This is a genomic window from Zestomonas carbonaria (assembly GCF_904061905.1).
GTDB lineage: Bacteria > Pseudomonadota > Gammaproteobacteria > Pseudomonadales > Pseudomonadaceae > Aquipseudomonas > Aquipseudomonas carbonaria.
On sequence record NZ_CAJFCI010000045.1, the window covers coordinates 1 to 56,453 of the forward strand.

At 66.1% G+C, this 56,453-nt stretch carries 53 protein-coding genes and 1 tRNA gene (1 of these 54 running past the window's edge); 37 read left to right on the plus strand and 17 right to left on the minus strand.

The features are described from left to right. Nucleotides 1–560: 560 nt before the first annotated feature. Nucleotides 561–1,208, minus strand: a complete 648-nt coding sequence (locus tag PSEWESI4_RS11470) for a pentapeptide repeat-containing protein (protein WP_187671341.1) — start codon at nt 1,206–1,208, stop codon at nt 561–563. A 94-nt stretch (nt 1,209–1,302) separates the two neighbouring features. Further along, nucleotides 1,303–3,174 (minus strand): quinoprotein ethanol dehydrogenase, encoded by a 1,872-nt coding sequence (gene exaA, locus PSEWESI4_RS11475; protein WP_187671342.1) that lies wholly within the window; start codon nt 3,172–3,174, stop codon nt 1,303–1,305. Nucleotides 3,175–3,480: 306 nt separating this feature from the next. Here exaA and pedF point away from each other — a divergent pair, with 306 nt between their 5' ends. The 3 genes from pedF to PSEWESI4_RS11490 all read left to right on the plus strand — a co-directional run bounded on the left by pedF (nt 3,481) and on the right by PSEWESI4_RS11490 (nt 5,907). Continuing rightward, nucleotides 3,481–3,900: a cytochrome c-550 PedF gene (gene pedF, locus PSEWESI4_RS11480; protein WP_187671343.1), complete on the plus strand. Its 420-nt coding sequence runs from the start codon at nt 3,481–3,483 to the stop codon at nt 3,898–3,900. Nucleotides 3,901–4,028: 128 nt separating this feature from the next. Beyond that, nucleotides 4,029–4,775: a quinoprotein dehydrogenase-associated SoxYZ-like carrier gene (locus tag PSEWESI4_RS11485; protein WP_187671344.1), complete on the plus strand. Its 747-nt coding sequence runs from the start codon at nt 4,029–4,031 to the stop codon at nt 4,773–4,775. Nucleotides 4,776–4,974: 199 nt separating this feature from the next. Further along, complete coding sequence (locus PSEWESI4_RS11490; protein ID WP_408004301.1) at nt 4,975–5,907, plus strand: quinoprotein relay system zinc metallohydrolase 1; 933 nt, start codon at nt 4,975–4,977, stop codon at nt 5,905–5,907. A 4-nt stretch (nt 5,908–5,911) separates the two neighbouring features. Here PSEWESI4_RS11490 and yejK read toward each other — a convergent pair whose 3' ends face one another. From yejK to yjeH, 3 genes are all read right to left on the minus strand, one after another. Then, nucleotides 5,912–6,919 carry a nucleoid-associated protein YejK gene (gene yejK, locus PSEWESI4_RS11495; protein ID WP_187671345.1) on the minus strand — a complete coding sequence of 336 codons (1,008 nt, stop codon included), beginning with the start codon at nt 6,917–6,919 and terminating at the stop codon, nt 5,912–5,914. 36 nt (nt 6,920–6,955) lie between these two features. After that, a complete protein-coding gene (locus PSEWESI4_RS11500; protein ID WP_187671346.1) occupies nt 6,956–8,290 on the minus strand; it encodes a TAXI family TRAP transporter solute-binding subunit in 1,335 nt (444 codons plus the stop codon). Between the two features lie 63 nt (nt 8,291–8,353). Next, complete coding sequence (gene yjeH / locus PSEWESI4_RS11505; RefSeq protein ID WP_187671347.1) at nt 8,354–9,616, minus strand: L-methionine/branched-chain amino acid transporter; 1,263 nt, start codon at nt 9,614–9,616, stop codon at nt 8,354–8,356. A 171-nt stretch (nt 9,617–9,787) separates the two neighbouring features. Here yjeH and PSEWESI4_RS11510 point away from each other — a divergent pair, with 171 nt between their 5' ends. The 4 genes from PSEWESI4_RS11510 (at nt 9,788) to PSEWESI4_RS11525 (ending at nt 15,613) form a co-directional block, all read left to right on the plus strand. Beyond that, nucleotides 9,788–10,207 carry an Lrp/AsnC family transcriptional regulator gene (locus PSEWESI4_RS11510; RefSeq protein ID WP_187671348.1) on the plus strand — a complete coding sequence of 140 codons (420 nt, stop codon included), beginning with the start codon at nt 9,788–9,790 and terminating at the stop codon, nt 10,205–10,207. Beyond that, nucleotides 10,207–11,427, plus strand: coding sequence for an exonuclease subunit SbcD (gene sbcD / locus PSEWESI4_RS11515; RefSeq protein WP_187671452.1), 1,221 nt, complete (start codon nt 10,207–10,209; stop codon nt 11,425–11,427). The genes PSEWESI4_RS11510 and sbcD overlap by 1 nt, the downstream gene beginning before the upstream one ends. After that, entirely contained in the window at nt 11,424–14,828 is a 3,405-nt protein-coding gene (sbcC, locus tag PSEWESI4_RS11520) for an exonuclease subunit SbcC (protein ID WP_187671349.1), read from the plus strand. Before sbcD ends, sbcC begins: the two co-directional genes overlap by 4 nt. A 242-nt stretch (nt 14,829–15,070) precedes the next feature. Further along, on the plus strand, nt 15,071–15,613 hold the full coding sequence (locus PSEWESI4_RS11525; RefSeq protein WP_187671350.1) for a hydrolase: 543 nt from the start codon (nt 15,071–15,073) through the stop codon (nt 15,611–15,613). Between the two features lie 22 nt (nt 15,614–15,635). Here PSEWESI4_RS11525 and rlmF read toward each other — a convergent pair whose 3' ends face one another. The 7 genes from rlmF to PSEWESI4_RS11560 form a co-directional block, all read right to left on the minus strand. Next, complete coding sequence (gene rlmF, locus PSEWESI4_RS11530) at nt 15,636–16,547, minus strand: 23S rRNA (adenine(1618)-N(6))-methyltransferase RlmF (protein ID WP_187671351.1); 912 nt, start codon at nt 16,545–16,547, stop codon at nt 15,636–15,638. Nucleotides 16,548–16,607: 60 nt separating this feature from the next. Then, on the minus strand, nt 16,608–18,443 hold the full coding sequence (locus PSEWESI4_RS11535; protein ID WP_187671352.1) for an SLC13 family permease: 1,836 nt from the start codon (nt 18,441–18,443) through the stop codon (nt 16,608–16,610). Between the two features lie 40 nt (nt 18,444–18,483). Next, nucleotides 18,484–18,780, minus strand: a complete 297-nt coding sequence (locus PSEWESI4_RS11540) for a winged helix-turn-helix domain-containing protein (protein WP_187671353.1) — start codon at nt 18,778–18,780, stop codon at nt 18,484–18,486. A gap of 66 nt (nt 18,781–18,846) precedes the next feature. Then, the gene (locus PSEWESI4_RS11545; RefSeq protein ID WP_187671354.1) at nt 18,847–21,678 is read right to left on the minus strand and encodes a valine--tRNA ligase; all 2,832 of its coding nucleotides are present in this window, start codon (nt 21,676–21,678) and stop codon (nt 18,847–18,849) included. Between the two features lie 93 nt (nt 21,679–21,771). Beyond that, nucleotides 21,772–22,116 (minus strand): DNA polymerase III subunit chi, encoded by a 345-nt coding sequence (locus PSEWESI4_RS11550; protein ID WP_187671355.1) that lies wholly within the window; start codon nt 22,114–22,116, stop codon nt 21,772–21,774. 133 nt (nt 22,117–22,249) lie between these two features. Then, on the minus strand, nt 22,250–22,669 hold the full coding sequence (locus tag PSEWESI4_RS11555; protein WP_187671356.1) for a DNA polymerase III subunit chi: 420 nt from the start codon (nt 22,667–22,669) through the stop codon (nt 22,250–22,252). Nucleotides 22,670–23,119: 450 nt separating this feature from the next. After that, nucleotides 23,120–24,607: a leucyl aminopeptidase gene (locus PSEWESI4_RS11560; protein WP_187671357.1), complete on the minus strand. Its 1,488-nt coding sequence runs from the start codon at nt 24,605–24,607 to the stop codon at nt 23,120–23,122. A 138-nt stretch (nt 24,608–24,745) separates the two neighbouring features. Here PSEWESI4_RS11560 and lptF point away from each other — a divergent pair, with 138 nt between their 5' ends. Continuing rightward, nucleotides 24,746–25,867, plus strand: a complete 1,122-nt coding sequence (gene lptF / locus PSEWESI4_RS11565) for an LPS export ABC transporter permease LptF (protein ID WP_187671358.1) — start codon at nt 24,746–24,748, stop codon at nt 25,865–25,867. Then, a complete protein-coding gene (gene lptG / locus PSEWESI4_RS11570) occupies nt 25,860–26,921 on the plus strand; it encodes an LPS export ABC transporter permease LptG (RefSeq protein ID WP_187671359.1) in 1,062 nt (353 codons plus the stop codon). The genes lptF and lptG overlap by 8 nt, the downstream gene beginning before the upstream one ends. 461 nt (nt 26,922–27,382) lie before the next feature. On the opposite strand, the gene PSEWESI4_RS11575 is transcribed toward lptG, so the two are convergent. The 3 genes from PSEWESI4_RS11575 to PSEWESI4_RS11585 form a co-directional block, all read right to left on the minus strand. Beyond that, nucleotides 27,383–27,880 carry an RDD family protein gene (locus tag PSEWESI4_RS11575; RefSeq protein WP_187671360.1) on the minus strand — a complete coding sequence of 166 codons (498 nt, stop codon included), beginning with the start codon at nt 27,878–27,880 and terminating at the stop codon, nt 27,383–27,385. Between the two features lie 82 nt (nt 27,881–27,962). After that, nucleotides 27,963–28,175, minus strand: coding sequence for a cold-shock protein (locus PSEWESI4_RS11580; RefSeq protein WP_017937312.1), 213 nt, complete (start codon nt 28,173–28,175; stop codon nt 27,963–27,965). A gap of 459 nt (nt 28,176–28,634) precedes the next feature. After that, a tRNA-Leu gene (locus PSEWESI4_RS11585) sits at nt 28,635–28,719 on the minus strand. 109 nt (nt 28,720–28,828) lie between these two features. On the opposite strand from PSEWESI4_RS11585, the gene queA reads away from it, so the two are divergent. The 7 genes from queA to PSEWESI4_RS11620 all read left to right on the plus strand — a co-directional run bounded on the left by queA (nt 28,829) and on the right by PSEWESI4_RS11620 (nt 35,603). Next, nucleotides 28,829–29,878: a tRNA preQ1(34) S-adenosylmethionine ribosyltransferase-isomerase QueA gene (gene queA / locus PSEWESI4_RS11590; protein WP_187671361.1), complete on the plus strand. Its 1,050-nt coding sequence runs from the start codon at nt 28,829–28,831 to the stop codon at nt 29,876–29,878. A 14-nt stretch (nt 29,879–29,892) separates the two neighbouring features. After that, nucleotides 29,893–31,008 (plus strand): tRNA guanosine(34) transglycosylase Tgt, encoded by a 1,116-nt coding sequence (gene tgt, locus PSEWESI4_RS11595; RefSeq protein WP_187671453.1) that lies wholly within the window; start codon nt 29,893–29,895, stop codon nt 31,006–31,008. 44 nt (nt 31,009–31,052) lie between these two features. Further along, the gene (gene yajC / locus PSEWESI4_RS11600; RefSeq protein WP_187671362.1) at nt 31,053–31,388 is read left to right on the plus strand and encodes a preprotein translocase subunit YajC; all 336 of its coding nucleotides are present in this window, start codon (nt 31,053–31,055) and stop codon (nt 31,386–31,388) included. A 63-nt stretch (nt 31,389–31,451) separates the two neighbouring features. After that, entirely contained in the window at nt 31,452–33,320 is a 1,869-nt protein-coding gene (gene secD, locus PSEWESI4_RS11605) for a protein translocase subunit SecD (RefSeq protein WP_187671363.1), read from the plus strand. Between the two features lie 12 nt (nt 33,321–33,332). Continuing rightward, nucleotides 33,333–34,244, plus strand: a complete 912-nt coding sequence (secF, locus tag PSEWESI4_RS11610; RefSeq protein WP_187671454.1) for a protein translocase subunit SecF — start codon at nt 33,333–33,335, stop codon at nt 34,242–34,244. Nucleotides 34,245–34,376: 132 nt separating this feature from the next. After that, nucleotides 34,377–34,919: a glycine zipper 2TM domain-containing protein gene (locus PSEWESI4_RS11615; protein ID WP_187671364.1), complete on the plus strand. Its 543-nt coding sequence runs from the start codon at nt 34,377–34,379 to the stop codon at nt 34,917–34,919. 255 nt (nt 34,920–35,174) lie between these two features. After that, nucleotides 35,175–35,603, plus strand: coding sequence for a universal stress protein (locus tag PSEWESI4_RS11620; protein WP_187671365.1), 429 nt, complete (start codon nt 35,175–35,177; stop codon nt 35,601–35,603). Nucleotides 35,604–35,637: 34 nt separating this feature from the next. Here PSEWESI4_RS11620 and suhB read toward each other — a convergent pair whose 3' ends face one another. Then, nucleotides 35,638–36,453 (minus strand): type III secretion system regulator SuhB, encoded by an 816-nt coding sequence (suhB, locus tag PSEWESI4_RS11625; RefSeq protein ID WP_187671366.1) that lies wholly within the window; start codon nt 36,451–36,453, stop codon nt 35,638–35,640. A gap of 128 nt (nt 36,454–36,581) precedes the next feature. Here suhB and trmJ point away from each other — a divergent pair, with 128 nt between their 5' ends. The 21 genes from trmJ to PSEWESI4_RS11730 all read left to right on the plus strand — a co-directional run bounded on the left by trmJ (nt 36,582) and on the right by PSEWESI4_RS11730 (nt 55,669). Continuing rightward, nucleotides 36,582–37,373, plus strand: coding sequence for a tRNA (cytosine(32)/uridine(32)-2'-O)-methyltransferase TrmJ (gene trmJ, locus PSEWESI4_RS11630; protein ID WP_456243213.1), 792 nt, complete (start codon nt 36,582–36,584; stop codon nt 37,371–37,373). After that, entirely contained in the window at nt 37,373–38,152 is a 780-nt protein-coding gene (gene cysE / locus PSEWESI4_RS11635; RefSeq protein ID WP_187671368.1) for a serine O-acetyltransferase, read from the plus strand. Before trmJ ends, cysE begins: the two co-directional genes overlap by 1 nt. 138 nt (nt 38,153–38,290) lie before the next feature. After that, on the plus strand, nt 38,291–38,794 hold the full coding sequence (iscR, locus tag PSEWESI4_RS11640; protein WP_187671369.1) for a Fe-S cluster assembly transcriptional regulator IscR: 504 nt from the start codon (nt 38,291–38,293) through the stop codon (nt 38,792–38,794). A gap of 29 nt (nt 38,795–38,823) precedes the next feature. Further along, a complete protein-coding gene (locus PSEWESI4_RS11645; protein WP_187671370.1) occupies nt 38,824–40,038 on the plus strand; it encodes an IscS subfamily cysteine desulfurase in 1,215 nt (404 codons plus the stop codon). A gap of 50 nt (nt 40,039–40,088) precedes the next feature. Continuing rightward, nucleotides 40,089–40,475, plus strand: a complete 387-nt coding sequence (gene iscU / locus PSEWESI4_RS11650; protein ID WP_187671371.1) for a Fe-S cluster assembly scaffold IscU — start codon at nt 40,089–40,091, stop codon at nt 40,473–40,475. 26 nt (nt 40,476–40,501) lie between these two features. Continuing rightward, entirely contained in the window at nt 40,502–40,825 is a 324-nt protein-coding gene (iscA, locus tag PSEWESI4_RS11655; protein WP_187671372.1) for an iron-sulfur cluster assembly protein IscA, read from the plus strand. A gap of 4 nt (nt 40,826–40,829) precedes the next feature. Beyond that, entirely contained in the window at nt 40,830–41,351 is a 522-nt protein-coding gene (hscB, locus tag PSEWESI4_RS11660) for a co-chaperone HscB (RefSeq protein ID WP_187671373.1), read from the plus strand. Nucleotides 41,352–41,393: 42 nt separating this feature from the next. Beyond that, complete coding sequence (hscA, locus tag PSEWESI4_RS11665) at nt 41,394–43,262, plus strand: Fe-S protein assembly chaperone HscA (protein ID WP_187671374.1); 1,869 nt, start codon at nt 41,394–41,396, stop codon at nt 43,260–43,262. Between the two features lie 7 nt (nt 43,263–43,269). Then, nucleotides 43,270–43,608: an ISC system 2Fe-2S type ferredoxin gene (fdx, locus tag PSEWESI4_RS11670; RefSeq protein WP_187671375.1), complete on the plus strand. Its 339-nt coding sequence runs from the start codon at nt 43,270–43,272 to the stop codon at nt 43,606–43,608. Between the two features lie 221 nt (nt 43,609–43,829). After that, nucleotides 43,830–44,027, plus strand: a complete 198-nt coding sequence (gene iscX / locus PSEWESI4_RS11675) for a Fe-S cluster assembly protein IscX (protein WP_187671376.1) — start codon at nt 43,830–43,832, stop codon at nt 44,025–44,027. 206 nt (nt 44,028–44,233) lie between these two features. Further along, nucleotides 44,234–44,665, plus strand: coding sequence for a nucleoside-diphosphate kinase (ndk, locus tag PSEWESI4_RS11680; protein ID WP_187671377.1), 432 nt, complete (start codon nt 44,234–44,236; stop codon nt 44,663–44,665). Between the two features lie 24 nt (nt 44,666–44,689). Continuing rightward, complete coding sequence (gene rlmN, locus PSEWESI4_RS11685) at nt 44,690–45,835, plus strand: 23S rRNA (adenine(2503)-C(2))-methyltransferase RlmN (protein WP_187671378.1); 1,146 nt, start codon at nt 44,690–44,692, stop codon at nt 45,833–45,835. A 13-nt stretch (nt 45,836–45,848) separates the two neighbouring features. After that, the gene (pilW, locus tag PSEWESI4_RS11690; protein ID WP_187671379.1) at nt 45,849–46,607 is read left to right on the plus strand and encodes a type IV pilus biogenesis/stability protein PilW; all 759 of its coding nucleotides are present in this window, start codon (nt 45,849–45,851) and stop codon (nt 46,605–46,607) included. Continuing rightward, nucleotides 46,604–47,635 (plus strand): RodZ domain-containing protein, encoded by a 1,032-nt coding sequence (locus tag PSEWESI4_RS11695; RefSeq protein ID WP_235978919.1) that lies wholly within the window; start codon nt 46,604–46,606, stop codon nt 47,633–47,635. Before pilW ends, PSEWESI4_RS11695 begins: the two co-directional genes overlap by 4 nt. Before the next feature lie 3 nt (nt 47,636–47,638). Then, complete coding sequence (gene ispG, locus PSEWESI4_RS11700; RefSeq protein ID WP_187671381.1) at nt 47,639–48,751, plus strand: flavodoxin-dependent (E)-4-hydroxy-3-methylbut-2-enyl-diphosphate synthase; 1,113 nt, start codon at nt 47,639–47,641, stop codon at nt 48,749–48,751. Nucleotides 48,752–48,770: 19 nt separating this feature from the next. Continuing rightward, entirely contained in the window at nt 48,771–50,060 is a 1,290-nt protein-coding gene (gene hisS, locus PSEWESI4_RS11705; protein ID WP_187671382.1) for a histidine--tRNA ligase, read from the plus strand. 24 nt (nt 50,061–50,084) lie between these two features. Further along, nucleotides 50,085–50,726: a YfgM family protein gene (locus PSEWESI4_RS11710; protein ID WP_187671383.1), complete on the plus strand. Its 642-nt coding sequence runs from the start codon at nt 50,085–50,087 to the stop codon at nt 50,724–50,726. Next, nucleotides 50,719–51,870 carry an outer membrane protein assembly factor BamB gene (gene bamB / locus PSEWESI4_RS11715; protein ID WP_187671384.1) on the plus strand — a complete coding sequence of 384 codons (1,152 nt, stop codon included), beginning with the start codon at nt 50,719–50,721 and terminating at the stop codon, nt 51,868–51,870. The genes PSEWESI4_RS11710 and bamB overlap by 8 nt, the downstream gene beginning before the upstream one ends. Nucleotides 51,871–51,947: 77 nt before the next feature. Beyond that, nucleotides 51,948–53,432, plus strand: coding sequence for a ribosome biogenesis GTPase Der (gene der / locus PSEWESI4_RS11720; protein WP_187671385.1), 1,485 nt, complete (start codon nt 51,948–51,950; stop codon nt 53,430–53,432). Between the two features lie 280 nt (nt 53,433–53,712). Next, nucleotides 53,713–54,861, plus strand: coding sequence for a pyridoxal phosphate-dependent aminotransferase (locus tag PSEWESI4_RS11725; RefSeq protein ID WP_187671386.1), 1,149 nt, complete (start codon nt 53,713–53,715; stop codon nt 54,859–54,861). Nucleotides 54,862–54,883: 22 nt separating this feature from the next. Continuing rightward, entirely contained in the window at nt 54,884–55,669 is a 786-nt protein-coding gene (locus tag PSEWESI4_RS11730; protein ID WP_235978920.1) for an amidohydrolase, read from the plus strand. 74 nt (nt 55,670–55,743) lie between these two features. Here the strand turns inward: PSEWESI4_RS11730 and leuA are convergent, their stop codons facing one another. Next, nucleotides 55,744–56,453: the 3' end of a 2-isopropylmalate synthase gene (leuA, locus tag PSEWESI4_RS11735; RefSeq protein ID WP_187671388.1), read on the minus strand. Its footprint extends 961 nt past the window's final position; the window shows 710 of its 1,671 coding nt (coding positions 962–1,671); the start codon falls outside the window, past its right edge — the gene reads right to left on this strand; it ends in the stop codon at nt 55,744–55,746.

Consider the following 56,453-nt stretch of genomic DNA (forward strand, 5'->3'; position numbering starts at 1 on the left):
GAAGCGGGACGGCCAGTTCTCATATCGTTGCTCCGGTGCTTTTCTGATACTGAAAGCCTAGACCAGAATATGAGCGTTACTTGTGAAACACCACACTAGTGCGGGCTTGGGACTATGTTCCCTCACCCCAGCCCTCTCCCGGAGGGAGAGGGAGCTTGTCCGTGCCATGGCTTGAGCACGTGCTGAACCGGCAACACCGAATAATCCCCTCTCCCTCCGGGAGAGGGTTAGGGTGAGGGAGCGTGCGATACGTCAACCTCATGGCTAAACCCACTACTCCGGACCAAACAATCCGCCCCTCCGGACAAGCCCTATAACCTTCCATATTGGCATCCTGGAAGTTGCCGAAGCGGGTGGTGCTCTGGCGCTGGAGACTGGGGTGTTGCGGATGTCAGGTGAGGGTGTGTGGGTGAGTGCGTAGGTTTGGCGTGGGGTGAGAATGTTGGTGCAGGACGGTCCGCCCCTCACCCCAGCCCTCTCCCGGAGGGAGCTTGTCCGTGCCATGGCTTGAGCACGTGCCATCCATCAACCACATGACCCCACCCTCTACCCCGAGCCTCTCAATCCCACCCCTCCGGACAAGCCCTGCAACCCTCCATATTGGCATCCTGGAAGTTGCCGAAGCGGGTGCGGGCGCCGGTCAGGTCGGCGTTCTCCAGGTTGGCGCCGCCGAGCTTGACCTCTTGCAGGTTGGCGTCGTGGAGGTCGGCGCCTTTCAGGTCGGCCTTGCTCAGCCAGGTCATTTCCAGGTCGGCGGCGGCCAGCTTGACGTCGTGCAGCTTGGCGCCGGAAAGGCGGGCGAATTCCAGGTAGGCGGCGGAGAGGTCCGCGCCACGGAATTGCGCGGCCTGGGCGAACAGGCCCCAGCCCTGGATGGCGACCAGCCTGGCATCGCTGAAGTCGGCCATGCGCAGGTTGCTCTGCTGCAGGCTGGCGCGGGTGAGGTTGGTGTCGACCAGCCGGGCGTTCTCCAGGTTGGCGAGGTCCAGGTTGCTGTGGCGCAGGTCGGCGCCGGACAGGTCGGCGCCGGCGAGATTCATCTTGCGCATGTCCTGGTTGCGCAGATCGGCTCCGCGCAGATCGGCGGCGGGGCACTGGCTTTCCGGTTCGATACGGCAGCCGTTGACGACCAGCACGTCGTCCTCGGCGAAGGCGAAGCTGCCGGCGACCAGCAGGGCCAGCGGCAGGAACAGGGGCAGGTATTTCATGGCGAGGCTCCTCGGCAAGAGAGCCCCCTCGTGGCGTGGTTCCCTCTCCCATGAATGGGAGAGGGAAGCCAAAGCCCTTCGGGGGCGTCGATGCTCAGCGGCTGGCGGTCTTGCCGTCCCAGCTCGGCAGCTTGAACACCCAGAACGAGCCGCCCTGGGCGACCGGCTTGGTCAGTTCGGCCATGTCGCCGCCCCACAGCGGTACCGCGCCGCCGTAGCCGACGGTCACGCCGATGTACTGCTCGCCGTCCTGTTCCCAGGTGATCGGCGGGGAGACGATGCCGCTGCCGGTCTGGAAGCTCCACAGCTCCTTGCCGTTCTTGGCGTCGAAGGCCTTGAAGAAGCCGTCGCCGGTGCCGGTGAACACCAGGTTGCCCTTGGTGGCCAGCACGCCGGCCCACAGCGGCAGGCGTTCCTTGTGTTCCCAGACGACCTTGCCGGTGGTCGGGTTCATGGCGCGCAGGATGCCGACGTGATCGTCGTACAGGCGCTTGATGCGGAAGCCCATGCCCAGGTAGGCGGAGCCTTTCTTGTAGTGCGCCTCCTCGGCCCAGTAGTCCTCCTTCCAGTGGTTGGCGGGCACGTAGAACAGGCCGGTGTCCTGGCTGTAGGCCATCGGGTTCCAGTTCTTGCCGCCGAGGAACGGCGGGGAGACTTCCACCACCTTGCCGCGCGCCTGGCCCGGTTCCGGCTTGGGCGGACGCTGGCCTTCGTTCTCCACCGGGCGGCCGGTCTTCAGGTCGATGTGGCTGGCCCAGGTGATCTTGTCGACGAACGGGAAGGCGTTCTGCAGCTTGCCGTTGCTGCGGTCGACCACGTAGAAGAAGCCGTTGCGGTCGGCGTGGGCGGTGGCCTTGACGGTCTTGCCGTCCTTGTCCTTGTAGTCGAACAGCACCAGCTCGTTGTTGCCGGAGAAGTCCCAGGCATCGTTCGGGGTGTGCTGGTAGAACCATTTCACCTCGCCGGTGGTGGGATCGACGCCGACCTGGCCGGAGGTGTACAGGCTGTCGTAGTCCTTCGGATCGCCGCCGTCGGCGGTGCGCGCCCAGCCGTTCCAGGGCGCCGGGTTGCCCGCGCCGACGATGATGGTGTTGGTCTCGGCATCGAAGCTGGCGCTCTGCCACGGCGCGCCGCCGCCCTGGCTCCAGGCTTCCTTCTTGCCGGTCAGCGAGTTGGGGTCGTCCGGCCAGGACGGCGCCTTGATGTCGCCGGTGGGCGTGCTGTCCTTGCCGTTCAGGCGGCCCATGTGGCCTTCCACGAACGGGCGCATCCAGATTTCCTCGCCGGTGTCCGGATCACGGGCGAACAGCTTGCCGACCACGCCGAACTCGTCGCCGGAGCTGCCGTGGATCAGCAGCACCTTGCCGCTCTTGCCGTCCTTCACGATGGTCGGCGCGCCGGTCATGGTGTAGCCGGCGGAGTGGTCGGCGAACTTCTTGTTCCAGACCACCTTGCCGGTGTCCTTGTTGAGCGCCACGACGCGGGCGTCGAGGGTGCCGAAGTAGATCTTGTCGCCGTAGATGGCGGCGCCACGGTTGACCACGTCGCAGCACGGGCGGATGTCGTCGGGCAGGCGGTGGCTGTAGGTCCACAGGCGCTTGCCGGTCTTGGCGTCGAGGGCGAACACGCGGGAATAGGAACCGGTGACGTAGATCACCCCGTCATGGACGATGGCCTGGGATTCCTGGCCGCGCTGCTTCTCGTCGCCGAAGGAGAACGACCAGGCCGGGGTCAGCTTGAACACGTTGTCGGTGTTGACCTGGGCCAGGGGGCTCCAGCGCTGGGCGTTGGTGCCCAGGCCGTACTGCAGAACGTTGTTGGTGGTCAGGTGGTCGTTGGCGATGTCGTCCCAGGTGACTGGCTTGGCCAGCGCTGTGCCGCCGAGCGCCAGGCCACCGGCCAGCAGCAGGCTGTGAATGGCGAGAGCCATGGGGCGTGGCGTGCTGGGTAACGATCTTGTTGTCATGGTTGTGGTTCCCATTGATGGTTGTGGTGATGAGGCCGCCACTCGGCGACCTGGCACTTTGATGGTGGAACCGCGCCTGTCCCGCCGAAACGGAAAAACTCCCGCCCTGGCAGGGAAAAATTCCCAAACGCCCCATGACTTGGCCTTGCTGCCAAAGACCCCCGCGCCACCCCCCGCAAGCCCTACTACCAAGGGACTGGTCGAGAGCGACCAAAGCGGCATACGGCACCTGGCCGGGCCTTCCTAGGATGTCCGCAACCGAGCTCCACGCGAGCCGTCCTGCGTGTATTCGATGAGGTCCGAACCATGAACAAGAAAAACACCACGGCTGTCGCACTGTTGCTGCTGGCCGCCGCGAGCAACGCCTGGGCGCACGGAGATGTGGTCCCGCAGGCGGTAAACACGGACGGTCTGGAGCCGTTGGGCACCGAATGGCGCGAGGAGAACCCCTACCGCGACAACCCCAAGGCGATCGAGATCGGCTCCTCGGCCTACAACCAGAACTGCGCGGCTTGCCATGGCCTGGAAGCCAAGTCCGGCGGCATCGCCCCCGATCTGCGCTACCTGGAGATCGGCGCCACCGGTGACGAGTGGTTCAAGGAACGGGTGATCAACGGCGCGGTGCGCGATGGCCGGGTGTACATGCCGAAGATGGCCGACTTCCTCAGCCAGGAGGCGCTGTGGGCGGTGCGCAGCTACCTGGAGAGCGTGCACGTCGAGGAGTGAGGCCCGCCGCTCTCGTAGGGTGCGCCGTGCGCACCGGCCCGGGAACGACACAATCTCACCCGGCGATACACCGTGGGCTTCTTCGGTAAACGGTGCGCACGGCGCACCCTACGAGGAGTGTATCTTCCATGCGCCACGCACTGCTCTGCCTGCTCTTCATCCCCTGCCTGGCCCTGGGCGCCATGGCCGAGGACCCGCTGAAATCCTCCATGTGGGACTACCACCGCCAGCGCCTGCTCGGCTCCGAGCCGGTGGTGTTCGACGAGCGGGTCAGGCTGGAGGTGCCGCCGTTCGCCGAGGACGCCCGCCAGGTGCCGATCCAGGTCGACGCCCGCGCCCTGGACGGCGAGGTGGTGCGCATGGTCGCCTGGGCGGAGCTCAACCCGATCCCGCACATCTTCACCTTCCATCCGCGCTCGCCACGGGTGCAGGCGCTGCTGGCGATCCGCATCCGCGTCGAGCAGGCCACCCCGCTGCGCGCCGCGGTGCTGACCCGCGACGGCGTCTGGCACGTCGGTTCGGCGCGGGTCGAGGCGGCCGGCGGCGGTTGTACCGCGCCCAGCGTGGTGCGCAGCCAGCCCGGCTGGGAACGGCGTCTCGGCCAGGTACATGGCGCGCGCTTCCCGCACGGCGAGGTCAGCCGCCTGCGCCTGCGGGTCGATCATCCGATGGACAACGGCCTGGTTGGCGGCATTCCCGAATTCTTCCTCAACCAGGCCGAGCTGCGCGATGCCGACGGCCAGCCGCTGGCCAGCCTGGAGCTGTTCCCGGCGGTCGGCGAGAACCCGACCATCGGCCTGCGGGTCGAGGGCCACGACGAGGCGCAACTGTGGCTGCGCGACAACAACGGCAACGAGTTCGAGGCGAGCTTCTGATGAACGGCCTCCCGCTGCTGGTTCCGATCTGCTGCCTGCTGGTGCTGCTCAGCCTGCCGTTCCTGCTGCAACCATGAACGTTTCCGTGGGGTGCGCCGCGCGCACCGTTCACCCGGCGACCACACGGAATCGCAGGTCGTGCACGGCGTTCCGGCGTGGGCTTTTTTCCGGTGCGCATGGCGCACCCTACGGAGGATTCATGCTGAGATTCGTGATGCTCGGGCTGGCCCTGCTGGTTGCCGTCGACACCCAGGCCGACCTGGCGTACAAGCTGCAACCCCGCCAGGTCGCCCAGGACACCTGGCTGCTGGAAGGCGCCACCGACAACTTCTCCGCGCGGAACGGCGGTGACATCGTCAACGTCGCCTTCATCGCGACCTCCGCCGGCGTGGTGGTGATCGACAGCGGTCCTTCGCGGCGCTACGGCGAGGCGCTGCGCCAGGCCATCGAGGCCACCACCGGGCAGCCGGTGGTCCTGCTGCTGCTCACCCACCACCACCCGGATCACGTGCTCGGCAACCAGGCCTTCGCCGACGTGCCCATCGCCGCGCTGACGGGCACCCGGGAGCTGCTGGCCGAGCAGGGCGACGCCATGGCCGAGAACATGTACCGGATGGTCGGCGACTGGATGCGTGGCACCGAGGTACGGTTGCCGGACGAGACCGTGGAAGAGGGCGAGCGCCAGGTCGGCAACCATCGCCTGCGGCTGCTTGCCCTGCGCGGCCATACCGGCGCGGACCTGGCGATCCTCGACGAAACCACCGGCGTGCTGTTCGCCGGCGACCTGCTGTTCCACCAGCGTGCCCTGACCACTCCGCACAGCCCCGGCCTGGACGTCTGGCTGGCCGACCTGGAGCGCTTGCAGGCACTGCCCTGGAAGCTGGTCGTTCCCGGCCACGGCCCGGTCGCCAGCGACCCGGCGCCGTTCGAGCAGATGCGCGACTACCTGGGCTGGCTCGACGGCCTGCTGCGCGACAGCGCGGCGCAGGGCGCGGACATGACCGAAGTGATCCGCGCGCCGATCCCCGAGCGCTTCGCCGGGGTCGAGCTGAGCCGCTACGAACTGATCCGCACGGTCAGCCACCTCTACCCGCGCTACGAGCAGGAGCGGCTGTCGCGGGTGGACCGGTAGGGGCTCAGTCCTTGCGCCGCTTGAGCTGGTCCTTCAACTGGGTCGGCACCTGGCGGATGATCAGCATGTCGCGCTCCTCGTCGTACTCGATCTTCGAGCCGAGCAGGTGCGCCTCGAAGCTGATCGACAGCCCCTCGGCGCGGCCGGTGAAGCGGCGGAACTGGTTGAGGGTGCGCTTGTCCGGCGGGATCTCCGGCGACAGGCCGTAGTCCTTGTTGCGGATGTGCTCGTAGAAGGCGCGCGGGCGCTCCTCGTCGATCAGCCCGGACAGTTCTTCGAGGGTCATCGGCTCGCCCAGCTTGGCCTGGGTGGTGGCGTAGTCGACCAGGGCGTCGGTCTTCTCGCGCGCCTTGTCCTCGGCAAGGTCCTCGCTTTCCACGAAGTCGCTGAACGCCTTGAGCAGGGTGCGCGTCTCGCTCGGCGGGTCGACGCCTTCCTGGCAGCCGATGAAGTCGCGGAAGTAGTCGGAAACCTTCTTGCCGTTCTTGCCCTTGATGAACGACACGTACTGCTTCGACTGCTTGTTGTTCTTCCACTCGCTGAGGTTGATGCGCGCCGCCAGGTGCAACTGGCCGAGGTCCAGGTGCTTGGCCGGGGTCACTTCCAGCGTCTCGCTGACCGCCACGCCCTCGCTGTGGTGGAGCAGGGCGATGGCCAGGTACTCGGTCATGCCCTGCTGGTAGTGGGCCAGCAGCACGTGGCCGCCGACCGACAGGTTGGACTCGTCCATCAGCTTCTGCAGGTGCTCGACGGCCTGGCGGCTGAAGGCGGTGAAGTCCTGCGACTGGTCGAGGTATTCCTTCAGCCAGCCGCTGAACGGGTAGGCGCCGGACTCCTCGTGGAAGAAGCCCCAGGCCTTGCCCTGCTTGGCGTTGTAGCTGTCGTTGAGGTCGGCCAGCAGGTTCTCGATGGCCTGCGACTCGGCCAGCTCCGTGTCGCGGGCGTGCAGGACGGAGGGCGAGCCGTCGGGCTTCTTGTCGATCAGGTGGACGATGCAGTGGCGGATCGGCATGGGCGTCTCGTGAAGCACTGAGGGAAAGCGCGCATGTTACCCGACCTCTGCCTGCTCGGTCGCCCGTTGCCGATGGTTGCGCAGCCGCTCGATCATGTAGCGCAGGTGCACGTGCAACTCGTACAGCTCGTTGGAATAGGACAGCGGTACCTCCACGCGGCCCAGTTCGTCCTCCAGGCGCTCCAGGCGGCGGATTTCGTTGTCCAGGTCGATGGGCACCTCGCCCTTGTAGAGTTGCAGGTCGATCTCGCGCAGGTGCTTGTACCAGCGGTAGATGCGCGCGCGGATGCGCCACTGGTAGATCGGGCCGACCGCCTTGAACAGCGGGAACAGCAGGACCAGCAGCGGAATCGCCAGGATGATGTAGCGGTCGGCCAGCGAGGCGATGCGGAACGGCAGGTAGCGTTGCAGGATCGGCAGGCCCTTCTCGTAGTAGTAGCTGGCCTCGCGCAGGGGTTGCAGCGAGCGCGGCGGCGCGGCCGGGTAGCTGCCGGCCGGGTCGAGCAGGCTGCCGTTCTCCAGCACGTTGCGCGCGGCTTCGAGGATCAGCGGGGTGAGCGAGGGGTGGAAGTCCTCGCCGGCGACCAGGGTGGCCACCGGGCCGAGGGTGACGATGTCCCGGTCGGGCACGTTGCGGGCCATGTCGAGCATGCCCTCGCCGACCTCGATGGCGCTCAGGTAGGGCAGGCGTGCCAGGTAGGCCTCGGTGCGGCGCAGGCTGACCAGGCGCAGGCCGGGCTCGGCGGCCAGGCGCTGGATCAATGGGGTTTCCGCCGGGCCGATGAAGAAGGCGGCGTCCAGCTTGCCGGCGACCAGCGCATCGGCGGCACGGCTGCCTCCGACCTGCTGCCAGCGCTCCGGGTAGTGCCCGGCATCGATCCGGTTGGCGGCCAGCAGGGCGGCGGTGACCGCCTGGGTGCCGCTGCTCTCGGCGCCGGTCGCCACGCGCAGCTTCAGCAGGTCGGCCAGGTGATCGAACTTCACCGACTGGCGGGTGAACAGCCAGAGCGGTTCCCGGTACATCACGCCGAGGCCGGACAGCGTGTCGCGTACCTCCTTGTCCAGGGTCATTTCCTGGCCGCTCTGCACCAGGGCCAACTCCACTTCGCCCTTCACCAGCTTGTCCAGGTTGTCGAGCGAGCCCTGGCTTTTCACCAACTCGAGGGTGAAGCCCTGGCGTTCCAGTTCGACGCGCAGCTTCTCGGCGAAGGCGTGGTAGCCGCCACCGGCCGCGCCGGTCGCCAGGCGCGCGTGCATGGGCGGCGGCGGGGCGACGAAGTAGAACAGGGCTCCGACCAGCAGGGCCAATACCGGTATCACCCAGAGGTTGGCCAGCAGCATGATCTTCAGGTCGTTGAGGAGACGGCGCATGGAGCTTCCTTGTCAGGCGGGTTCGCCTGCAAGGATAGAACCTCAGGCCCGGGCAGGACTACCTTACGGCTCCATCGCCGCCCGGGCCTTCGGCGCGCGCCACCAGTCGAGCAGCGCCAGCACCGCGAGCAGGCCCAGCGCGTAGACCGCGTCGCCGCCCAGGGCCACCAGCACCAGCGCGCAGAGCAGCGTGCTCAAGGCCGCCAGCCAGCGCCAGACGCCGCGCAGCAGCACCCAGCCGGCAGCCATGCTGAGCAGGTAGATCACCACGAAGTTGCCGTTGGCGTAGCGGATCAGGTGGTCCACCGAGAGATCCAGCAGCGCGGCAATGGCGGCGCACAGCGCACAGCTCAGCACCACCACCACCAACGCACGGGCCGGCACGCCGTGGCCATTGCGCACCGCCAGCGGCGCCGGCAGCTTGCCCTCGTCGGCGAGGCTCCAGATCAGCCGGGCGAAGCCCTGGATGTACACGTTCATCGAAGCGAAGCACGCCAGGTAGCCGACCGTCGCCACCAGCCAGCGGGCCTTGTCGCCGAGCAGCAGGTCGAACAGCCGTGGCAGCGCGGTGGCGTCGGTGCGCACGTCGCCGTAGGTGGCGAAGCTCAGCACCGCCACCGAGCAGGCCCAGTACACCAGGCCGGCGAGCAGCACGCCGAGCAGCAGGGCGAGGGGGAAGTCGCGTTGCGGGCGCTTGAACTCCTCGCCCAGGTGGGTGAACGCCTCGATACCGACGAAGCACCAGAACATCACCCCCAGCGCCGCCGGCAGCAGGTGCCAGGAACCGGAGACCGGCGGCAGCAGCGGCTGGCTGGCCAGCGGCAGGTCGCCCACCCACCAGACCAGCGCGACGCTGGCGACGATGGCGATCGCGATCAGCCCCTGCACCAGCCCGGAAGCCCGCGCCGGGCGCTGGCCGAGCAGCAGGATGGCGCCCAGGGTGGCGAACTGCACCGCCAGCACCGCGCCACCGTTCATGGGGAACAGCGCCTGCCAGAAGCCGGTGGCGATGCTCAGCGCGGCGGGCAGGCCGACCGGCAGCACGGCGAGGAACAGGAAGGCGATCAGCCGCTCCATGCGCGTGCCGAAGGCGCGGCCGATCAGGTGCGGGGCGCCGCCGGCGTGGGGATAGTGACGGCCGAGCTGGGCGAAGGTGAAGGCCACCGGCAGCACCAGGCCGATCAGGATCAGCCAGGCCCACAGCGACACCTCGCCCGCGGCCGTGGCCGCCAGCGCCGGCACCACGAAGATGCCGGTGCCGAGCAGCGAAGTGCTGAGCAGGCCGATGCCTTGCAGCAGGCCCAGTTCCTGGTTGAGACGGCTCATGTTGTATGCTCGGGGCTTTCCGTTTCGATTGCCCTCGCCCTTCCGGGGAGAGCGTCAGGGGAGGGAGGCAGTCCCGCCATGGTAGCCGGCCCTGGCCACGCCGACCGCTGTCAGACCGTCGCCAATGACCGGCAGAATGACGGAAATCACTTCAACCCGCCGAGATGCCCCGTGGACAAGTTCGACCGCCAGATACTCGCCCTGCTGCGCGCCGATGCGCGTACTTCCGTCAGCCAGATCGCCCGCGAAGTGAACCTGTCGCGCTCGGCGGTCAGCGAACGCATCCACCGCCTGGAGCAGGACGGCGTGATCCAGGGCTACCACGCCCACATCGCCGAGCCGGGCAACGGCGCGGTCAAGGCGTTCCTCGAACTGTTCTACAAGGACAACCGCTGCGCCGAATACGTCCAGCTCATGCGGGCGTTCAGCGAAATACGCCGCTGCTGCGGGATCAGCGGCGAGACCGACATGCTGGTGTACGTCGAGGCGCCGTCCATGGAACGGCTCAGCGAAATCCGCGGCGAGATCGAGCGCTACCCCGGCATCCAGAAGATCAAGACCCACATGGTGGTGCAGGAATGGGCGATGTGATGCGCCTGCTGCACACCTCCGACTGGCACCTCGGCCAGCACTTCATGGGCAAGACCCGCGAGGCCGAGCACCGCGCCTTCCTCGCCTGGCTGCTGGAGCAGGTCCGCGAACGCGAAGTGGACGCCGTGCTGGTGGCCGGCGACGTGTTCGACACCGGCGCGCCGCCCAGCTACGCCCGCGAGCTGTACAACCACTTCATCGTCGAGCTGCGCCAGGCCGGCGCCGAACTGGTGATCCTCGGCGGCAACCACGATTCGGTGGCGACGCTTGGCGAAAGCCGCACGCTGCTGGCCGAGCTGGGCACGCGGGTGATCCCCGGCGTCGGCAGCGATCCGGGCGACCAATTGCTGGTGCTGCACCGCCGCGATGGCGCGCCGGGGGCGATCCTCTGCGCCATCCCCTTCATCCGCCCGCGCGACGTGCTGCAAAGCCAGGCCGGGCAGAGCGCGCAGGACAAGCAGCAGTCGCTGCAACAGGCCATCCAGGATCACTACCGGACGTTGTACCAACTGGCCGAGACGAGGCGCGACGAACTGGGCGGCGGCCTGCCCATCGTCGCTACCGGCCACCTGACCACGGTTGGCGCCAGCGCCAGCGAGTCGGTGCGCGAAATCTACGTCGGCGCGCTGGAAGCCTTTCCCACCAACGCCTTCCCGCCGGCCGCCTACATCGCCCTCGGCCATATCCACCGGCCGCAGAAGGTCGGTGGCCTGGAACACATCCGCTACTGTGGCTCGCCGATCCCGCTGTCCTTCGACGAGGCGCGCCAGGACAAGGAAGTGCTGCTGGTCGAGCTGGACGCTGGCGGCCTGCGCGCGGTGACGCCGCTCGCCGTGCCCTGCTTCCAGCCGCTGCTGTCGGTGGCCGGCTCGCTCGAACAACTGGCCGGCGCGATTGCCGAGGCGGCCGCCCAAGGCAGCGCCGAGCGGCCGGTGTGGCTGGAGGCGCGGGTGAGTGGCGACGATTACCTGAGCGACCTGCAGGCGCGTATCGCCGCGCTGTGCGAAGGGCTCCCGGTGGAAGTGCTGCGCATCCGCCGCGAGCGCGGCACGGCGCAGGCCGGCCTGCAACGCCAGGCGCAGGAAACCCTCGACGAGTTGAGCCCGGGGGACGTGTTCGAGCAGCGCCTTGCCCTGGAAGAGCTGGAGGCGGACCAGCGGCAACGTCTGCACGGCCTGCACCGGCAGATCCTCGACGAACTGCGCGAGGGCGGGGCATGAAGATCCTCAGCCTGCGCTTGAAGAACCTCAACTCGCTGAAGGGCGAATGGAAGATCGACTTCACCGCCGAGCCATTCGCCGGCAACGGCCTGTTCGCCATCACCGGGCCGACCGGCGCCGGCAAGACCACCCTGCTCGATGCCATCTGCCTGGCCCTCTACCACCGCACGCCGCGCATGAGCACGCTGTCGCAGAGCGGCAACGAGCTGATGACCCGACACACCGCCGACTGCCTGGCCGAGGTCGAGTTCGAGGTGAAGGGGCAGGCCTACCGCGCCTTCTGGAGCCAGCGCCGCGCCCGCGACAAGGCCGACGGTGCATTGCAGGCGCCGAAGGTCGAACTGGCCCGTGCCGACGGCGAAATCCTCACCGACAGGATCAACGACAAGCTCCGCCAGACCGAAGCGCTCACCGGCCTGGATTTCGAGCGCTTCACCAAGTCCATGCTGCTTGCCCAGGGTGGTTTCGCGGCCTTCCTGGAAGCCAGCGCCAACCAGCGCGCCGAGCTGCTCGAAGAACTGACCGGCACCGAGATCTATGGGCTGATCTCGCAACGGGTGTTCGAGCGCACCCGCGAGGTGAAGACAGCCCTCGACCAACTACGTGCCAGGGCCGAAGGCGTCGAACTGCTCAGCGAAGAACGACGTGCGGAGCTGAACGAAGAGGCCGTTCGCCTGGGCGCCGAGGAAGGCGCGTTGCAGGCCCGGCTCACCTCCGTCCAGGGCGAACGCCAATGGCTCGCCGAACTGGCCAGGGCCGAGAGCCAGCAGCAGGCCGCCACGACCCGTGAAGCCGAGGCACGGCAAGCCCTCGACGCCGCCGCTGCCGATCTGGCGCGTCTCGCCGCCAGCGAGCCGGCGGCGCGCCTGCAACCGCTGCACCGTGCCCGTGGCGCCGCCGGGCAGTCCCTGGCCGCCACCCGCCAGGCGCTGGCCGCCAATGGCGCCGAGCAGGCCGAGGTCGCCCGCGCCAGCAGCCGTGCCCTGTGGCAGGCGCAGCAATACAGCGCCCAGCTCGCCGCCGGACGGCAGGCGGCGTTGCAGGCGCTGGTCGAGCAACGCGACGAACTGGAGCGCCATCTCGCCGAACAGGCCCATCACGGCCAACTGGGCGAGCGGCTGAGCGGCTGGCGCAAGAGCTTCGAAGCGCGCGCCGCGCTGCTGGCGGATATCGCCCGGAACGAGACCCGGCAACAGCAGGAAGCCCGGCGCCTGCACACCCTGGGCGAGACGCTGGCGCAGCGGCAGCAGGCGCTGCATCGGGCGCAGGCCGCGCTGGAGCAGGCGCGCACCGCCGAGGCCGAGGCTCAACGGCAATGGCAGGGCACTCTGGACGGCCGCAGCGAAGCCGACTGGCGCCAGGACTGGCAACGCCTGAGCGAGCACGGCCGGCTGCTGGAGCAGTTGGCGCAACTGGAGCGCCAGCGCGAACAGCTCGCCGAGCGCCGTGTCCGCCTGGAACAGGGGCGCACCGAGCAGCGGGCCCGCCACACCGGCAAGCATGCCGAACTGCTGGCGCTGCGCGAACACTATCGCGAGGTCGCCCAGCAGGTTCGCGACAAGGAAACCCTGCTGGCGCAGGAGCAGCGCATCCAGGCGCTGGAGCACTACCGGGCCCAGTTGCAGGCGGGCGAGCCCTGCCCGCTGTGCGGCTCGGCCGAGCATCCGGCTGTCGCGGCCTACCAGGCGCTCGACGTATCCGAGACACAGCGCAGCCTGCAGGGCAAGCGCGACGAGCTGGAGGCGCTGCGGGCGTCCGGGGAAGCCCTGAACCGCGAGGTCGCCGCGCTGGAGGAGCAGCTCAAGGGGGTGGACGAACAACTCGCGGACCTTGCCCGGCAGGCGGAGGAACTGGTCGCCAATCGACAACGGCTGGGCCTGGCGGTGGACGATATCGACGCCGAGCGCAGCCGCCAGGCCGCCGGGCTGGCGCAGGTGCAGCAACGCCTGGCTGCGCTCGATTCCCTGAAGACAACGCTGGCTGACGCAGGCAGGGCGCTACAGGCCGCGACGCAGGCCGAAAACGAAGCGCGGACGCAACTGGCGCTGGCCGAGAAGGACCGGCAGGGCGCCCAGCAGACGCTCGACGATATCGCCCGCCAGTTGCAGAAGCTGCACGAACAACGCAGCCACGACGAAGCGACGTTGGCCGGCGAGTTGCAAGCCCTGGGCTATGAGTTGCCGGCCGACGGACCGGCCTGGCTGGCTGCCCGCGAAGTCGAGGCCCGCGCCTGGCAGCAGATGCAGCAACAGCGCCAGGCGCTGGCCGAGCAGCAGACCACCCTGCGCCATGCCGCCGATGCCGCCCATGAACTGGCCAACGCTTGGCGACAGCGCTGGCAGGCCTCAGGGCAGGCGGAATTGCCGGCCGAGGCGCTAGTCGACCAGCCCGAGGTCGCCTTGTCGCGGGCCGAAGACGAATTGGCCGCCAGCCAGCGCCGAGCCGCCGAACTGCAAGGCACGCAGCGGACCCTGGAGCAGCGTCTTACCCAGGATGAGGTGGCATGCCGGGATGCCGACCAGGCCTGGCAGGCTGCGTTGGCGGCCAGCCCGTTCGCCGACGAAAATGCCTTCCTCGCCTCCTGTCTCGACGAGTCGCAGCGCGCCGCCCTGCAAGCACTCAGGGAGCGCCTGCACAAGGCCCTGACCGAGGCGCAGGCGCTCAAGTCCTCCGCCGACCAGACGCTGGCTACATTACGCGCCGAGCCACGGAGCACGCGCACTGCCGAGCAACTGGATGAGCAGTTGCAGGAACTGAATGCCGCCCTGAAGACCCTGACCCAGCGCCAGGGCGAAATCCGCGCCCAGTTGCAGGGCGACGATGCCCGCCGGCAGAGCCAGCAGGCATTGTTCGTCGCCATCGCCGAACAGGAGGGCGAATACGACCTGTGGCAGCGCCTCAACGGGCTCGTCGGTTCGGCGGATGGCGCCAAGTACCGCAAGTTCGCCCAGGGCCTGACCCTCGACCACCTGATCCATCTGGCCAACCGCCAGTTGCAACGTCTGCACGGCCGCTACCAGTTGGCGCGCCGGAGCAGCGGCGAACTGGAACTGGAGGTGATCGACACCTGGCAGGCCGACGTCGCCCGCGACTGCCGCACCCTGTCCGGCGGCGAGAGTTTCCTGGTCAGCCTGGCGCTGGCCCTGGCGTTGTCCGATCTGGTCAGCCATCGCACCAGCATCGACTCGTTGTTCCTCGACGAAGGCTTCGGCACCCTGGACGGCGAGACCCTGGAAATCGCCCTGGATGCCCTCGACGCGCTGAACGCCAGCGGCAAGATGATCGGCGTGATCAGCCACGTCGAGGCGCTGAAGGAGCGCATCCCGGTGCAGTTACGGGTGCACAAGGGCGTCGGGTTGGGCTATAGCAGGCTGGATCGGTGTTTTGGGGTTGGGGGGTAGTGCATGGATATAGGCTCCGCCCCTCACCCCAACCCTCTCCCGGAGGGAGAGGGAGTTTATGAAGTTGACCTCCAGCTCCGTGACATGAACGCAGCACCGACCAGTCCCCTCTCCCCCTGGGAGAGGGTTAGGGTGAGGGGCTGGGCTATCAGTTCCGCACGAAAAGGAGTTACGTAGGGTGGATGTCGCTTTTTACATCCACCATTTTGACTGGATAGCCATCCCACGAACGGGAGAAGAACATGCTGATCGATCCCAAACACTCGACCCTGCTGATCATCGACATCCAGGAACGCTTGTTCCCGGCGATCCAGGGCAACGAGGCGCTGCTGGAGCACACCGTCTGGTTGCAGCAGGTGGCCCGGCGCCTCGACGTGCCGGTGCTGGCCACCGAGCAATACCCCAAGGGCCTGGGCCCGACCCTGCCGCCGCTGCGCGACCACCTGGCGGACGAAGCGGTCGTCGAGAAGATCCACTTCTCCGCCGCCGCCGAGCCGGCGATGTTCGCCGCGCCGGGCGGTGATCGCCGGCAATTCGTGGTGTGCGGCACCGAGGCCCATGTCTGCGTATTGCAGACCGTGCTCGACCTGCTCGGGCAGGACAGGCAGGTGTTCGTGGTCGCCGAGGCGGTCGGCTCGCGGCGGGCCGAAGACAAGGCCCTGGCCCTGGAGCGCATGCGCCAGGCTGGCGCGATGATCGTCTCGCGGGAAATGGTCGCCTTCGAGTGGCTGCAGCGTGCCGGCACCGAGCTGTTCCGCGAGATCAGCCGCGAATTCATCCGCTGATCCGGACGCCTCGCGGTCGCCGCTAGAACCTCCAGGCCACCAGCCGGCTCTGCTTGTTGCCCTGGGCCATGGTGATCGTCCGCACGTCGCGGGTGCCGGCCTTGCGTAGCGCCTGCTCCACTACCGGCAGGTTGCCGGCCTTGGACACCAGGCTGCTGAACCAGCGCACCTGTCCGGCGACTGCCGCGCTCTCGGCGACCATTCGCTTCAGGAAACCCGCCTCGCCGCCCTCGCACCACAGCTCGTTGCCCTGGCCGCCGAAGTTCAGCACCGGCAGCTTGCGCTTCGGGTCGAGCTTGCCGAGGTTGCGCCATTTGCGCCGGCTGCCGGCGTGGGCCTCGGCCGCCGAGCTGTGGAAGGGCGGGTTGCAGAGGGTCAGGTCGAAACGTTCACCAGGTTGCAGCAGGCCCTGGAAAATATGCAGCGGCCGGGGCTGGCGGCGTAGTTCGATGGCATCGCCCAGGTGGTTGGCCTTGACGATGGCCTGCGCCGCGGCCAGGGCGGTGGCGTCGATGTCGCTGCCGGTGAAGCGCCAGCCGTACTCGCAGTGGCCGATCAGCGGGTAGATGCAGTTGGCGCCGGTGCCGATGTCCAGCACGCGCACCGCCTTGCCGCGCGGGATTTCGCCGCCGTTGTCCTCGGCCAGCAGGTCGGCCAGGCAATGCAGGTAATCGGCGCGGCCGGGGATCGGCGGGCACAGGTAGCCGGGCGGGATGTCCCAGAACTTCAGGCCATAGAAGCACCTGAGCAACGCGCGGTTGAGCACCTTGACCGCCTCCGGATCGGCGAAGTCCAGGCTCTGCTTGCCGTACGGATTGACGATCAGGAAGCGCGCCAGCTCGGGGCTGGCCTTGATCAACTGGGCGAAGTCGTAACGGCCCTGGTGGCGGTTGCGCGGGTGCAGCGCGGCGGGCGGTTTGCGCGGGTGGCTCATGGCGGTGGCGGGCGTGATGCGGGGCGCGCATTGTCCCATAGCGCCCAGGCCGCGGCGACCCTACGGATGCAGCGGCATCAGCCAGGGCACCATCAGCACGCTGACCAGCATGACGATCAGCGTGAAAGGCACGCCGACCTTCACGAAATCGCCGAAGCGATAGCGGCCGGGGCCGAGCACCAGGGTGTTGACCGGTGAGGAGATCGGCGTCATGAACGCCGAGGAGGCGGCCAGGGCGACGATCATCGCGAAGGGGTAGGGCGAGGCGTCCAGGGCCTGGGCGGTGGCGATGGCCACCGGCGCCATCAGGACCGCCGTCGCCGTGTTGGAGATGAACAGGCCGATCAGCGCGGTCACCGCGAACAGGCTGGCGAGGATCACATAGGGACCAGCCTCTCCCAGGACCGCCACCAGGCCGTGGACCGCCAGGTCGATGCCGCCGGTCTGCTGCAGCGCCAGGGCGAACGGCAACATGCCGACGATCAGCACCAGGGTCGGCCAGTGGATGGCGCGGTAGGCGCTGTCCAGGTCGATGCAGCGGAACGCGCCCATCAGCAGGCAGCCGATCAGCGCGGCCATGACGTTGGGCACCAGGCCGCTGACCATCAGGACGACCATCACCGCCAGGCTGAGCAGGGCGTAGGGCGCCTTGCGCGCGGCCGGCGCCACTTCGTCCACCTCGGCGGGCAGGCTGAGCACCAGGAAGTCCCGGCTGAGGCCCTGCAAGCGGTGGATGGCCTTCCACTCGCCGGCCACCAGCAGGGTGTCCGAGGGTTTCAGCTTTTCGTCCACCAGCACACCTTCCAGCGCCTGGCCGTGGCGGCGCAGGCCGACCACGTTGAGCTTGTGGAGGGTGCGGAAGCCCAGCTCCTGGATGGTCTTGCCCGGCAGTTGCGACTCCGGCGGCAGGGCCACTTCGGCCAGGCCCAGTTGGTGGGCGTGCACGCTGAAATAGGAGTTCGGCAGCGGCATCGGCTCCAGGCCCAGGGCCTGGTAGGCGCCGAGCAGGCCGATGGCCGGGCTGGCCAGGTCGACCAGCAGGATGTCGCCCGGCTCCAGCACGCTGTTGCCGGTGGCCACCAGCAGCAGGGTGCGGAACTTGCGTTGGCGCTCCACGGCGATCACGTTGATGCCGTACTCCTTGCGCAGCTCCAGTTCGTTGAGCGCCTGGTTGGCCAGCGGCGAATCGGCGCGCACGCGCAGACGCCGCTCGCGTCCCTCGAGGCGATAGGCCTGGGCCAGGTCGGCCAGGGTGAGGCGCGGCGCACCGCTTTCGTCCCGCGCGTCGCTGCGCTGCAGCCAGTGGCGGGTCGCCAGCATGTAGGCGATCCCCAGGCCCAGCACCGCCAGACCGATGGGGGTGAAGCTGAAGAAGTCGAAGCCCTCCAGGCCGGCGCGGAGCAGTTCGGCGTGCACCACCATGTTCGGCGGCGTGGCGACCAGGGTGAGCATGCCGCTGATCAGCCCGGCGAAGGCCAGCGGCATCATCAGCCGGCCCGGCGCGATACGCAGGCGCGCGGCAACGCCGAGCACCACGGGAATGAAGATGGCCACCACGCCGGTCGAGCTCATCACCGAGCCGAGCCCGGCGACGCACAGCATCAGCAGCACCAGCAGGCGCGTCTCGCTGCTGCCGGCCTTGTCCACCAGCCAGTCGCCCAGCCGATAGGCGATGCCGGTGCGCACCAGCCCGGCGCCGATCACGAACAGCGCGGCGATCAGCACCACGCTGGGGTCGCTGAAACCGGCCAGGGTCTGCTGGATGCTCAGCACACCGGTCAACGGCAGGGCGACGATGACCAGCAGTGCCACCACGTCCATGCGCGGCTTGTCGATGACGAACAGAATGACCGCGGCCAGCAGCAGGCCCAGTACCCAGATCAGTTCGAGGTTCACGCAGCAGTCCTTATGCGGCGGAAAGATGCCGGCAGTCTAGTCAGGGATAGGCGAGTAGTGCCTTGATCTGCGGCAGATGAGTCGCCACCCAGCGCGGATCGATCGGGCCCCAGTCGCGGATGCTGTAGTGCCCGGCGTTGTTGCGTTCGCCTTCGGCCTGGACGAATACGCAGTCGATGTCCAGTTCGGCGAGTGCCGCCAGGGTGTCCTGGGCGGTGCGGCGGGGCATGCCGGTGGCGGCCATCAGGGCCGGTACGCTGGTCGCCGTGCCGCTGTCGATCAGCCAGGCGACGTAGAGGCGGCGGTAGAAGCTGGTTCGGGTCTTGCTGACTTCCATGCGGGGGCTCCGTGTCTTCTCCCGGGGAAAAGCACGAGGCCCGCAATGGCGGGCCTCGGGTTCGACTTACAGGCTCGCGATCTTCTCGCGCTGTTCGATCAGCTTGGTCAGCGCCTGCTCGGCTTCGGCCAGCTTGGCGCGTTCCTTGTCGATCACTTCGGCCGGGGCCTTGGCGACGAAGCTTTCGTTGGACAGCTTGCCGCCGACCCGCTTGACCTCGCCATCCAGGCGGGTGATTTCCTTGTCCAGGCGCGCCAGCTCGGCGGTCTTGTCGATCAGCCCGGCCATCGGCACCAGCACCTGCATCTCGCCGACCAGGGCGGTGGCGGACATCGGCGCTTCCTCGCCGGCCTCCAGCACGCGGATGGTCTCCAGCTTGGCCAGCTTCATCAGCAGCGGCTCGTTGTCGGCCAGGCGGCGGTGGTCTTCCGGCGAGGCGTTGGCGAGGATCAGGTCGATGCGCTTGGCCATGGAGATGTTCATCTCGCCGCGGATCTGGCGGATGCCGAGCATCAGCGTCTTGACCCACTCGATGTCGCCTTCGGCGGCGGCGTCGATCCTGCTCTCGTCGGCCACCGGCCAGGGTTGCAGCATCAGGGTGTCGCCGGACTTGCCGGCCTGGGCCTTGATGCGCTGCCAGATTTCCTCGGTGATGAACGGCATGAACGGGTGCGCCAGACGCAGCGCCACTTCGAGTACGCGGATCAGCGTGCGGCGGGTGCCGCGCTGGCGCTCGATGGGGGCGTTCTCGTCCCACAGCACCGGCTTGACCAGCTCCAGGTACCAGGCGCAGTACTCGTCCCAGATGAACTCGTAGAGCGCCTGGGCGGCCAGGTCGAAGCGGAAGGCGTCGAGCTGGCGGGTGACTTCCTGTTCGGTGCGCTGCAGCGCCGAGATGATCCAGCGGTCCACCGAGGACAGCTCGACCGGCTCGCCGTTGACCCCGGTGTCCTGGCCATCGGTGTTCTCGATGACGAAGTTGGCGGCGTTCCACAGCTTGTTGCAGAAGTTGCGGTAGCCCTCGACGCGGCCCATGTCGAACTTGATGTCGCGGCCGGTGGAGGCCAGCGAGCAGAAGGTGAAGCGCAGCGCGTCGGTGCCGTAGCTGGCGATGCCTTCGGGGAATTCCGCCTTGGTCTGCTTGGCGATCTTCTCGGCCAGCTTGGGCTGCATCATGCCGCTGGTGCGTTTCTCCAGCAGGGCGTCGAGGGTGATGCCGTCGACGATGTCCAGCGGGTCGAGCACGTTGCCCTTGGACTTGGACATCTTCTGGCCCTGGCCGTCGCGCACCAGACCGTGGACGTAGACGGTCTTGAACGGGATCTGCCCGGTCAGGTGCAGGGACAGCATGATCATCCGGGCGACCCAGAAGAAGATGATGTCGAAGCCGGTGACCAGCACGTCGGTGGGGTGGAAGGTCTTGAGGAATTCGGTCTGCTGCGGCCAGCCGAGGGTGGAGAAGGTCCACAGGCCCGAGCTGAACCAGGTGTCGAGCACGTCGTCGTCCTGGCGCAGCGGCCGGTCGCCGAGGTCGTGCCTGGCGCGCACTTCCGCCTCGTCGCGGCCGACGTAGACGTTGCCGGCTTCGTCGTACCAGGCCGGGATACGGTGGCCCCACCACAGTTGGCGGCTGATGCACCAGTCCTGGATGTCGCGCATCCAGGAGAAGTACATGTTCTCGTACTGCTTGGGCACGAACTGGATGCTGCCGTCTTCCACGGCGGCGATGGCCTTTTCGGCCAGCGGCTTGGTGGAGACGTACCACTGGTCGGTCAGCCAGGGCTCGATAACGGTGCCGGAACGGTCGCCCTTGGGCACCTTCAGCGCGTGGTCGTCGATCTTCTCCAGCAGGCCGGCGGCCTCGAAGGCGGCGACGATCCTGCGGCGCGCGTCGAAGCGGTCGAGGTGGGCGTAGTCGGCCGGCAGGCTGGCGTCGACCTGATCGTTGACGCTGCCGTCGAGGTTGAACACCTGGGCGCTGGCCAGCACGGCGGCGTTCTTGTCGAAGATGTTGATCAGCGGCAGGTCGTGGCGCTTGCCGACTTCGTAGTCGTTGAAGTCGTGGGCCGGGGTGATCTTCACGCAGCCGGTGCCGAACTCTCGGTCGACGTAGTCGTCGGCGATGATCGGGATGCGCCGGCCCACCAGCGGCAGCTCGACGAACTTGCCGATCAGCGCCTGGTAGCGCTCGTCTTCCGGGTGCACGGCCACGGCGCTGTCGCCGAGCATGGTTTCCGGGCGGGTGGTGGCGACCACCAGGTGGTCCTTGCCTTCGGCGGTCTGCGCGCCGTCGGCCAGCGGGTAGCGCAGGTGCCAGAGGTGGCCCTTCTCGTCGTGGTTCTCCACTTCGAGGTCGGAAATGGCGGTGTGCAGCTTGGTGTCCCAGTTGACCAGGCGCTTGCCGCGGTAGATCAGGCCGTCCTCGTGCAGGCGCACGAAGGCTTCCTTGACCGCCTCGGACAGCCCTTCGTCCATGGTGAAGCGCTCGCGCGACCAGTCCACCGAGGAGCCCAGGCGGCGGATCTGCCGGGTGATGGTGCCGCCGGACTGTTCCTTCCACTCCCAGACCTTCTCCAGGAACTTCTCGCGGCCGAGGTCGTGGCGGCTGACGTCCTGCGCGGCCAACTGGCGCTCCACCACCATCTGGGTGGCGATGCCGGCGTGGTCGGTGCCCGGCTGCCACAGGGTGTTGCGGCCCTGCATGCGGCGGAAGCGGATGAGCGCATCCATGATCGCGTTGTTGAAGCCATGGCCCATGTGCAGGCTGCCGGTGACGTTCGGCGGCGGGATCATGATGGTGTAGGGTTCGCCGGAACCTTGCGGGGCGAAGTAGTTCCTGGACTCCCATTCGGAGTACCAACGGGATTCAATGGCGTGCGGCTGGTAGGTCTTGTCCATGTGCGGCGGGACCGGAGGCTGATAACGGAAAGCCGGCGAGTATATCAAAGAGGTGGCGTGGCCGCGCAGGACGGGCTTCTTGCAAGGGCTCGCTCAGGGCTTGCGGTTGATCAGCCGGCCGAGGCGGGCTTCCAGGCGGCGTTTCAGCTCGGCTTCGATCTGCGGCACGAAATCGTCGATCACGTCCTGCAGGATCAGTTGCGCGGCGGCGCGCAGCTCGTTGTCCAGGCGCTGCCGCTCGCGGTCCGCGCCGATTGCCGGTTCATCGGGTTCCGGGGCGGACTCTTCGATGATCTCGGACAGCAGGGGGATGTCGTCGGTGGTGACCGTTTCGGTCAGCAGGGGCGGCTCCAGCCCTTCCTCGTCGAGCAATTGCCGGATCGACTCGAGGTCGTCGAGCAGGTGCGCGGGCTTGATGGGCGGTTTGGGGGTATCCATGGCGGCGGTATTCGCGAGCTGTTCAGTATCACCGGCGGCACCGGCGAGGAGCGCAGTTTACGCGCAGTCGCCGGACATGCCGAGTCTGTCGCGCCATTGCGTGGCCGACACATAGCTGATCACGAACGAGGGGTCAGAGTTCCACGCGCTGGGGATCATAGCCCCGCTCGCGATACAGGCGGAAATTCTTCCGGCAAGCGGCCAGCAGCGGCGGGTCCTGGTTGACGATCTCGATCACGCGGGAGAAATGCCCGACATGGGGCGAGATGTCCGGTTGCAGGTTGATCAGCAGTCCCTGGCGGCTGGCCGGCTCGTCGTCCAGGCCGATTACCACCGGTGCCTGCGGATCGCTCGCGTGCAGGTCGTGGGGAATGAAGGCGTCCGCCTTGAAACGCCATAGCAGCTCGTCCAGCTCCCTGGCCTGGGCTTCGTCCTGGCAGCGCACGAACACCGGCATCCGGGCGCGCCAACCTTTCAGCGCCAGCTTGCAGGCCGCCAGCATGCGCTCGGACTGGCTGGAGGAGGAGAGGACGTAGAACTCGATTCTGGACATGGGGTGTCTCTGGATGGCGAAAGCGAAAAGCCGATAAAAGCGCTGGAGGCTGGAAGGCTGGACGAAACGGCGGCCCGGCTTTCGGTGAGTGCGCTGTGCGTTGGACTGTACCTTCCTTCTGGGCTCCCGCGTGCGCGGGAGTGACGAGGCGGTGGGAGGCTTCACTGCGTGGCCGTCATCCCCGCGAAAGCGGGGACCCAGTAAAAAGTGCGCCAGTTCCATCCCTGCCAATCGCGCGCATGGCGCGCTCCTACAGGTCAGCATCGATGCTGACTTGTAGGATCGACGGGGACGCCCAGTTCCATGGTCGCGAAAAAAGGCTTGACGCAGAAGATGCGTGGCCGGAACGCTGTCCAGCCTCCAGCCTCCAGCCTCCAGCCTCCAGCCTCCAGCCTCCAGCCTCCAGCCTCCAGCCTCCAGCCTCCAGCCTCCAGCCTCCAGCCTCCAGCCTTAAGCCTTGGCACGCTCCAACAGATACTGGGTCAACAGCGGGACCGGCCGGCCGGTGGCGCCTTTTTCCTTGCCGCCACTGATCCAGGCGGTACCGGCGATGTCCAGGTGCGCCCAGTGGTAGTTCTTGGCGAAACGCGACAGGAAGCAGCCGGCGGTAATGGTGCCGGCCTTCGGTCCGCCGATGTTGGCGATGTCGGCGAACGGGCTGTCCAGTTGCTCCTGGTACTCCTCGAACAGCGGCAGTTGCCAGGCGCGGTCGTCGGCGTGCTCGCCGGCCTTGAGCAACTGGCGGACCAGGGTGTCGTTGTTGCCCATCAGGCCCGAGGTGTTGCTGCCCAGGGCGACGATGCAGGCGCCGGTGAGGGTGGCGATGTCGATCACTGCCTGCGGCTTGAAGCGCTCGGCGTAGGTCAGGGTATCGCACAGCACCAGGCGGCCTTCGGCGTCGGTGTTGAGGATCTCCACGGTCTGTCCGCTCATGGTGGTGACGATATCTCCCGGGCGGGTGGCGCGGCCGCTCGGCATGTTCTCGGCGCAGGCCAGCAGGCACACCAGGTTGATCGGCAGTTGCAGCTCCAGCACGGCCTTGAGGGTGCCGAGCACGCTGGCGGCGCCGCACATGTCGTACTTCATCTCGTCCATGTTGGCCGCCGGCTTGATGCTGATGCCGCCGGTGTCGAAGGTGATACCCTTGCCGACCAGGGCGAACGGCTTGTCGTCCTTCGCGCCGCCCTGGTAGTTGAGGACGATCATCCGTGGCGGCTGCTCGCTGCCCTGGGCCACCGCCAGAAAGGCGCCGGCGCCGAGGCTGGCCAGCTTCTTCTCGTCGAGGATCTCGACCTTGAGGTTCTTGTGCGCCTTGGCCAGTTCCCTGGCCTGCTCGGCGAGGAAGCTCGGGTGGCAGAGGTTCGGCGGCAGGTTGCCGAGGTCGCGGGTGAAGGCCATGCCGTTGGCGATCGCCTGGGCGTGGGCGCTGCCGCGCTCGACGTCGGCCTGCTGCTCCTTGCCGGCGAGCAGGGTGATCTTCTGCAGGGCGCGCGGATCGCTCTTCTGGCTCTTGAAGCGTTCGAACACGTAGCTGCCGTCGGCCAGGGTTTCCACCAGCAGGCGGGCCTTGCCGTAGGTGTCGCGACCTTTCACGGCCTGGTCGTCGAGGGCCAGGGCCGCGTCCTTGCCGCCCAGGCCCTTGAGGCTGGCCAGCACGGCGGAAACCATTTTGCGGTATTGGCGGTCGGAGAGTTCTCCCTTGCCGCTGCCAACCAGCAGCACGCGCTCGGCCTTGACTCCCGGCAGGCCGTGCAGCAGCAGGGTCTGTCCCACCTTGCCGGCCAGGTCGCCGCGCTTGAGCAGCGTGGCGATGGCGCCGCCGCTGGCGCTGTCCACGGCCTTGGCGATTTCGCCCAGCTTGCGGCCTTCACCGACGGTGAGGACCAGGGTGGCGGTTCTGAGGGTTTCCGGGCGAGCGCTTTTGACGAGGAATTCCATGGCGTGTGTCCCCAAGACAACGAGTCGGTATTGCAGGATAATGCCGGGCATTTTTCCGGTGCCCGACATGTGCGGGCCGGCAGCAAGCGGCTAGTTTGAGCGTAGCCGCCTGAGCCTGACAACCCTGGAGCCTCTGCTTTGATCGTCTTCCGTTATCTGTCCCGCGAGTTGCTGATGACCCTCAGTGCGGTGAGTGCCGTGCTGCTGGTGATCATCATGAGCGGTCGTTTCATCAAGTACCTGGCCCAGGCGGCGCAAGGCGCCCTCGACCCCGGCGTGCTGTTCATGATCATGGGCTTCCGGATTCCCGGTTTCCTGCAACTGATCCTGCCGCTGGGGTTGTTCCTCGGCATCCTGCTGGCCTATGGCCGGCTCTATCTGGACAGCGAGATGACCGTGCTGTCGGCCACCGGCGTGAGCCAGCAGCGACTGTTCGTCTACACCCTCGGCCCGGCGACCCTGGTCGCCCTGCTGGTCGCCTGGCTGAGCCTGGGCCTGGCGCCGCAGGGCGTGGCCCAGGTGGAGCGCATCCTCAACGAGCAGGACGCGCTGACCGAGTTCGACACCCTGGTGCCGGGGCGTTTCCAGTCCATGAAGGGCGGCTCGCGGGTGACCTACGTGCAGGACCTGTCCGACAACCGCACCGAACTGGGTGGGGTGTTCATTTCCGACAAGCGCCTGTCCAGCGACGGCGCCAAGGAGCGCGGCATCACCGTGCTGGTGGCCGAGTCGGGGCGCCAGGAAATCCAGCCCGACGGCAGCCGCTACCTGATTCTGGAGAACGGCTACCGCTACGACGGCAACCCCGGCAAGGCCGACTACCGGGCGATCCAGTACGACACCTACGGCATGCTGCTGGAGCGTCCGCAAGTGGTCGCCGACATCGGCGAGCGCGAGGCCATTCCGTCCTCCGAGCTGTGGGGAAGCGAAGACCAGCGACACCGGGCCGAGTTGCAGTGGCGGCTGTCGATCCCGCTGCTGGTGTTCGTGGTGACCCTGCTGGCGGTGCCGCTGGCCCGGGTCAATCCGCGCCAGGGGCGCTTCCTCAAGCTGCTGCCGGCGATCCTGCTGTACATGGCCTACCTGTCCCTGCTGATCGCCATGCGCGGTGCCCTGGACAAGGGCAAGGTCTCGCCGGAGCTCGGGCTCTGGTGGGTGCACGGTGTGTTCCTGGCAATCGGCCTGCTGCTGCTCTTCTGGGAGCCGCTGCGCTTGAAACTGGCCAGCCGCCGCGCGGCGCGGGAGGTGGTCCATGCCTAGGTTGGATCGTTATATCGGCTCCAGCGTATTCCTTGCCATCCTCGCCGTGCTCGGGGTGATCGTCGGGTTGGCACTGCTGTTTGCCTTCATCGACGAACTGGGCGATGTCGAGGGCGGCTACGGGCTGCTCGATGCCGCCTGGTACGTGCTGCTCACCACGCCGCGGCGGCTCTACGACATGCTGCCGATGGCGGCGCTGATCGGCTGCCTGATCGGCCTCGGCAACCTGGCCAGCCACAGCGAACTGACCATCATGCGCGCTGCCGGCGTGTCGGTGGGGCGTATCGTCTGGGCGGTGATGAAGCCGATGCTGGTGCTGATGCTGGTGGGCATCCTGATCGGCGAATATGCGGCGCCGTGGACCGAGAACAAGGCCCAGGCCAGCCGCTCCATGGCCCAGGGTGGCGGTGAGGCGCAGAGCGCCAAGCGCGGCCTCTGGCATCGCCAGGGCAACGAGTTCGTGCACATCAACTCGGTGCAGCCCAATGGCCTGCTGGTCGGGGTGACCCGCTACCAGTTCGACGACCAGCGCCACCTGCTCTCGGCCAGCTTCGCCCGCCGTGCGCAATACCAGGAGGGCTACTGGCAACTGAGCGAGGTGTCCACGACCCACTTCCGCGAGCGCAGCACCGAGGTGATCGACAGCCCGAGCGAGCGCTGGGACGTCGAGCTCAGCCCGCAACTGCTCGGCACCGTTGTGCTGGAGCCGGAGGCCCTGTCGATCACCGGCCTGTGGCGTTACATCCAGTACCTGGGCGAACAGGGCCTGAACAATGGTCGCTACTGGCTGGCTTTCTGGACCAAGGTGCTGCAACCGCTGGTTACCGCGGCGCTGGTGCTGATGGCGATTTCCTTCATCTTCGGCCCGCTGCGCTCGGTCACCCTGGGGCAACGGGTGTTCACCGGGGTGCTGGTGGGCTTCGTGTTCCGCATCGCCCAGGACCTGCTCGGTCCCTCCAGCCTGGTGTTCGGCTTCCCGCCCTTGCTGGCGGTGCTGATTCCTACCGGTATCTGCGCGTTGGCGGGAGTGTGGATGCTCCGGCGGGCGGGGTAGCGCGTCGGGCGATAAAGGCGCTGGAGGCTGGAGGGCTGGACGAAAAAGCGGTTCGGGGTTGGTGGTGGTCTTCCTGTAGGAGCGCGCCATGCGCGCGATCACCTCACCGGCAACGCAAAAAGCTTCGCGAGTAGAGAACTGGGCGTCCCCCTCGCTCCTACGTGTTCATTGGATTCCCGCGTGCGCGGGAATGACGGTTTGGCGTTGGGGGTTTCGTCCCCGTCGTCCTCGCGAACGCGGGGACCCAGTAAACAGCCACGTAGCCCGGATTTCATCCGGGTTACTCGTCCGCTTTTGTAGGAGCCAGCTTGCTGGCGATGCTTTGGTGTTGCCGGGGATCGCGCGCATGGCGCGCTCCTACAGGTCGGCATCGAGGCTGTGTTCGTAGGATCGTCGGGGACGCCCAGTTCCATGGCCGCGATAAAAGGCCTGGCGTAGAAGGTGCACGGCCAGCCTCAAGCCTATTTCTTGTGAACCCCCTTCGGCAGTTGCACCAGGCAGCTACCCGAATACATGTCGTGCCAACTGCGCTTCTGCTTGTCCCACAGGGGCCAGAGGACGCCGAGGCCAAGGCATAGCCAGGAGATGATGGCGATCAGGAAGCGCAGCAGCGCTTGCCACAGGTCGATGGCGGTGCCGTCGGCGTTCTGCACGCGGATGCCCCATACCTGCATGCCGAGGGTCTGGCCGTTGTGGGTCCAGAACTTGGCGAAGAAGGCGAACAGGCTGAGCAGCAGCAGGGTGCTGAGCAGGGGGTCGCCGTCCAGGGCGCCGGCATCGCTGAGCTGGCGGAGCCGTTCCTCGCCGAGGATGGCTATCTGGATCAGCTTGTAGACCAGGGTCACGACCATCAGCAGGGCGATGCACAGCAGCGAGTCGTAGAAGGTTGCGGCCAGGCGGCGCGGCAGTCCGGCGGCGGGGAAGTCACCCTGGGGGAGGAGTTGGTGATGTCTGGACATGGCACTCGGTCGCGAAGGGCGAAATCGTAGGCATAAAAAAGCCTCTGATGTCGCCATCAGAGGCTCTTCGTTCCGGCAGTGCTTAGCCCAGGATTTGAACCTGGTCGGCTTGCATGCCTTTTTGACCTTGCACAGCAACGAAGCTGACTTTCTGGCCTTCTTTCAGGCTCTTGAAGCCGTTGCCTTCGATGGCGCGGAAGTGCACGAACAGATCCGGACCGCTTTCGGGAGTGATGAAACCGTAACCTTTCTCGTCGTTAAACCACTTGACGGTGCCGTTCTGACGATTCGACATATCTTATTTCCTTGAAGCTAGAGTTGATGACAGCCTCTTCAGCGTTTCGTTGGAGCGAAGAGGACTGGACTGGTTGCAGATATAAGAGACGTCGATCGGGATCGGGATGTAGCAAATCAAGTGATCTGCTGCACCAGGCCACGGTTCAAAGCGACCCATGCAAACACAGCTGACGGCACTCTACGCCAACTCAAAGAGAAAATACAACCCTGGAAAAGCTCTGAATCGCAGGCGCGACGAGTGGCGTGCCCGCGCGGTCCTGGACCGTTCGCAAGATGCTGGTGGGGCTGGCGGCACGCGGTTTCGGAGCGCCTCATTTCCGTATCCCGGTGGCAGGGGTTCCTGGGGGATACGTGGATACGACGGTCAAGCTGACGCGCGGTGGCGCGGAGAACTTGCGGGAAACGTCGATTCTGCTGGGATTGCGACACAAGCATGAAGCATGCTGGCGTGATGACATGGTGCCCCGGGGGAGACTCGAACTCCCACTCCTTTCGGAAACGGATTTTGAATCCGCCGCGTCTACCGGTTCCGCCACCGGGGCACGATGGCGGCGGAGTATAGGGACAGCATCGGGGGCGGTCAATCGGCTCGCGTGGCCAAAGCGGGCGGTTTCGGCTAAACTTCGCCGCCCCGCGAAACGACCCTTCATCATGCGTGTTGCCGATTTCCATTTCGAGCTGCCAGAGGCGCTGATCGCGCGCCACCCGCTGGCCGAACGGCGTGCCAGCCGCCTGCTGGTGCTGGATGGTGCGAGCGGCGCATTGGCCCATCGCCATTTCACCGACCTCCTGGAGTACCTGCGTCCGGGCGACCTGATGGTGTTCAACAACACCCGGGTGATCCCCGCGCGGCTGTTCGGCCGCAAGGCCAGCGGCGGCCGGCTGGAGGTGCTGGTCGAGCGAGTGCTCGACAGCCACCGCGTGCTGGCCCATGTGCGCGCCAGCAAGGCGCCGAAGCCGGGCACGCGCATCGAGATCGACGGTGGCGGCTCTGCCGAGATGCTGGAGCGCCACGACAGCCTGTTCGAGCTGCGCTTCGACGAGGACGTGCTGCCGCTGCTCGACCGGGTCGGCCATATGCCGCTGCCTCCTTATATCGATCGCCCCGACGAGGCGGCGGATCGCGAGCGCTACCAGACCGTATATGCCGAGCGCGCCGGCGCGGTGGCGGCGCCGACCGCCGGGCTGCATTTCGACGAGGAACTGCTGGTGGCGATCCGCGCCAAGGGCGTCGAGCAGGCTTTCGTCACCCTGCACGTCGGCGCCGGCACCTTCCAGCCGGTGCGGGTCGAGCGCATCGAGGATCACCACATGCACCGCGAATGGCTGGAGGTTGGCCAGGACGTGGTGGATGCGGTCGCCGCCTGCCGGGCGCGCGGCGGGCGGGTGGTCGCGGTCGGCACCACCAGCGTGCGTTCGCTGGAGAGCGCGGCGCGCGGCGGCGAGTTGAAGTCGTTCAACGGCGACACCGACATCTTTCTCTATCCCGGGCGGCCCTTCCACGTGGTCGATGCCCTGGTGACCAACTTCCATCTGCCCGAGTCCACGCTGCTGATGCTGGTCTCGGCCTTCGCCGGCTATCCCGAAACCATGGCGGCCTACGCCGCCGCCGTGGCGGAAGGCTACCGCTTCTTCAGCTACGGCGATGCCATGTTCATCACTCGCAACCCCGCGCCGCGCGGGCCAGAGGATAACTCATGAGTCGCACCTGTCGCATGTCCTTCGAGCTGCTCGCCACCGATGGCAAGGCCCGCCGTGGGCGGCTGAGCTTCCCGCGCGGCGTGGTCGAGACGCCGGCCTTCATGCCCGTGGGCACCTACGGCACGGTCAAGGGCATGCTGCCGCGCGACATCGAGGCGATCGGCGCGCAGATCATCCTCGGCAACACCTTCCACCTGTGGCTGCGGCCGGGCACCGAGGTGATCAAGCGCCACGGCGACCTGCACGACTTCATGCAGTGGCAGGGGCCGATCCTCACTGACTCCGGCGGCTTCCAGGTGTTCAGCCTGGGTGCGCTGCGCAAGATCAAGGAGGAGGGCGTCTATTTCGCCTCGCCGGTGGACGGCAGCAAGGTGTTCATGGGGCCAGAGGAGTCGATGCAGGTGCAGCGCGACCTCGGCTCGGACATCGTGATGATCTTCGACGAGTGCACGCCTTATCCGGCCGACTTCGACACCGCGCAGCGCTCCATGGAGCTGTCGCTGCGCTGGGCCGCGCGCTCCAAGACCGCGCATGGCGAGAACACGGCGGCGCTGTTCGGCATCGTCCAGGGCGGCATGCACGAGGAACTGCGCCTGCGTTCGCTGGAAGGGCTCTGCGACATCGGCTTCGACGGCCTGGCCATCGGCGGCCTGTCGGTGGGTGAGCCGAAGGAGGAGATGATCCGCGTGCTCGACTTCCTGCCGCCGCACATGCCGGCCGACAAGCCGCGCTACCTGATGGGCGTCGGCAAGCCGGAGGACCTGGTCGAAGGCGTGCGCCGCGGCGTCGACATGTTCGATTGCGTGATGCCCACCCGCAACGCGCGCAACGGCCACCTGTTCATCGATACCGGCGTGCTGAAGATCCGCAATGCGGTGCATCGCCACGACGATTCGCCGCTGGACCCGAGTTGCGACTGTTACACCTGCAAACACTTCTCCCGTGCCTATCTCCATCACCTGGACAAGTGCGGCGAAATGCTCAGCAGCATGCTGAATACGATCCACAATTTGCGCCATTACCAGCGCCTGATGGCTGGTTTGCGCGAGGCTATTCAACAGGGTACATTGGCCGCCTTTGTCGATGCCTTCTATGCCCGGCGTGGCCTGCCAACACCTCCGCTGGACTGAATAACGAAAACTATCCCACGACCTTTTTCTAACAGGAGTCCTTTATGAGCTTTTTGATCCCCGCTGCCTATGCGGATGCCGCAGCCCCGGCCGCCGGTCCTGCCGGTACCGGTTTCGAGTGGGTATTCCTGGTCGGCTTCCTGGTGATCTTCTACCTGATGATCTGGCGCCCGCAGGCCAAGCGCGCCAAAGAGCACAAGAACCTGCTCGGCAGCCTGCAGAAGGGCGACGAGGTGGTCACTTCCGGTGGCATCGCCGGCAAGGTGACCAAGGTGGCCGACGATTTCGTGGTCGTCGAGGTCTCCGACAACGTCGAGCTGAAGTTCCAGAAGGGCGCGATTGCCGCCACCCTGCCGAAAGGCACGCTGAAAGCGATCTGATCCACAACATTGTTAATAATCGACGGGGCGCAAGAGCGCCCCGTGTCATAAGCGGGCGGCGTCATGCTGAACAAATACCCCCTGTGGAAATACATTCTGATCCTGGCGGTGCTGGCGATCGGTCTGGTCTATTCCGCACCCAATCTTTTCCCGGACGATCCGGCCATCCAGGTCAGCGGCGCCAGCACGGCGCTGAAGATCGAGCAGGCTGACGTCGAGCGCATCAGCCAGGCGCTGAGCGAAGCCAGGATCGCCGTCAAGGAGAGTGGCCTGAGCGAGGATGGCAAGAGCGGCCTGGTCCGCCTGACCCGCCTCGAGGACCAGCTCCCGGCCAAGGACATCGCGCGCCGGCTGCTGGGTGATGACTACGTGGTGGCGCTGAACCTCGCGCCGACCACGCCGCAGTGGTTGCGCAACCTGAGCGCCGCGCCGATGAAGCTGGGTCTCGACCTGTCCGGCGGCGTGCACTTCCTGCTGGAAGTGGACATGGAAAAGGCCCTCGACGCGCGCCGCAAGGTCTATGAAGGCGAGGTCAAGAGCCTGCTCCGCAAGGAGCGCCTGCGTTATCGCAGCCTGCCGCAGGCCGGCGGCGCCATCCAGTTGGGCTTCAGCGACACGCAGACGCTGGAAAAGGCGCAGGGCCTGATCCGCAAGGAATTCCAGGATTTCGACCTGACCAGCAGCGAGCGCAACGGCTTGCAGGTGCTGCGCCTGGAGCTGACCCAGGCCAAGCTGGCCGAGATTCGCGAATACTCGATCAAGCAGAACCTGACCACCGTGCGTAACCGGGTAAACGAGCTGGGTGTGGCCGAGCCGCTGGTGCAGCGCCAGGGCGCCAACCGCATCGTCGTCGAGTTGCCTGGCGTGCAGGACACCGCTGAAGCGAAGCGGATCCTCGGCAAGACCGCCAACCTGGAGTTCCGCCTGGCGGCAACCCCGGATGCGCCCAGGGCGACCACCGAATCCTTCGAGTTCCGCGAGCCGGGCCGTCCGCCCGTGCCGCTGGAGCGCAGCCTGATCATCACCGGCGACCAGGTCACCGACGCCCAGGCGAGCTTCGACGAGAACGGCCGCCCGCAGGTGAACATCCGCCTGGACGGCCACGGCGGCGAACTGATGAATCGTGCCACGCGCAACAACGTCGGTCGCAGCATGGCGGTGATCTTCATCGAGCAGAAGCCGCTGACCCGCTACGTCAAGCAAGTGGTCGACGGCGTCGAGAAGGAAGTCGCCGTACCGGCCTTCAAGGAAGAGAAGAAGATCATCAGCCTGGCGACCATCCAGTCGCCGCTCGGCAGCCAGTTCCGCATCACCGGCCTGACCGGCCAGGGCGAATCCTCCGAGCTGGCCCTGCTGCTGCGCGCCGGTGGCCTGGCCGCGCCGATGTACTTTGCCGAGGAACGCACCATCGGCCCGAGCCTGGGTGCGGAGAACATCGCCAAGGGTATCGAGTCCACCTGGTGGGCGATGGTCTTCGTGTCGGTGTTCATCCTGCTCATCTACAAGTTCTTCGGGCTGCTGGCCACCATCGCCCTGGCGTTCAACCTGGTGCTGCTGGTGGGCCTGATGTCGGTGATCGGGGCGACCCTGACCCTGCCGGGTATCGCCGGTATCGTGCTGACCCTGGGCATGGCGGTGGATGCCAACGTGCTGATCTATTCGCGGATCCGCGAGGAACTGCGCAACGGCCTGCCGGTGCAGCGCGCGATCCACGAGGGCTTCGACCGGGCCTACACCGCGATCATCGACAGTAACCTCACCACCCTGTTGGTGGGCGGCATCCTCTTCGCGCTGGGCACGGGGCCGATCAAGGGCTTCGCCGTGACCCTGTCGCTGGGGATCCTGACCTCGATGTTCACGGCGATCATGTTCACCCGCGGCATGGTCAACCTGATCTTCGGTGGCCGTAACTTCAAGAAACTGTGGATCTGAGCAATGGCCGTGATCAAGAAAACCATCCCCTTCATGGCGATACGCAATATCGCCTTCGCTATCACCGTGTTGCTGACCCTGGTCGGGCTCGGTGCCTTGTTCGCCAAGGGGCTGAACTTCGGCCTCGATTTCACCGGCGGTACGCTGATCGAACTGCAGTACGAGAAAGCGGCCGATCTGGAGCTGATCAAGCGCGAGCTGGGGCAGGCTGGCTACGTCGATGCGGTGGTGCAGAGCTTCGGCGCTTCCACCGATGTGCTGGTACGCCTGGCTGGCGATGACCCGCAACTGGGCAACAAGGTGGCGGATGCGCTGCGCAAGATCGATCCGGACACCGGCTTCCAGGTCAAGCGCGTAGAGTTCGTCGGCCCGCAGGTGGGCGAAGAGCTGCGCGACCAGGGTGGCCTGGCGATGCTGCTGGCGCTGGCCGGCATCCTGGTCTACCTCGCCTTCCGTTTCCAGTGGAAGTTCGGGGTCGGCGCGGTTGCGTCGCTGTTCCACGATACCGTGCTGACCCTGGGGATCCTGGCCTTCTTCCAGGTCCCCTTCGATCTCACCGTGCTGGCCGCGGTCCTGGCGATGATCGGCTACTCGCTGAACGACACCATCATCATCTACGACCGTATCCGTGAGAACTTCCGTGTGCTGCGCAAGGCCAGCCTGATCGAGAACATCGACATCTCGGTCACCCAGACCCTGCTGCGGACCATCGCGACCTCGTTCTCCACGGCACTGGCGTTGATCGCCCTGCTGGTGTTCGGTGGCGACACCCTGGGCAACTTCGCGCTGGCGCTGCTGATCGGCGTGGTGGTGGGTACCTACTCGTCGGTCTATATCGGCGCCACCGTGCTGATCTGGCTCAAGCTGACCTCCGAGGACCTGATCCCTCCGGCGGTGAACGAGGAGGCCGACGGACGTCCCTGAGGCACCGTTGGAGCTGGTTCACAGTACGTTCGCGAGCAACGGCGACCCAGGAACTTGGTCGCCGTTGTTCTGTCCAAGGCTGGGAGTAAGGCATTCAATCAATGCCTGATGACTGACAGCCAGGAGGTACAAGTGAACAAGTCAATGCTCGTTGGTGCTGTGCTGGGGGCGGTGGGCGTCACCGCAGGCGGTGCCGTGGCCACCTACAGCCTGATCGGTGGTGGCCCCGAGTACGCGGAAGTGCTTGCTGTGCAGCCGGTCAAGGAAACCATCAAGACTCCGCGCGAAGTCTGCAAGGACGTAGCGGTCACCCGTAAGCGCCCGGTGCAGGATCAGCACCAGGTGGCGGGAACGGTGCTGGGAGCCGTGGCGGGTGGCCTGCTGGGTAACCAGGTAGGCGGCGGTACCGGCAAGAAGATCGCGACCGTGGCGGGTGCCGTCGGTGGCGGTTATGCCGGTAACAAGATCCAGGAAGGCATGCAGAATCGCGATACCTACACCACCACTGAAACCCGTTGCCACACTGTCACCGATACCAGTGACAAAGTGGTCGGCTACGACGTGAAGTACCAGTTGGACGGCAAGGTCAGCCAGGTGCGCATGGACTACGATCCGGGCCGCCAGATCCCTGTCGAGAAAGGTCAACTGGTGCTGGCCAGACCCGCTGGCCAGTAACGTGCAAGACAGCGTCCAGGCACCTGCCGGCTAGTGAGCGGCAGGTGCCGGACGGTTTCCCTCCTCCGGGCGTTCGCGCCCATCCGGTATAGACTTCCGAGCAGGATGAAGCGCCAGTGTCCGGTGGACGCCATGGCGTGCCGGCTGCTTTTCGTCTCTGGCGAAGCTGGTTGATCCAGGTCAAGGGCCGCGCCCCGCAGGCCGTGAAAATGACTACAGAACAGCAACCATCATCTGCGACGAGAGGATGTCCCCATGCGCAACGTACTGCTCCCCTTCGACGGATCGGAACCGGCCAGGCGGGCGATCCACTATCTGCTCGACCTGAAGGACGAATACCCGGATATCCAGGTGCACGTGATCAACGTGCAATCCCCGGCCAAGGTCTACGGCGACTACGTGCCGGCCGACATGCTGGAGCGGATGCGCGACGGCGCGATGGCCCATGCCAGGGAGGTCATCGGCGAGGCGACCGCGCTGCTGGAGGGCAGCGGCATCCGCTTTGACACCCATGCGGTGTTCGGCGAGGTCGTCCACGAGGTCGTCCAGGCCGTGAAGGCCTTCGGGTGCGACACCGTGGTGATGGGGACCCGGGGCATGAGCAACCTGGGCAACCTGCTCATGGGCTCGGTGGCTACGCGGGTGGTGCACGAGGTGCCCGTGCCGGTGCTGTTGGTGAAATAGCGTGACGGGGCGGGGGATGGCCTGCCGCAGGGGATCAGCGTTTCATCGACGGCGCCAGGTGCGGCTGGATCGCAGTCAGTACGGCCTTGAAGCACTTGGTGTTGCCGGCGACGATCTGGCCTTTCTCGAGGAATTCGTGGCTGCCGGTGAAGTCGCTCACCAGCCCGCCGGCTTCCTGGATCAGCAGGGCGCCGGCCGCCATGTCCCACTCGGACAGGCCGAATTCCCAGAAGGCGTCGAAGCGGCCCGCCGCCACGTAGGCGAGGTCCAGGCTGGCGGCGCCGGCGCGGCGGATGCCGGCGGTCTGGCCGACCAGGCTGCGGAACATGCCCAGGTAGTTGTCCAGGTGATCGACCTGCTCGTCGCGGAACGGGAAGCCGGTACCGATCAGTGCGCCATCCAGGCTCTTGCGGGCGCTGACCCGCAGGCGGCGGCCGTTGAGGGCGGCGCCGCGGCCGCGGCTGGCGGTGAACTCTTCCTGGCGAACCGGATCGAGGACCACGGCGTGCTCGAGGCGGCCACGGTATTTGCAGGCGATGCTGACGGCGAAGTGCGGTACGCCGCGGACGAAGTTGGTGGTGCCGTCCAGCGGATCGATGATCCACAGGTAGTCGGCGCCCTCGCCGCTGCCTTCGATCAGACCTCCTTCCTCGCCGAGAAAGCCGTGGTTGGGGTAGGCCTTGCGCAGCACATTGATGATGGTCTGCTCGGCGGCGCGGTCGACTTCGGTGACGTAGTCCTTGGCTTCTTTCTCGTTGACCGAGAGGGTATCCAGGCGTTCGATGGAGCGGAAAATCAGTTCTGCGGCGCTGCGGGCTGCGCGCAGCGCGATATTCAGCATGGGCTGCATGGACAATCTCACCTGGGTCGTTAAAGAAAGCCGAACATTCTAACAGAAAAGCATGACCTAAGAATAACCGCCTGTGCCGTGCGTGGCGTTCGCGCGGGGGCTTCCTGTAAGCTTTACGCCCCTTTTGCATGTCTCGACAGGTGCTCGCGTTGCTGCAGAACATTCGCGTGGTCCTGGTCAACACCAGTCATCCCGGCAATATCGGTGCCACGGCGCGCGCCATGAAGAACATGGGGCTGTCGGAACTGGTGCTGGTCGACCCGCGCTCCTTCCCCAGTGCCGAAGCGGACGCCCGGGCATCCGGGGCCGACGACATCCTGGCTGCCGCGCGGGTGGTCGCGACCCTGGAGGAGGCGATCGTCGGCTGCTCCCTGGTCATGGGCACCAGTGCCCGCGACCGGCATATCCCTTGGCCGCTGCTCGATCCGCGCGAGTGTGGCGTGCAGGCGGTCGAGCAGGCTGGGCAGGGTGGCCGGGTGGCGCTGGTGTTCGGTCGCGAATACGCCGGCCTGACCAACGAAGAGCTGCAGCGATGTCGATTCCATGTGCACATTCCCGCCGACCCGGCGTTCAGTTCGCTGAACCTGGCGGCGGCTGTCCAGGTGTTGACCTACGAGGTGCGCATGGCCTGGCTGGCCACGCAGAGCCTGCCGACCCGGCCGGAAAAGCCGGAAGGCAAGGCCGAGGAGGGCGAGTCGGTCACCGCGGATGAGCTGGAGTTGTTCTATGCCCATCTTGAGAGCACCTTGGTGGAAATCGGTTTTCTCGATCCCGAGCGCCCGCGTTACCTGATGTCCCGTTTGCGGCGTCTCTATGGCCGCAGTTCGATCGACCGGCAGGAAATGAACATCCTGCGCGGCATCCTGACCGAGACTCAGGCGACGGCTCGCGGATTGCCCCACAAGAGGAGAGACAAGTGATGTTCGAGCGTGTGCGGGAAGACATTCAGAGCGTGTTCCATCGCGACCCGGCTGCGCGCAATGCTTTCGAGGTGCTGACCTGCTACCCGGGGCTGCATGCGGTCTGGCTGCACCGCCTGGCCCATGGCCTGTGGGGCTTCGGCTGGAAATGGCTGGCGCGCCTGGTCTCCAACTTCAGCCGCTGGCTGACCGGTATCGAGATCCATCCGGGGGCGAAGATCGGTCGGCGTTTCTTCATCGACCACGGCATGGGCATCGTGATTGGTGAAACCGCGGAAATCGGCAATGACGTGACCCTCTACCAGGGTGTGACCCTGGGTGGTACGAGCTGGAACAAGGGCAAGCGCCACCCGACCCTGGATGACGGGGTGGTGGTCGGCGCCGGTGCCAAGGTGCTCGGGCCGTTCATCGTCGGGGCGGGGGCCAAGATCGGCTCCAACGCGGTGGTGACCAAGGAAGTGCCGCCCGGCGCGACCGTGGTCGGCATTCCGGGGCGCATCATCGTCAAGTCCGACGACGAGCAGGAGGCCAAGCGCCAGGCGATCGCCGAGAAGTTCGGCTTCGATGCCTACGGCGTCAGCCAGGACATGCCCGACCCGGTGGCGCGTGCCATCGGCCAGTTGCTCGATCACCTGCACTCGGTGGACGACCGCCTCGAAGGCATGTGCTCCGCGCTCAAGGCGCTGGGCAGCGACTACTGCGCCAAGGAGCTTCCGGCGCTGCGCGACGAGGACTTCGCCGAGGTCAAGGACGCCGCTGGCGACAAGCCGGCGGCCTGATGCGGGGCGACGCGCGATCTGTTATCATGCGCGCCCCTTCCGAGATCAATCCTGAGTAAATTGATCGGTCTTATAGTTGACTTAAATACTCGGGAATAGGATACTCGCGCTAAATCCGTGACCTTCCGGTAACAAGCCATGCGATTGACCACCAAGGGCCGGTACGCTGTGACCGCGATGCTCGACCTGGCGCTGCATGCCCAGGGCGGTCCAGTGTCCCTGGCTGATATTTCCGAGCGCCAGGGCATCTCTCTGTCCTATCTGGAACAGCTATTCGCCAAGCTGCGCCGCGGCAATCTTGTCAGCAGCGTGCGCGGGCCGGGCGGTGGCTATCAGCTTTCCCGCGACATGCGCGGCATCCAGGTGGCCCAGGTCATCGATGCGGTCAACGAATCCGTGGATGCCACCCGTTGCCAGGGCATGGGCGACTGCCATGCCGGCGATACCTGCCTGACCCACCACCTGTGGTGCGATCTCAGCGAGCAGATCCACGAGTTCCTGAGCGGCATCAGCCTTGGCGACCTCGTGGCCCGTCGCGAGGTCCAGGAGGTCGCCCAGCGTCAGGATCAGCGCCACTGCCATAGCCACGGTCATGGCCGCACGGTGCGCCTGGATAAGATTGAAGCGTCCGCCGTCGATTGAGCGAACGCCAGCCTGATAGGAGAGTTTCAATGAAATTGCCGATTTACCTCGATTACTCCGCGACAACGCCGGTCGATCCGCGCGTGGCGCAGAAGATGAGCGAATGCCTGCTCGTTGATGGCAACTTCGGTAACCCGGCTTCGCGTTCCCACGTGTTCGGCTGGAAAGCCGAGGAAGCGGTGGAAAACGCTCGCCGCCAGGTGGCCGAACTGGTCAATGCCGACCCGCGCGAAATCGTCTGGACCTCCGGCGCCACCGAGTCCGACAACCTCGCCATCAAGGGCGTCGCGCATTTCTATGGCACCAAGGGCAAGCACATCATCACCTCGAAGATCGAGCACAAGGCGGTGCTGGACACCTGCCGCCAGCTCGAGCGCGAAGGTTTCGAAGTCACCTACCTGGAGCCCGGCGAAGATGGCCTGATCCTGCCGGAAATGGTCGAGGCGGCGCTGCGTGACGACACGATCCTGGTCTCGATCATGCACGTCAACAACGAGATCGGCACCATCAACGACATCGCCGCCATCGGCGAGCTGACCCGCTCGCGCGGCGTGCTGTTCCATGTCGACGCGGCGCAGTCCACCGGCAAGGTGGAGATCGACCTGGAGAAGATGAAGGTCGACCTGATGTCCTTCTCCGCGCACAAGACCTACGGCCCGAAAGGCATCGGCGCGCTGTATGTGCGCCGCAAGCCGCGCGTGCGCCTGGAAGCCATCATCCACGGCGGCGGCCACGAGCGTGGCATGCGTTCCGGCACCCTGCCGACCCACCAGATCGTCGGCATGGGCGAGGCCTTCCGCATCGCCAAGGAAGAAATGGCCCAGGAAAACCAGCGTATCCAGGCTCTGCGCGACCGCTTCTTCCGCCAGGTCGAAGGTATCGAGGAGCTGTACGTCAACGGCAGCATGACCCATCGCGTGCCGCACAACCTCAACCTGAGCTTCAACTACGTCGAGGGCGAGTCGCTGATCATGGCGCTCAAGGACCTCGCGGTGTCCTCCGGTTCCGCCTGCACCTCGGCTTCCCTGGAGCCGTCCTACGTGCTGCGCGCGCTGGGCCGCAACGACGAACTGGCGCACAGCTCGATCCGCTTCACCTTCGGTCGCTTCACCACCGAGGAAGAGGTCGACTACGCGGCCAGCAAGGTCGCCGATGCGGTGAACAAGCTGCGTGAGCTGTCGCCGCTGTGGGACATGTTCAAGGAAGGTGTCGATCTGAACAAGGTCGAATGGCAGGCGCATTGAGAGAAGTAGTCGCCTTCAAGAGCGGCACCTGATGAGAGAGGAATTGCACCATGGCATACAGTGAAAAGGTCATCGACCACTACGAAAACCCGCGCAACGTCGGCAAGCTCGATTCCGAAGATCCGGATGTCGGCACCGGCATGGTCGGCGCGCCGGCCTGCGGCGACGTGATGCGCCTGCAGATCAAGGTCAACGAGCAGGGTGTGATCGAGGACGCCAAGTTCAAGACCTACGGCTGCGGCTCCGCGATCGCCTCCAGCTCCCTCGCCACCGAGTGGATGAAGGGCAAGACCCTGGCCGAGGCCGAGTCGATCAAGAACACCCAGCTCGCCGAAGAACTGGCGCTGCCGCCGGTGAAGATCCACTGCTCCGTGCTCGCCGAAGACGCCATCAAGGCGGCCGTGCGCGACTACAAGCAGAAGAAAGGTTTGCTCTGAGCCACGTCAGCCGTTAAGGAGTCGCTATGGCCATCACCATGACCGAATCCGCCGCGAACCATGTCCGCCGCTCCCTCGATGGGCGTGGCAAGGGCGAGGGTATCCGCCTGGGTGTGCGTACCACCGGCTGCTCGGGCCTGGCATATGTGCTCGAATTCGTCGATGAGCTGGCGGACGAGGACCAGGTGTTCGAGAGCCACGGGGTGAAGGTGATCATCGATCCGAAGAGCCTTGTCTACCTCGACGGCACCGAACTGGACTTCGTGCGCGAAGGCCTCAACGAGGGCTTCAAGTTCAACAACCCCAACGTGCGCGGCGAGTGCGGCTGCGGCGAGAGCTTCAACGTCTGAGGTCATGGGCAATCCCTGTCATTTCGCCCTGTTCGGCCTGCAGCCCGATTTCCGTGTGGATCTTGCGCAGCTCGCGGCGCGTTATCGCGAACTGGCCAAGGCCGTTCACCCCGATCGTTTCGCCGATGCCTCCGAGCGTGAGCAGCGTCTGGCGCTGGAGCAGTCGGCACAGTTGAACGATGCCTACCAGACGCTGAAGAGCGCGCCGCGCCGTGCCCTCTACCTGCTGGCCCTGCGTGGTCGTGAACTGCCGCTGGAAGTGACGGTTCAGGACCCTGATTTCCTGCTCCAGCAAATGCGTTGGCGCGAGGAGCTGGAAGACTTGCAGGATAGCGCCGACCTGGATGGCGTCGAGGTCTTCAAGCGGCGCCTGAAGAGTGCCCAGACCGACCTCGACGAGCGTTTCGCCGCCTGTTGGGACGATGCCTCGCAGCGCGAGGAGGCCGAGCGCCTGGTGCGCCGCATGCAGTTCCTCGACAAGCTGGCCCACGAAGTGCGCGCTCTCGAAGAGCGCCTCGACGATTAACCGCCGCGCAGCCCGTGCTGCGCGCCTGATTACCTGAGCATCATGGCCCTATTGCAGATCGCCGAGCCCGGCCAAAGCCCCCAGCCTCACCAGCGCCGCCTGGCGGTGGGTATCGACCTGGGCACCACCAATTCGCTGGTCGCCGCGGTGCGCAGCGGTCTGTCCGCGCCGTTGGCCGATGCCGATGGGCAGGTGATCCTGCCGTCCGCCGTGCGCTATCACGCCGACCGGGTCGAGGTCGGCAGCGCCGCGAAATCCAGTGCGGCGAGCGACCCCCTGAACACCGTGCTGTCGGTCAAGCGCCTGATGGGGCGCGGCGTCGAGGATGTCAGCCATCTCGGCGAGCAACTGCCGTACCGTTTCGTCGACGGCGAGTCGCACATGCCGTTCATCGACACCGTCCAGGGGGCGAAAAGCCCGGTCGAGGTCTCGGCGGAGATTCTCAGGGTGTTGCGCGAGCGCGCCGAAGCCACCTTGGGAGGCGAACTGGTAGGGGCGGTGATCACCGTGCCGGCCTATTTCGACGATGCCCAGCGCCAGGCCACCAAGGACGCCGCTCGCCTGGCCGGCCTCAATGTGCTGCGCCTGCTCAACGAGCCGACCGCCGCGGCGGTGGCTTATGGTCTCGACCAGCAGGCCGAAGGCGTGGTGGCGATCTACGACCTGGGTGGCGGCACTTTCGACATTTCCATCCTGCGCCTGACCCGTGGCGTGTTCGAGGTGCTGGCCACCGGCGGCGACAGCGCCCTGGGCGGCGACGACTTCGACCATGCCATTGCCGGCTGGATCATCGAGCAGGCCGGCCTGTCCAGCGATCTCGATCCCTCGACCCAGCGCAGCCTGCTGCAGGCGGCATGCGCGGCCAAGGAAACGTTGACCGACAGCGATACGGCCGAGCTCGTCCATGGTTCCTGGCGCGGCCGCCTGAGCCGGGCGCAGTTCGAAGCCTTGATCGAACCCCTGGTGGCGCGCAGCCTCAAGGCCTGCCGCCGTGCGGTGCGTGATGCCGGCATCGAGCTGGACGAGGTCGAGGCGGTGGTCATGGTCGGCGGCTCCACCCGTGTGCCGCGTGTGCGCGAAGCGGTGGGCGGCCTGTTCGGGCGCACGCCGCTGACCGACATCGATCCGGACCAGGTGGTCGCCATCGGCGCGGCCATCCAGGCCGATACCCTGGCCGGCAACAAGCGCGGCGATGGCGACGACGAACTGCTGCTGCTCGACGTGATCCCGTTGTCCCTGGGTCTGGAAACCATGGGCGGCCTGATGGAGAAGATCATCCCGCGCAACACCACCATCCCGGTGGCGCGCGCACAGGACTTCACCACCTACAAGGATGGCCAGACGGCCATGATGATCCATGTGCTGCAAGGCGAGCGCGAACTGGTCAGCGATTGCCGCTCGCTGGCGCGTTTCGAGCTGCGCGGCATCCCGCCGATGGTCGCTGGCGCGGCGAAGATCCGCGTGACCTTCCAGGTCGACGCCGACGGCCTGCTCAGTGTCGCTGCGCGCGAGTTGAGCTCCGGCGTGGAGGCGAGCATCCAGGTCAAGCCGTCCTACGGCCTGACCGATGGCGAGATCGCCCGCATGTTGCAGGACTCCTTCCAGCACGCCGGCGGCGACAAGGCGGCCCGAGCCCTGCGCGAACAGCAGGTGGAGGCCGAGCGCCTGCTCGAAGCGGTGCAGTCTGCGCTGGATGTCGACGGCGAGCGCCTGCTCAGCGAAGACGAGCGGATCGCCATCCTCGCCAGCATGGAAGAGCTGCGCAGCCTGGTGGCCGGCAGCGATCTCCGTGCCATTGAACAGCAGACCAAGCGCCTTACCCAGATTACCGACGCCTTCGCCGCACGGCGGATGGATGCCAGCGTCAAGGCGGCCCTGTCCGGGCGCCGGCTCAACGAACTCGAGGAATGACCGAACAATGCCGCAGATCATCTTTCTGCCCCATGCCGAACACTGCCCAGAGGGCGCGGTGATCGAGGCGCAAACCGGCGAAACCGTCCTGAATGCCGCGTTGCGCAATGGCATCGACATCGAGCACGCCTGCGAGAAGTCCTGTGCCTGTACTACCTGCCACGTGGTGATCCGCGAGGGGTTCGGCTCGCTGGAGGCTTCCGACGAGCTGGAGGACGACATGCTCGACAAGGCCTGGGGCCTGGAAGCCACCTCGCGGCTATCCTGTCAGGCGGTGGTCGCCGACGAGGACCTGGTGGTCGAGATTCCCAAGTACACGATCAACCAGGTGTCCGAGGGGCACTGACAGGCTGTCCGAAGCCTGCCGTGTACCGGCCTTCCTGCCGCTGAGTCGAAAGCGGACCGGGCTTCCGTCGGGCGCCGGCAGGGGCGAGTGGCGCGGTTCATTTATGCAATTTGTAAACCCGGTGTCCTCGCCTGTCTTGAGCGGCCGCAGGTCGCTACTGACGTAGCGCCAGACCCGGCTCTGGTGGGCGAGCCCCTGAAACAGCTTCTGGGAGCATGAACATGAGCCTGAAATGGACCGACGTGCAGGATATCGCCATCGAACTGGCCGATAGCAAGCCGGATGTCGACCCGCGCTACATCAACTTCGTGGATCTGCACTCCTGGGTGCTGGCCCTGCCCGATTTCGCCGACGACCCGCAGCGTGGTGGCGAAAAGGTCCTCGAGGCCATCCAGGCCGCCTGGATCGAAGAGGTCTGATTCAAGCGGCAAGCTGCAAGCCTCAAGCCTCAAGCGACAAGCGGCGTGGCAGGGCGGGGCTGGCGGGTTGCGCCTGGCCTGGGTGTTTCCGATTCGTAGCTTTTACTTGCAGCTTGGTGCTTGCCGCTTGTGGCTGCCCTGCCTTAACCCGCGTATAATTCGCGGGTTTAATTTTTCGCTTTACTTCCTATCTTCTGGAGCTCCACATGGCTGTTCAACGCACTTTCTCCATCATCAAGCCCGATGCCGTCGCCAAGAATGTGATTGGCGAGATCACCAGCCGCTTCGAAAAAGCCGGCCTGCGCATCGTCGCCTCCAAGATGGTCCAACTGTCCGAGCGCGAAGCCGCTGGTTTCTACGCCGAGCACAGCGCGCGCGGCTTCTTCAAGGATCTGGTCGCTTTCATGACTTCCGGCCCGGTCATCGTCCAGGTTCTGGAAGGCGAGAACGCCATCGCCAAGAACCGTGAGCTGATGGGCGCCACCAACCCGAAAGAAGCCGCTCCCGGCACCATCCGCGCCGATTTCGCCGTGTCCATCGACGAAAACGCCGTGCACGGTTCCGACTCCGAGGCTTCCGCGGCCCGCGAGATCGCCTACTTCTTCTCCGCCACCGAGCTGTGCGCTCGTATTCGCTGATCGCGGATCGGCGAGGGTGAATCCATGAACGACGTTGCCAAGACCAACCTGCTGGGGCTGACCCAGCCGCAGATGGAAACTTTCTTCGAGTCCATCGGGGAAAAGCGTTTCCGTGCCGGTCAGGTGATGAAATGGATTCACCACTTCGGCGTCGATGACTTCGATGCCATGACCAACGTCGGCAAGGCCTTGCGCGAGAAGCTCAAGGCCTGTGCCGAGATTCGCGGTCCGGAAGTGGTCAGCCAGGACATCTCCAGCGACGGCACCCGCAAGTGGGTGGTGCGCGTGGCGTCCGGTAGCTGTGTCGAGACCGTGTACATCCCGCAGAATGGCCGTGGCACCCTGTGCGTGTCGTCCCAGGCCGGCTGCGCGCTGGATTGCAGCTTCTGTTCCACGGGCAAGCAGGGTTTCAACAGCGACCTGACCAGCGCCGAGATCATCGGCCAGGTGTGGGTGGCCAACAAATCCTTCGGCACCGTGCCGGCCAAGTCCGATCGCGCCGTCACCAACGTGGTGATGATGGGCATGGGCGAGCCGCTGCTGAACTTCGACAACGTGGTCGCCGCCATGAACATCATGATGGATGACCTCGGCTACGGTATTTCCAAGCGCAAGGTGACCCTGTCCACCTCCGGCGTGGCGCCGATGATCGACAAGCTCGCCGAGGTGACCGACGTGGCCCTGGCGTTGTCGCTGCACGCGCCGAACGACGAACTGCGCAACAAGCTGGTGCCGATCAACAAGAAGTACCCGCTAGCCGTGGTTCTCGACGCCTGCCGCCGCTATATCGGCGGGTTGGGCGAGAAGCGTTCGCTGACCGTCGAGTACACCCTGCTCAAGGATGTCAACGATCAGCCCGAGCATGCTGAGCAACTGGCCACATTGCTCAAGGATTTCCCTTGCAAAATCAACCTGATTCCCTTTAATCCATTCCCTCACTCGGGGTATGAGCGGCCAAGCAACAATGCCATACGCCGATTCCAGGACCTGCTCCACCACGCCGGTTTCAACGTGACCGTGCGCACCACTCGCGGCGACGATATCGATGCCGCCTGCGGCCAACTGGTCGGGCAGGTGATGGACCGCACGCGCCGCAGCGAGCGCTATATCGCCGTGCGGCAACTGAACGGCGAGGCGGAAGCGCCGCGTCCTGCCGTGAGTCGAACCTGAAGAGAGGATGTTCATGACCCTGCGCCCCGCGCTTTTTCTGCTGCTAGCCGGTTTTCTGTCCGGTTGCGTGAGTACCGGCAACGTCGATCCGATGAAGACCGACAAGGGGCGCAACGAGGCGCGTGACGCCTACATCCAACTGGGTATCGGCTACCTCCAGCAGGGCGAGACCGGCAAGGCCAAGGTTCCCCTGCGCAAGGCGCTGGAACTCGAGCCTTCGAACGGCAATGCGCATGCCGCCCTGGCCCTGGTGTTCCAGACCGAGATGGAGCCGGAGCTGGCTGACCAGCATTTCCGCAAGGCGCTGGCCGCCAATCCCAAGGACCCGCGTTATCTCAACAACTACGGCAGCTTCCTCTTCGAGCAGGGGCGCTACAAGGAAGCCTACGAGCGTTTCCAGGAAGCTTCCCAGGACAACCTGTATCCCGAGCGTTCCCGCGTGTTCGAGAACCTCGGCATGACCGCGCTCAAGCTGAACAACCCCGAGCAGGCCCGGCAGTTCTTCGAGCGTTCCGTGCGGCTGAACCGACGCCAACCCCGTGCCTTGCTGGAATTGGCGCAACTTGCCTACGACAAGAAGGAATACGTGCCGGCGCGCGGCTACTACGACAATTTCAGCCAGATCAGCGAGCAGAACTCCCGCAGCCTGCTGCTCGGCGTGCGCCTGGCGAACATCTTCGATGATCGCGACAAGGCGGCCAGCCTGGGCCTGCAACTCAAACGACTCTATCCCGGTACGCCGGAATATCAGAAATACCTGTCGGAGCAATGATGAAAGCGGCGCATCCCGAAGACGTAGTGACGGCTCGCGGCAATCCCGGCGAGACCCTGCGCAAGGCCCGCGAGAACAAGGGTTGGAGCGTGGCCGAGGTGGCCTCCCAGCTAAACCTCACCGGCCAGTGCCTGATGCAACTGGAAGCGGGTGATTTCGACAAGCTGCCGGGGCACACCTTCGCCCGTGGCTACGTGCGCACCTATGCCAAGTTGCTGGGGCTGGACGCCAACACCATCGTCCAGGAGTTCGATCAGTTCACCGGTACCGACGCCAGTGGCAGCAGCGTGCATGGCCTCGGCCGTATCGAGCAGCCCGTGCGCCTGTCGCAGAACCTGCTGCGCATGGTCAGCTTCGCCCTGCTGGTCGGCCTGGCGGGTGTCGGTTTCCTCTGGTGGCAGGGCCAGTCGAGCGAGCGCAGTGACGCCCAGGTCGGCGTGAACATGGAGCATGTCGAGGTCGAGAGTGCCGACGGCACTACCCAGATTCATCCGCTGGACGAGCCGGAAGACCAGGCCGTGGTCGAGGCACGGGAAGAGGCGGACCTGCCGCTGACCGAGGTTTCTCCCGAGGTCGCCGCGCAGCCGGAGCCGGAAACCCCGGCCAGTGGCGCACAGACCGAGGTTCCGGCCGCCACTGCCTCCTCTTCCGTGGACGCGCCGGCCGCTCCTGCCGGCGATGCCGCTCCGGCGCCGGACACGGCGACCGCTCCGGCGGAGACAGCGCCTGCCGAGCAGCCGGCACAACAGCAGGCGGCCGCCACCCCGCCGCCGACGCCCGCCGCCGGCGAGGGCGTGGTGCGTCTCGGTTTCACCGCCGACTGCTGGATCCAGATCACCGATGCCAACGGCCGGGTGCTGGTCAGCGGTCTCAAACGGTCGGGCGACAGCGTCGAACTGGCCGGCAAGGTTCCGATGGAAGTGCGCCTGGGTTTCGCCCGTGGCGCCCAGTTGAGTTACAACGGTCAGGCAGTGGACGTAACACCTTTCATCAGTGGCGAGACTGCACGCCTGAAAGTGGGGCAATGAGTCATGCACGGTGAATCTCCCATCAAACGCCGCCCGTCGCGCAAGATCTGGGTAGGCTCGGTGCCGGTCGGTGGCGATGCGCCCATCGCGGTGCAGAGCATGACCAACACCGAGACCTGCGACGTCGACGCCACCGTGGCGCAGATCCGTCGCCTCGAGGATGCCGGTGCGGACATCGTCCGCGTCTCGGTGCCGGACATGGACGCCGCCGAGGCGTTCGGCAAGATCAAGCAGCAGGTCCGCGTGCCGCTGGTCGCCGATATCCATTTCGACTACCAGATCGCCCTGCGCGTGGCCGAGCTGGGCGTCGACTGCCTGCGCATCAACCCCGGCAACATCGGCCGCGAGGACCGCGTGCGCGCGGTGGTCGAGGCCGCCCGCGACAAGGGCATCCCGATCCGCATCGGCGTCAACGCCGGCTCCCTGGAAAAGGACCTGCAGAAGAAATACGGCGAGCCGACCCCCGCGGCGCTGGTCGAGTCCGCGCTGCGCCACGTCGAGCATCTGGATCGGCTGAACTTCCCCGATTTCAAGGTCAGCGTGAAGGCTTCCGACGTGTTCATGGCGGTCGAGGCCTATCGCCTGCTGGCCAAGCAGATCGAGCAGCCCCTGCACCTGGGCATCACCGAGGCCGGCGGCCTGCGCTCGGGCACCGTGAAGTCCGCGGTCGGCCTGGGCATGCTGCTGGCCGACGGCATCGGCGACACCATCCGCATTTCCCTGGCCGCCGATCCGGTCGAGGAAGTGAAGGTCGGCTACGACATCCTCAAGTCCCTGCACCTGCGTTCGCGCGGCATCAACTTCATCGCCTGCCCGAGCTGCTCGCGGCAGAACTTCGATGTGGTGAAGACCATGAACGAGCTGGAAGGCCGCCTCGAGGACCTGCTGGTACCGATGGACGTGGCGGTGATCGGCTGCGTGGTCAACGGACCCGGCGAAGCCAAGGAAGCGCACATCGGCCTGACCGGCGGTACGCCGAACAACCTGGTGTACATCGACGGCAAGCCGGCGCAGAAACTGACCAATACCAATCTGGTGGACGAGCTGGAACGCCTGATCCGCCAGAAAGCGGCCGAGAAGGTCAAGGCCGATGCGGCGCTGATCGCCCGCAGTTGAGCATTCCTAAGGATTTTCCGTGAGCAAATCTTTGCAAGCCATTCGTGGCATGAACGACATCCTGCCGGAGCAGAGCCCGCTCTGGCGCTATTTCGAAGGCACCGTGGCGAGCCTGCTGGACGAGTACGGCTACCGTCAGATCCGCATGCCGATCGTCGAGGTCACCGAGCTGTTCAAGCGCTCCATCGGCGAGGTCACCGACATCGTCGAGAAGGAGATGTACACCTTCGACGACCGTAACGGCGATTCCTTGACCCTGCGTCCGGAAGGCACCGCCAGTTGCGTGCGCGCGGTGCTCGAGCACGGCCTGTCCAACAATGGCCAGGTACAGAAACTCTGGTACATCGGCCCGATGTTCCGCTACGAGCGTCCACAGAAAGGCCGCTACCGCCAGTTCCACCAGATCGGCGTGGAAGTCTTCAACCTCGCCGGCCCGGACATCGACGCCGAGCTGATCGCCCTGACCTGGCGCCTGTGGACCCGTCTCGGCCTGCGCGACGCGGTGACCCTGGAGCTCAACAGCCTGGGCACCAGCGAGGCGCGTGCGCGTTATCGCGACGCCCTGGTCGACTACCTGTCGGCACGCAAGGAACAGCTCGACGAGGACAGCAAGCGCCGCCTGGGCAGCAACCCGCTGCGCATCCTCGACAGCAAGGTGCCGGAAACCCAGGCACTGCTGGTCGACGCGCCGAAGCTGGTCGATCACCTCGACGACGAGTCGCGCGAGCATTTCGAAGGGCTCAAGGCGCGCCTGGATGCCCTGGGCATCCGCTACGTGGTCAACCCCAAGCTGGTGCGTGGCCTCGACTACTACAGCAAGACCGTGTTCGAGTGGGTGACCGACAAGCTCGGCGCCCAGGGCACCGTATGTGCCGGCGGCCGCTACGACGGCCTGGTCGAGCAGATGGGCGGCCGGCCGACCGCCGGCGTCGGTTTCGCCATGGGCATCGAGCGGCTGATCCTGCTGCTGGAGACCCTGGAGCTGGTGCCGGAGGAAATCTCCCGCCAGGTCGATGTCTACCTCTGCGCGCTGGGCGAGGCCGCCGAGCTGGAGGGCCTGAAGCTGGCCGAAGGGCTGCGTGACCGCTTGCCGGGTCTGCGCCTGCAGGTCAACGCCGGCGGCGGCAACTTCAAGACCCAGTTGAAGAAGGCCGACAAGAGCGCGGCACTGTTCGCCCTGGTCCTGGGTGAAGACGAACTGGCCCGGCAAGTGATAGGTTTCAAACCCCTGCGTGGGCAGGGCGAGCAACAAGAGATCTCCCAGGCGGCATTGGCCGAACACCTGGCGACCAGCCTGTCCCAGGCGTGAGCATTGACTGAAAGGAGTATTGGGGTGTCGCGTACCGAAGAAGAACAGCTTGCGTTGGTCCAGGACTGGTGGCAACGCAATGGCAAGCCCCTGCTGACCGGGGGTGTCCTGGCGCTGGTGGCGGTATTCGGCTGGCAAGCCTGGCAGAAGTACCAGACCAATCAGGCCCAGGCGGCCTCGGCGCTCTACCAGCAACTGCTGGAAACCACCTTCACGCCGTCCGGGCAGCCCGACGTCGCCCAGGTCAGCGAACTGGCCGGCAAGCTGAAGAGTGAGTACTCCGGTACCGCCTACGCCCAGTACGGCAGCCTGTTCGTCGCCAAGGTCGCGGTGGATGCCGGCAAGCTGGAGGACGCGGCCGCCGAGCTGCAGACCGTCGTTGCCAAGCCCTCGGACGAGACCATCGGGGAACTGGCGCGCCAGCGCCTGGCCCGCGTGCTGTCGGCCCAGGACAAGACCGAGGAAGCGCTCAAGCTGCTGGACGGCAAGGGCCCGGAGGCTTTCCAGGCCAGCCGTGAAGAACTGCGTGGCGACCTGCTGGCCAAGCTCGGCCGCAGCGATGAGGCCCGCGCCGCCTACGAGCAGGCCAAGGCCGCTCTGTCCGAGGATGCCGCCGTAGGGGCGTTGCAAATGAAGCTCGACGACCTGGCGAAAGGGGATGCCTGACGTGAAGCGCTGGAAATATGCCGCACTGCTGGCCTGCGCCGTTCTGGCGGCGGGTTGCAGCAGCACTAGCAAGAAGGAACTGCCGCCGGCCGAGTTGCCCGATTTCACCGCGGAAGTCGAGTTGAAGACCGAGTGGAGCCGCTCCATCGGCGACGGCCAGGGCGATACCTGGAACATGCTGGTCCCCGCAGTGGACGGCGACAGCATCTTCGCCTCCGACGTCAACGGCGAGGTCAAGGCGATGAACCGCCTGACCGGCGAGGTGCTCTGGTCCCAGGATCTCGACCTGCCGGTCTCCGGTGCGGTCGGCGCCGGCTACGGCCTGGTCCTGCTCGGCACCCTGCGTGGCGAAGTGATCGCCCTGGATGCCTCCAACGGCGAGGAAAAGTGGCGCGCCCGGGTGACCAGCGAAGTGCTGGCGCCGCCAGTGACCAACGGCGACGTGGTGGTGGTACAGACCCAGGATGACCGCCTGATCGCCCTGGAAGCCTCCACCGGCAGCCAGCGCTGGGTGTTCGACAACACCCCGGCGGTGCTGACCCTGCGTGGCACCGGCGCGCCGCAACTGACCAGCCGCCTGGCCATCGCCGGGCTGTCCACCGGCAAGGTGATCGCTCTCGACACCCAGCGTGGCCTGCCGGTCTGGGAACAGCGCGTGGCAGTGCCGCAAGGCCGTTCCGAACTGGACCGCATCGTCGATATCGACGGTGGTCTGCTGCTTTCCGGCAACACCATCTATGTCGCCACCTACCAGGGTCGCGTCGCCGGCCTGGACCTCGACAGCGGTCGTATCCTCTGGCAGCGCGAGGCGTCCAGCTACGTCGGCGTGGCCGAAGGGTTCGGCAACGTCTATGTGAGCGCGGCCAGCGGCGCCATCGAGAGCATCGACGAGCGTTCGGCCTCCGTGCTGTGGAGCAACGATGCCCTGGCCCGCCGCCAGCTTTCGGCGCCGGAAGTGTTCTCCAGCTACGTGGCGTTCGGTGACCTGGAAGGCTACCTGCACCTGGTCAGCCAGGTGGATGGCCGTTTCGTCGGTCGCACGCGTATCGACAGCGATGGCCTGCGCGCGCGTCCGCTGGTGGTCGGCGACTGGCTGTATGCCTATGGCAATGGCGGGAAACTGGTCGCGCTGACCATCCGCTAAGCTGAGTTCTATCTGTCCGGCCGCTGCCGTATTCCGGCAGCGGCCGTTGTGTTTTCTGCAAGCTCTGGAGGAGCCTCATGGTTCCGGTAATCGCCCTGGTGGGCCGTCCCAATGTGGGCAAGTCGACGCTGTTCAACCGTCTGACCAGGACCCGTAACGCCATCGTCGCCGAATACGCCGGCCTGACCCGCGATCGTCAGTACGGCGAGGCCAAGTGGCAGGGCCGCACCTACATCGTCATCGATACCGGCGGCATCTCCGGTGATGAGGACGGTATCGACGCGAAAATGGCCGAGCAGTCCCTGCAGGCCATCGAGGAAGCCGATGCCGTGCTGTTCATGGTCGACTCGCGCGCGGGGATGACCGCCGCCGACCAGATGATCGCCGAGCACCTGCGCAAGCGGAACAAGCGCAGTTTCCTGGTCGCCAACAAGGTCGATACCGTCGATCCGGACATCGCCCGCGCCGAGTTCAGCCCGCTGGGCCTGGGCGACGCGTTCCCCATCGCCGCCGCCCATGGCCGTGGCATCAATGCCCTGCTCGAAGCCTCGTTGGGGATCTTCCCCAAGGACGATGGCGAGGAGGCGGAAGAGGGTGAGGAAGCCGCTTCGGAAGAGGTCGCCGAGGGCGAGGAAGCCAAGCGCATTCCGGGGCCGAGCGAGAAGGACGGCATCAAGATCGCCATCATCGGCCGGCCCAACGTCGGCAAGTCGACCCTGGTCAACCGCATGCTCGGCGAGGACCGGGTGATCGTCTACGACCAGGCCGGCACCACCCGCGACAGTATCTACATCCCCTTCGAGCGCAACGAAGAGAAGTACACCCTGATCGACACCGCCGGCGTGCGCCGTCGCGGCAAGATCTTCGAGGCGGTGGAAAAGTTCTCGGTCGTGAAGACCTTGCAGGCCATCCAGGACGCCAACGTGGTGGTCTTCGTCATGGATGCCCGCGAAGGGGTGGTCGAGCACGACCTGAACCTGCTCGGCTTCGTGCTGGAGACCGGCCGCGCGCTGGTGATCGCGCTGAACAAGTGGGACGGCATGGAGCAGCGCGAGAAGGAGTACGTGAAGACCGAGCTGGAGCGGCGGCTGATGTTCGTCGACTTCGCCGATATCCACTTCATTTCGGCGTTGCACGGCACTGGCGTGGGCCACCTGTACAAGTCGGTGCAGGAGTCGTTCCGCTCGGCGGTGACCCGCTGGCCGACCAGCCGGCTGACCAAGATTCTCGAGGATGCCGTGCAGGAGCACCAGCCGCCGCTGGTCAATGGCCGGCGCATCAAGCTGCGCTACGCCCACCTGGGCGGTGCCAACCCGCCGCTGATCGTGATCCACGGCAACCAGGTGGAATCCGTGCCGCGCTCCTATTCGCGCTACCTGGAGAACACCTACCGGCGCGTGCTCAAGCTGGTCGGCACGCCGATCCGCATCGAGTACAAGGGCGGCGAGAACCCCTACGAGGGCAAGAAGAACGCCCTGACCGACCGCCAGGTGAACAAGAAGCGCCGGTTGATGAGCCACCACAAGAAGGCCGAGAAGAAGCGTAGGGACAAGAAGCGCTGAAAAGCCGATAAGAGCGCTGGAGGCTTGAGGTTGGACGAAAAGGCGGCGCGTACGGGGGGGATGGTTCTTTAATTGGATCCCCGTTAATTAGATCCCCGCGTTCGCGGGGATGACGGTTGGGTGCTGGGGTTTCCGTCACTCGTCATTCCCGCGAACGCGGGAATCCAGTCAACACGGGCCGGCGTATAAGCTTCTTCCCCATTTTCATAAGCCCCACGGGTGCCCGACGTTTCCTCCATCGGCTATGCTCGCCGCTCGCGTCAGTCAGCAGGAGCGCCGTATGCTCGCCAGCAAGTTGCCCAAGGTCGGCACTACCATCTTCACCCGCATGTCCCAGCTCGCCGTGGAAACCGGTGCGCTCAACCTCTCCCAGGGGTTTCCCGATTTCGATAGCCCGGCGCCGTTGCGCGAGGCGGTGGCCCGGCATATCGCCGCCGGCCACAACCAGTACGCGCCGATGACCGGCCTGCCGGCGCTGCGCCAGCAGGTGGCGGCCAAGGTCCTGGCCCTGTACGGGTGCAACGCCGATGCCGACAGCGAGGTGACCATCGTCCCCGGCGCCACCGAGGCGATCTTCTGTGCGGTGCAGGCGTTGATCCACCCCGGCGACGAGGCCATCGTCCTCGATCCTTGCTACGACAGCTACGAGCCTTCGGTGGAGCTGGCCGGCGGCCGCTGCGTGCATGTGCCGCTGGCCTTGCCGGACTTCTCCATCGACTGGCAGCGCCTGGCCGACGCCATCACCCCGCGCACCCGGCTGATCTTCATCAATTCGCCGCACAACCCCAGCGGCGCGCTGATTTCCCGCGACGACCTGGATCGCCTGGCGGTGCTGATCCGCGACCGGAACATCCACCTGATCAGTGACGAGGTCTACGAGCACCTGGTATTCGACGGCGTGCGCCACGCCAGCGTGCTGGCTCACGAGGAGTTGTACCAGCGCGCCTTCGTGGTCAGCTCGTTCGGCAAGACCTACCACGTCACCGGCTGGAAGACCGGCTACGTGGTGGCGCCGCCGGCGCTGTCCGCCGAGCTGCGCAAGATCCACCAGTACGTGACCTTTTGCGGGGTGACCCCGCTGCAGTACGCGCTGGCCGACTTCATGATCGAGCATCCCGAGCACATCGCCGAGCTGCCCGGCTTCTACCAGAGCAAGCGCGACCTGTTCTGCGACCTGCTGCGTGGTTCGCGCTTCACCTTCAACCGTGCGGCCGGCACCTATTTCCAGTTGGCCGACTACTCGGCGATCCGCCCTGACCTCGATGACGTGGCGATGGCCGAATGGCTGACCCGCGAACATGGCGTGGCGGCGATTCCGGTGTCAGTCTTCTACCAGGATGCACCGCGCGACCTGCGTCTGGTGCGCTTCTGCTTCGCCAAGCGCGAAGAGACCCTGCGCCAGGCGGCAGAGAAGCTTCGAGCTGTGTAACGCACCCTGCGGGAGTGGAACCGTGAGCGACAAACCCGACCTCGAACTCGCCCTGGTGCAGACCACCCTGGCCTGGCACGACCCGGTGGCCAATCAGGCGCATTTCCATGTGCTGCTTGAACAGGCGCGCGGCGCCGACCTGATCGTCCTGCCGGAGATGTTCACCACCGGTTTCTCCATGGATTCGGCGAGCCTCGCCGAGCAGGAGGAGGGACCGGCCTACGCCTGGCTGCGCGAGCAGGCCAAGCGCCTCGATGCGGTGGTGACCGGCAGCGTGATCATCCAGGCCGCCGATGGCAGCCATCGCAACCGCCTGCTCTGGGCGCGGCCGGATGGCGAGGTGCTGCACTACGACAAGCGCCACCTGTTCCGCATGGCCGGCGAGCACAAGTACTACACGCCGGGCGAGCGCCAGGTGCTGCTGGAGATCAAGGGGTGGCGGGTGCGCCCGCTGGTCTGCTACGACCTGCGCTTCCCGGTGTGGAGCCGCGATCCGCACGACACCGACCTGCTGCTCTACACCGCCAACTGGCCGGCGGCGCGGCGCCACCACTGGAACCGGCTGCTGCCGGCGCGGGCCATCGAGAACCTCTGCTACGTGGCGGCGGTCAACCGGATCGGCACGGACGGCAAGGGGCATCCCTACAGCGGCGACAGCCAGGTGCTGGACTTCCAGGGAGAGACCCTGCTGAGCGCGGAGGAGGGCGATGGGGTGTTCCGTATCCGCCTGGATGCGGCGGCCCTGAAGGCCTATCGCGAGCGTTTCCCGGCGCATCTGGATGCCGATGGCTTCGAGTTGAAGCCTTAGGTAGCGCGGACGTTCCCCCGCAAAAAAGAAAGCCGCTTCCCCTTGGGGAAGCGGCTTTTTCGTTGCTGGCCGTGTTAGGCGGCCTGGGCTTCGGCCTGGCTGATGGCGCGGTTCAGCGCGCTGAACAGGGCGCGGAAGCTGGCGGTGGTCAGGTTCTCGTCGATGCCGATGCCGTGCAGGGCGCGGCCGCCGTTGACGCGCAGCTCGATGTAGGCAGCCGCCTTGGCGTTGGTGCCGGAGCCGATGGCGTGTTCGGAGTAGTCCATGATCTCCACCTGTTCCGGCAGACTGGCCACCAGGGCTTCCAGCGGGCCGTTGCCGATGCCGCGCCAGTGCTGGGTTTCTCCGTTGACGCTGACTTCGATGTCCACGGCGCTGGTGCCGTTCTCTTCCTGCAGGCGGTGGCCCTTCAAGGAATAGGGAACGGTTGCCTGCAGATATTCGTTCACCAGCAGGTCGTAGATCTGCTTGGCGGACATTTCCAGGCCGAGGCGGTCGGTTTCGCGCTGCACCACCTGGCTGAACTCGATCTGCGTGCGGCGCGGCAGGCTGATGCCGTATTCCTGTTCGAGCAGGAAGGTGATGCCGCCCTTGCCGGACTGGCTGTTGACGCGGATCACCGCCTCGTAGCTGCGGCCGATGTCGGCCGGGTCGATCGGCAGGTACGGCACTTCCCAGACGGCATCGTCCTTCTGCTGGGCGAAGCCCTTGCGGATCGCGTCCTGGTGCGAGCCGGAGAAGGCGGTGTGGACCAGATCGCCGACGTACGGATGGCGCGGGTGCA

Bases quoted from the DNA above. Each gene is read 5' to 3' on its own strand.
- PSEWESI4_RS11470 (WP_187671341.1), bottom strand. From the start codon at position 1,208: ATGAAATACCTGCCCCTGTTCCTGCCGCTGGCCCTGCTGGTCGCCGGC.
- exaA (WP_187671342.1), bottom strand. From the start codon at position 3,174: ATGACAACAAGATCGTTACCCAGCACGCCACGCCCCATGGCTCTCGCC.
- pedF (WP_187671343.1), top strand. From the start codon at position 3,481: ATGAACAAGAAAAACACCACGGCTGTCGCACTGTTGCTGCTGGCCGCC.
- PSEWESI4_RS11485 (WP_187671344.1), top strand. From the start codon at position 4,029: ATGCGCCACGCACTGCTCTGCCTGCTCTTCATCCCCTGCCTGGCCCTG.
- PSEWESI4_RS11490 (WP_408004301.1), top strand. From the start codon at position 4,975: ATGCTGAGATTCGTGATGCTCGGGCTGGCCCTGCTGGTTGCCGTCGAC.
- yejK (WP_187671345.1), bottom strand. From the start codon at position 6,919: ATGCCGATCCGCCACTGCATCGTCCACCTGATCGACAAGAAGCCCGAC.
- PSEWESI4_RS11500 (WP_187671346.1), bottom strand. From the start codon at position 8,290: ATGCGCCGTCTCCTCAACGACCTGAAGATCATGCTGCTGGCCAACCTC.
- yjeH (WP_187671347.1), bottom strand. From the start codon at position 9,616: ATGAGCCGTCTCAACCAGGAACTGGGCCTGCTGCAAGGCATCGGCCTG.
- sbcD (WP_187671452.1), top strand. From the start codon at position 10,207: ATGCGCCTGCTGCACACCTCCGACTGGCACCTCGGCCAGCACTTCATG.
- sbcC (WP_187671349.1), top strand. From the start codon at position 11,424: ATGAAGATCCTCAGCCTGCGCTTGAAGAACCTCAACTCGCTGAAGGGC.
- PSEWESI4_RS11525 (WP_187671350.1), top strand. From the start codon at position 15,071: ATGCTGATCGATCCCAAACACTCGACCCTGCTGATCATCGACATCCAG.
- rlmF (WP_187671351.1), bottom strand. From the start codon at position 16,547: ATGAGCCACCCGCGCAAACCGCCCGCCGCGCTGCACCCGCGCAACCGC.
- PSEWESI4_RS11540 (WP_187671353.1), bottom strand. From the start codon at position 18,780: ATGGAAGTCAGCAAGACCCGAACCAGCTTCTACCGCCGCCTCTACGTC.
- PSEWESI4_RS11545 (WP_187671354.1), bottom strand. From the start codon at position 21,678: ATGGACAAGACCTACCAGCCGCACGCCATTGAATCCCGTTGGTACTCC.
- PSEWESI4_RS11550 (WP_187671355.1), bottom strand. From the start codon at position 22,116: ATGGATACCCCCAAACCGCCCATCAAGCCCGCGCACCTGCTCGACGAC.
- PSEWESI4_RS11555 (WP_187671356.1), bottom strand. From the start codon at position 22,669: ATGTCCAGAATCGAGTTCTACGTCCTCTCCTCCTCCAGCCAGTCCGAG.
- PSEWESI4_RS11560 (WP_187671357.1), bottom strand. From the start codon at position 24,607: ATGGAATTCCTCGTCAAAAGCGCTCGCCCGGAAACCCTCAGAACCGCC.
- lptG (WP_187671359.1), top strand. From the start codon at position 25,860: ATGCCTAGGTTGGATCGTTATATCGGCTCCAGCGTATTCCTTGCCATC.
- PSEWESI4_RS11575 (WP_187671360.1), bottom strand. From the start codon at position 27,880: ATGTCCAGACATCACCAACTCCTCCCCCAGGGTGACTTCCCCGCCGCC.
- PSEWESI4_RS11580 (WP_017937312.1), bottom strand. From the start codon at position 28,175: ATGTCGAATCGTCAGAACGGCACCGTCAAGTGGTTTAACGACGAGAAA.
- queA (WP_187671361.1), top strand. From the start codon at position 28,829: ATGCGTGTTGCCGATTTCCATTTCGAGCTGCCAGAGGCGCTGATCGCG.
- tgt (WP_187671453.1), top strand. From the start codon at position 29,893: ATGTCCTTCGAGCTGCTCGCCACCGATGGCAAGGCCCGCCGTGGGCGG.
- yajC (WP_187671362.1), top strand. From the start codon at position 31,053: ATGAGCTTTTTGATCCCCGCTGCCTATGCGGATGCCGCAGCCCCGGCC.
- secD (WP_187671363.1), top strand. From the start codon at position 31,452: ATGCTGAACAAATACCCCCTGTGGAAATACATTCTGATCCTGGCGGTG.
- PSEWESI4_RS11620 (WP_187671365.1), top strand. From the start codon at position 35,175: ATGCGCAACGTACTGCTCCCCTTCGACGGATCGGAACCGGCCAGGCGG.
- suhB (WP_187671366.1), bottom strand. From the start codon at position 36,453: ATGCAGCCCATGCTGAATATCGCGCTGCGCGCAGCCCGCAGCGCCGCA.
- trmJ (WP_456243213.1), top strand. From the start codon at position 36,582: ATGTCTCGACAGGTGCTCGCGTTGCTGCAGAACATTCGCGTGGTCCTG.
- cysE (WP_187671368.1), top strand. From the start codon at position 37,373: ATGTTCGAGCGTGTGCGGGAAGACATTCAGAGCGTGTTCCATCGCGAC.
- iscR (WP_187671369.1), top strand. From the start codon at position 38,291: ATGCGATTGACCACCAAGGGCCGGTACGCTGTGACCGCGATGCTCGAC.
- PSEWESI4_RS11645 (WP_187671370.1), top strand. From the start codon at position 38,824: ATGAAATTGCCGATTTACCTCGATTACTCCGCGACAACGCCGGTCGAT.
- iscU (WP_187671371.1), top strand. From the start codon at position 40,089: ATGGCATACAGTGAAAAGGTCATCGACCACTACGAAAACCCGCGCAAC.
- iscA (WP_187671372.1), top strand. From the start codon at position 40,502: ATGGCCATCACCATGACCGAATCCGCCGCGAACCATGTCCGCCGCTCC.
- hscB (WP_187671373.1), top strand. From the start codon at position 40,830: ATGGGCAATCCCTGTCATTTCGCCCTGTTCGGCCTGCAGCCCGATTTC.
- hscA (WP_187671374.1), top strand. From the start codon at position 41,394: ATGGCCCTATTGCAGATCGCCGAGCCCGGCCAAAGCCCCCAGCCTCAC.
- fdx (WP_187671375.1), top strand. From the start codon at position 43,270: ATGCCGCAGATCATCTTTCTGCCCCATGCCGAACACTGCCCAGAGGGC.
- iscX (WP_187671376.1), top strand. From the start codon at position 43,830: ATGAGCCTGAAATGGACCGACGTGCAGGATATCGCCATCGAACTGGCC.
- ndk (WP_187671377.1), top strand. From the start codon at position 44,234: ATGGCTGTTCAACGCACTTTCTCCATCATCAAGCCCGATGCCGTCGCC.
- rlmN (WP_187671378.1), top strand. From the start codon at position 44,690: ATGAACGACGTTGCCAAGACCAACCTGCTGGGGCTGACCCAGCCGCAG.
- pilW (WP_187671379.1), top strand. From the start codon at position 45,849: ATGACCCTGCGCCCCGCGCTTTTTCTGCTGCTAGCCGGTTTTCTGTCC.
- PSEWESI4_RS11695 (WP_235978919.1), top strand. From the start codon at position 46,604: ATGATGAAAGCGGCGCATCCCGAAGACGTAGTGACGGCTCGCGGCAAT.
- ispG (WP_187671381.1), top strand. From the start codon at position 47,639: ATGCACGGTGAATCTCCCATCAAACGCCGCCCGTCGCGCAAGATCTGG.
- bamB (WP_187671384.1), top strand. From the start codon at position 50,719: ATGCCTGACGTGAAGCGCTGGAAATATGCCGCACTGCTGGCCTGCGCC.
- der (WP_187671385.1), top strand. From the start codon at position 51,948: ATGGTTCCGGTAATCGCCCTGGTGGGCCGTCCCAATGTGGGCAAGTCG.
- PSEWESI4_RS11725 (WP_187671386.1), top strand. From the start codon at position 53,713: ATGCTCGCCAGCAAGTTGCCCAAGGTCGGCACTACCATCTTCACCCGC.